This window comes from Duganella margarita (assembly GCF_009857535.1).
GTDB lineage: Bacteria > Pseudomonadota > Gammaproteobacteria > Burkholderiales > Burkholderiaceae_D > Rugamonas > Rugamonas margarita.
Genome location: NZ_WWCS01000002.1, coordinates 451,580 through 509,250, shown reverse-complemented (window position 1 = coordinate 509,250; position 57,671 = coordinate 451,580). Strand labels below are relative to the sequence as shown.

Sequence of the window (57,671 nt, the reverse complement as noted above, 5' to 3'; positions counted from 1 at the left end):
AAAATTTGCGGCGCCGTGGTATAGACCACACTTGGAGGCGATTGTCTCTTTCTCAAGGTGGATGGCGCAACCCGGTATAATCTGCGCTTCGCTTTTTTCATGATTCGCTGACAATGAAACCTGCTGTCGTCCTGCTGCATAGCTCCATGAGTTCCAAGTCCCAGTGGCTGCCCCTGAAGGCACAGCTGGGTGATGACTACCGCTGTATCGCGGTCGATTTGCAGGGCTATGGCGCCTCGCCCTTCCCGGCCGATGCCGGCGCCGACTATGTGCACACACTCGCGCACGAGGTGGACGCGGTGGTGGCCGCCATCTCGTCGCGGCTGGAGCCGGGCGAAGCGTTTCACCTGATCGGCCATTCCTTCGGCGGCGCCTGCGCGCTGCACATGGCGCGCCGCATGCCGCAGCGCGTGCAGTCGCTCACGCTGTTCGAGCCGGTGGCCTTCCACCTGCTGCCGGCACAGCACCCTGCCAAGGCGGAAATCGTCGGGGTGGTCAAACGCATCAAAGCCAGCGCCACCGACCGCGACGCCACCCGCATCTTTATCGACTACTGGAACCGCGCCGGCGCCTTCGACGCCGCGCCGGAAGGCGCGCAAGCCAAGATGGTGGCGCAGATCGCCAAGGTCAAGCTGGACTTCCAGGCATTATTGGGCGAACCGGCAACCTTGGACGACCTGTCCATGTTGACCATGCCGTCGCTGGTGATGGCGGGCGAAAGCAGCCCCGCTTCCACCCGCCTGCTGGTGGAGCAGCTGGGCGTGTCGCTGCCAAACGCCAGCGCGCTGACCACGCCGACCGCCCATATGGGTCCGATCACGCATGCCGATGTAGTGAATCTGCTGATCGTCAACTTCCTGAGCGGCGCCGAAGTCGTCGCCGAGCAGCCATGATGCGCCGCCTTGCAGCCACCGTCGCCGCCATCGCCATGAGCGCTTCCACCCTGCTGGCGCACGCCGGAGAACACAACGTCGCCATCGCGCCGGACGTCAATGGCGCCTGGGTCACGCCGGACGGCGCGTGGGATGGCCGCACCGTGCTGTTCCTGCACGGCTTTGCCGACGACATGAACGGCGCCGGGGACCTGAGCAAGCGCATGTCGGCGCGGCTGGCGCAAATGGGCATCGCCTCGCTGCGCGTGAACTTCCGCGGCGAAGGTGACCGCAACCGCAGCAACATCGAATCAACGCTGGACTCGCGCATCGCAGACACCGAGGCCGCATATGCCTTCCTGCAGAAGCAGCCAGGCGTTCAACCGGCGCGCAGCGCGGTGTTGGGCTGGAGCCTGGGCGCCACCACCGCCATCGTCACCGGCGGCCGTCATCCGCAATGGTTCCGCAGCATGGTGCTGTGGTCTTCGCCGAGCGGCGACCAGTGGCAGCAGATGGCCTCATCGCCGCTGGCGCAGAAAGCGCTCCGCGACGGCGTCGCCAGCGAGGACGTAAAGGGCTGGAAGCGCATCACCACCAGGCGTGAGTTTTACGAGAGCTTCCGTGGCGTGAACCTGGACCAGTCGCTGCCCAAGTATCCGGGCGCCTTCCTGACGATACGCGGCAGCGGCGACTTCCTGCCGCAAGCCGATGCGCACATGCTGAAGCTCGTTGGCGGCAAGCCTGCCGAAGCGGCGTTGATCGGCGGCGCGGACCACATTTTCAATGTGTTCGCGCCGGACGGCGGCGCCGCGCAGCGCGTAATGGACCTCACCGCCGACTGGCTGGCGCGGACACTTTAAAGGCCTGCGCCAAAGCGCTTGCTCTCGCCAGGCTTGAGTTGGATCGGCACAACCTTGTCACCGTAGCGTAGTTGGCCGGCGCCCTCCCCGGCAATACGGCGCACCGCGGCGGCGGTGAGTTTGCCGTCGGCCCAGGCCATATCGACCTCGTAGCCACCGCGTGCGCGCAGTCCTTTGACCGATCCATTGCGCCATGCGGACGGCAATGCCGGCAGCAGATGGACTTCACCGGTCTGCGATTGCAGCAGCATTTCGCACATGGCGGCGGTGGCGCCGAAGTTACCGTCAATCTGGAATGGCGGGTGGGCATCGAACATATTCGGATAGGTGCCGCCGGCGTTGTTCACTTCCGTGCCCTGGCCGCTTTGCTGTGCGGCGCGCGCCCCGGGCTTGGCTAGCTGGCCGCGCAGCATTTTGTAGGCATGGTCGCCGTCCAGCAGGCGTGCCCAGTATGCGGTCTTCCACGCCATCGACCATCCTGTACCAGCATCGCCGCGTGCTTCCAGCGATTTGCGCGCAGCGTTGGCCAGTGCAGGTGTTCGCGCCGGCGAGATCTGGCGGCCGGGGAACAGGCCAAACAGATGCGAAACGTGACGGTGCGTGTCGCCCGGCGTATCAAGCACCTTGTCTTTTTTCTCGTCCATCCACTCCAGCAGTTGGCCCCAGCTACCGATGCCCGGCGTGGCGAGTTTGTCGCGCATCGCGGCGATGCGGTTGCGGTAGGCGGTGTCGCCCAATACGTCGGCGGCTTCCACGGTGTTGTTGAACAGGTCCCAGATGATTTCCTGGTCATAGCTGACGCCATCTTCGATCGGGCCATGTTCTGGGGACCAGCCGAGTGGTGCAACCAGGCGGCCGTCCGGCAGCTCTTTCAGGTAGTCTTCCCAGAAGGCGACGGCTTCCTGCATCATCGGGTAGGCGATGGTGCGAAGGTAGGTTTTGTCCTGGGTGTAGGCGTAGTGTTCCCAGAAGTGCTGCATGTACCAGGCGTTGCCGGTCTTGTTCCACACGTACCCCGTGGCGCCGAAGGGATTGGATTCGGTGCGCACGGTCCAGCCGCGCACTGGCTTGCCTTTGGTGCTGACAAAGGTTTCTTCGCGCTGCACCGCTTCGCCGCTCAGGTCCGGTTGCGACATCTTCACGGAGTCAGGATGGGCGATGGCTTTGGCGGCGGTGTCGGCTACCAGCTGGCGATAGACCGGCGCCATGCCCTGGACGAAGTCGAGGAATGGTTTGGCGTGTTCGGACAGGTTGGCCGGTTCTGCGGGCCAGTAGTTCATCTGAATGTTGATGTTGGTGTGGTAGTCCGAATTCCACGGCGGCGTGAGGCTGTTGTTCCACAGGCCTTGCAGGTTGGCGGGCAGCGAGCCGCGCGAACTGGAAATCAGCAGGTAGCGGCCGTATTGGAAGAATTGCGCTTCCAGTTCGGGATCGTTGCCCTCGGCGGTGTAGGCTTCGATGCGCTTGTCGGTCGTCAGCGCGCGGCGGGCGGGCGACGCGTCGCCGAAGTCCACGCCCACGCGGCCAAACTGCGCCGCATAATCGCGTTGATGCGCCGCCAGCAGCAGCGCCCACGCGCGCGGCGTGGCAGATGCGGCGGCCGATGCAGCGTTCACGCTCGCGGCAGCATGGCCGGCGGCCGGTACGGCGCTAGCGGCGGCCACCTGCGCGCTCACGCGCGGCAGCGGCGGCTCGCCCTGGAAGCGGCGGGAGGCGTCGTTGGCGTAGCTGGTGCCGGCGCCGAGGATCAGCGTGATCGCATCGCTGCCGGTGAAGGTGATCTTGTTGCCCGCCACTGCCAGCTTGCCGCCCTCGTTGAGCACCTGCACCTGGCTGGCGTACTGCAGCGCATTCGGCAGCGCGCCGGTCGCCGTGATGCGATTGCCTTGCACGCTGATCTGCGCATCATGCATATCGGTCAGCTCGATGGAACCAGTGTACTGACCACGCCTGCTGGCAGTCAGCCGCACCGCAATCACCTGCGCCGGATAACTGGCCAGCGCCTCGCGCTTGAATTGCACGCCATCGTGCGTGTAGCTCACCGTATGCACGCTGCGCGACAAATCCAGCCGGCGCGCATACGCCGTCGTTCCCTGCTCATGCCCCGGCAGATTGATATACACATCGCCAAACGGCTGATACGCCCCCATCGCCACACTGTCGCCAGTCCACAGCGTGATGTCATTGAACTGCAAGCGCTCGCGCGCGAGCTGCCCGAAGATCATCGCGCCGATGCGGCCATTGCCGATGGGGAGCGCTTCCTTCTCCCAACCCGCCGCCGTATCCGGCGCCGGCTGAGTGTAACGCAACGTCAGATCCGGCGCAGCCGATGCACCTGCCTCGACCAAGGCGGCAGCCAGCAGCAAAGACCTCATTGCGGATTAATCTTGACCAGCACCACGTCATTAACGCGCATCTTCACCTTCACGCTGGCCGCGCCGGACGCCGGTACGCGCACAGTGCTGGTTTGCGGACGATCCGTCGTCAAAGCCTGCAAGCGCTCCACCTGCTTCGGCGTCAGCGTCTTCGGCGAACCCATTTTCAGATACGCCGTGTGCGCGTCATTCGCCTCAAAGCCGGTGCGATACACATTGACCGAATACGCGCCCGGCTTCAGCCCTTTCAGATCAATGCTGACCTGCTGGCTATCGCGCGTCGGCTGCACCGTCGTGTAGAAACCGCGATTGCTGCGGCCCTGTTTAGGTGTCTGGAAGTCCCAAGCCAACACCTGCACGCCACGGCCATCCTTGGCCGCATAACTTTGCACATCGGCGGTCTTGACCGCCGTATCGCCCAGTTGATTCAGATACTTGTAAGCGAACCACGACGGCTTGCGGATGCCCTGCGGGTTCATCAAACCAAAGCCGCCCTCGAAGGGCGCCGTCGGCGGCCCAGGTTCTTCAAACAGATCGCTATAGGTCCAGTAGCTCATGCCCTGCGCAATGCCCTCGGTGGCTTTGAGCTTGCTCAGGATGTACGGCGCGCTGATATACGAATCGTGCACTGGATCGCGCGGCGTATAGCTGGTGCTCCACTCGGTGAAGTACAGCGGCATCTCCGGATGGCCGGCTTCCGCCATCTCCTTGCGCACCTTGCGCACATCGCCAACGATGGCATCCGGCGATGGCGACAGCTTGGTATCTTCCTTGCCGCTCTCGTCGAGGAAACCGCCATCCACGCCATAGGTATGCGTGGTAACAAAGTCCACCGCCGCGCCGGACGACTTGGCATGCGCCAGGAACTCCGGCACCCACGCCGCACCCGCAGTGGACGGACCGCCAACGCGCAGCGCCGGATCAATCGCCTTGATGGTGCGCGAGGTGATGTCGAACAGTTCGAAGTACACCTTCTGGTCTGCCTTCTCCCAGAAGCCGTCCAGATTCGGCTCGTTCCACACCTCGAAGAACCAGCTGCGCACTTCTTCCTTGCCGTAGCGGTCCTGCGCGTGGCGAACAAACGCATCCACCAGCGCCGCCCACTTCTTCGGATCGGGATGCGAGGTATTGCCCTTCCAGTAGAAGATGCTCAGGTCAGAACTGCGCATCGCCAGCGGTGTAAAGCCCAGCTCCACGAATGGCTTGATGCCGATCTTGAGCAAGCGGTCATACAGATAATCGAGCTTGGTCCAGTCGTACACCGGCTTGCCGTCCACCTCCTTGTAGGTGCCCAGCACATCATGGAAGATGGCGTGGAAGCGAATGTAGCGGAAACCCAGTTCGTCCTTCGCGGTCTTGAGCTGCGCCAGGCTGTCGTCGCGTATCAGCGTGCCCGGATAGTCCGAGCCCACCGACAGATCGGCGAAGCGATCGCGCGGCGAACCGGCATCGGCTGCATCCACCACGATGTGACGATCGGCGGCCGGCGCGGCGATGGCCGACGCGCCCAGCGCAAACAAAACAGCTGCGGTCAAAGTCTTCATGTTCAACGCTTCACAATAACGGTTTTACCCTCGTAGCTGACGGTCTTGTCGGCCACGTCGAAGTTGTCGGTGCTCGACACGCCAGGCTTGATGAAGCGTATCTTGAACTGGCGCTTGGCGACCATGCCCTTGTACTGGCCCGCGCGCTCGCCGATGGTGACCACGCCGGTCTTGTCATTGTAGCTGAGCGGGATGCGGCTGGCCTCACCACGCAGGTACGCGTTGCTGACGCCATCATCTTCATACAGGCTGAATTTGCCGTCGGCGCCGGTGTAGACCACCAGCGTAATCGGCGCATCCGGCTTCTCATCCACGTACTGCGTCAGCGGGCCGACCGGCACGATGGCGCCGGCTTTCACCAGCACCGGCATGCGCGTCTCCGGCGCCTTGATGGTCGCCGTGGCGCCGCCTTTGTGCAGCTCACCGGTGTACAAGTCGTACCAGTTGGCGCCTTTCGGCAGGTACACGCTGCGTTCGCGCGCGCCGTACACGTACACCGGCGCCACCAGCATATTGTGGCCGAACAGGTACTGGTCGTTGATGTTCTTTACCGCGTCGTCCTGAGGGAAGTCCATCACCAGGCCGCGCATGATGGAGCCGGACTCGTAGTGCGTCTCGGCGGCGGTCGAGTAAATGTAAGGCATCAGGCGATAGCGCAGCTGGTCGTACCAGACCATCGATTCGCGCATCGGCGAACCGGCCGGCGAAATCTCGTTGATCTCGCGCTTGACCACTTCACCGTGGGAGCGGAACAGCGGCGAGAACGCGCCAAACTGGAACCAGCGCAGATTCAGCTCGCGCCATTCCTTGATGTCTTCCGGATTGCCCTGCTTGATGCCGGTGCTGCGGTTTTCCTGCGCCGAGCCAACATCCCCGACCTGGAAGCGCGTCTCCTGCGCATAGCCGCCGATGTCGTGCGTCCAGTTAGGAATGCCGGACATCGAAATGCTCACGCCCGCCGAAATCTGGTCATACAGATTGTTCCAGCGGCTGGCCGTGTCGCCGCTCCACACGGCGGTGGCGTTGCGCTGGATGCCGGCAAAGCCGGAACGCGACAGGATGAACTGGCGCTTCTCCGGTTGATCGTTCTTCAGGTGCGAGTAGAAGCCTTCCGTATGCACCAGGCTATACGGATTGAAGGTGATCTCGCCGCCGCCATACACGGTAGGGCCGATCAGCTTCTTGAAGTCCGCAGGACGGGTATTCGACAACACATCCGGCTCGGTGTTATCCATCCACCAGGCGTCGAAGCCCAGGTCCACCAGCTTCGGCTTCATCTGACGATAGTAGATGTCGCGCGCTTCCTTGGTGTACGGGTCGTAGTGGCTGTTCTTGTAGCCAGGGCCTACCCAGTCCAGTGCGCCGTCTTCCACGTTCTTGGTCCACATATAGCCCTTGGATGCGAGCTCCTTGTAGTTGTCGGTATTCGAGTAGAACTTGCCCCAGATCGAAATCATGATGCGCGCATTGGCCTTGTGGACTTCATCCACCATCGCTTTCGGATCAGGGAAACGGGCCTTGTCGAAATCGTGCGAACCCCAGCCATTCTCCGGCCAGTAGAACCAGTCCTGCACCATATTATCGACCGGCCAGCCCTGCTTGCGGTACTCGCGCAACACGCCCAGCAACTGCTCCTGCGTCTCGTAGCGCTGGCGCGACTGCCAGAAACCGTAGGCCCATTTCGGCATCATCGGCGCCTGTCCGGTCAGATGACGGTAGCCGGCGATGACGTTGTCGATATTCTCGGCGCTCACCACGTAGTAGTTGATGCCTTGTGCGACTTCCGACGAGAAGGTCAGCGAGTGACGCTCGTCCTGCGGCAGCGGATCGTTGTGGGTGATGGCGACCATACCGCCGCTCGGCTTCCACTCCAGGTGCAGCTTGACCGGCTTGTTGGACTCGAACTTCACTTCAAAATTGTGATACCACGGATTCCAGCCCTGGCGCCACACGTCCATGATCTCCTTGCCGTCCAACGACAGCTTGGCGTAATCCGACGAATACAGCTGCAGCTTGTGCACGCCCGCTTTCGGCGACGCCATCGCACCATCCCACACCACCTTCAGATTAGCGGCTTTTGGATCGACTTCTTTCGGCCAGTTCTCAGCCACGTCCTTCAGATACTGATAGGCGATGTCCTTTTCCTGGCGTGTGAATACCAGCTTGTCGCCGATGTAGTAGCGCGCGGTCAGGCCGCCGGCCTTGCCGTCGGCATCGGTCAGCTGCAGGTCGCGGCTCAGCCACGCATACGGCTTGCTGTCGCCAAAGCGCGAAATGGAATTGTTATCCCACAGGACGCCGTAGTTCTTGTCAGAGACCACGAACGGCACGGCAATCGCCATATTGTGCTGCATCAGCAGCACGTCTTCGCCGTTCAGGTTCATCTGGTGATTCTGATGCTGACCCAGGCCGTAGAAGGCGTCCTTGGTGCCGTAATTGAAGCCCTGCTTCACCGCCAGGAACGGCTTGCCGTCGATGTCCACCGGCGACATGCTCTCCGCCTGCTGCGTCAGAAACGCTTTGCCGGCGGCGTTAAAGAACTGCACCTGGCCGGTCGCCAGCGACACCGCCACCGAGATTTTCTTTGCCTTCAACGTCACGCTGTCCTTGCCCGATGCGGTGACGCTGAAGTTACCGCTAACAGGTGCGGCCACGGTCATCAGCGATGGCGTCAGCGCTTTCCCCGCCTGGTCCAGCTTCACTACGTGGACGATGTTATCTGCCATGACCTCCAGCCGCACTTCCCTGGCGGCGCCGGTATCCGGCTTGATCACCACGCCGGTGGCGGTTTTTTCAAAAGTGCCAGCCATCGCATGGCCGGCCGCCAGCACGGCTACAGCCGTGGCGATCGTCGTAAAGCGCATATCGTCTCCGTTCTTTTATTTAGTATGTACCAACCGTCACCTTCAACACCACCGGATTGCCGGTCAGGTTGAGGCCATAATCGGTCTGGTCGCCGTTCCAGTTGCGTTCCATGATCCATTTGCCGGCAGTGTCGTAGTGGCCTTCTTCAACCCGGCCCCACATCGACGACTTGCCTTCGGCATGGTCGATCTTCACACGCGCGCGTTGGCCGATGATGATGAATTCATTGTCGCCGATCTGCGCGATCGATGCGCCGCCGTTCGGGATCTCGGTCCCCGCCGGCACATCCTTGATGTCCTTGAAGTATTCGCGCTCGCCGAACTGCCACTCGCGGAACGAGACGGTGGCCTTCCAGCCTTTCATGTCCACGGTTTGCGGCGCGCGGTCGTCGCCTTCGGCCACGCCGTAGGTGCGGCCTTCAAACGCCCACTTGGCCCACTGGCGTTCCATCGGACGGAAGGCGGCGTAGATTTTGCCGAACGGTTCCACCATGGTCTTGTCGATCGCCTTGTGGCCGAGCGGGAAATTGCTGTAGTCCGCGTAGTCGATGCCGAACGGCGAGAAGCCGATCGCGCCCTTGCCTAGCACCAGATAGGTGTAACGGACGTATTCGGCGGCGTTGCTCATCTCCGGCACCATCAGTGGATTGTCCTTGCGCTGGAACAGGCGCAGCGAGGCGTTGAACTTTTTCCAGTTCGGGCCATAGATATCCGGGCCGGCGAAATCGATATGCGGCGCGGCGGCGCGGTAGATATCGATCACGTCGTAAGTCGGGCCGCCGCTGGCGAAGTTCTCATGCCACGGCTTGACCGGATCTTCGGTCGAATCGCGCTGCGAGTTATTCACGTACATCGGCAGGTTGTAGACCGCGCGGCCGGCCTTGGCGATTTCCTCGATATAGCTGGCGACGGAATAGGCGTGGAAGTATTCGTCGGCGTAGTCGCCGTAGACCTGCTTCCAGGTGCCGCTCTTGGCCAGCGGTACCGGGGATTTTTTATAGTCCAGCACCGCTTGCGGCACTGGTTGATTAAACTGCGCTTCGGCCTTTGGCGCGTAGTCGCGCGCAAAGCCGTAGGTGCCCACTTCATTCTCGACCTGCACCATGATCACGGTGCGCTGTGCTTCGTCGATCTTCTTAATGTGGGCCATCAGCGCCACGAAGGCCTTCTTGTCGGCCTTCAGCGTTTCTTCGCCTTGCGGCGACAGGCAGTAGGTGATTTTGCCGTCCTTGGACACCATGCGCGGGAAACGGGTGTTGTTGAACTTGACCCATTCCGGCGCGTAGTTTGGACCGGTGTTCTTCCAGGTGCCGAACCACAGCAGCACCAGTTTGACTTTGTTCTTGCGCGCTTCAGCCACCAGCGTATCGACGTAGCTGAAATCGAACTTGCCCTCTTCCCGCTCGACCTGCTCCCAGGCGACCGGGATTTCGAGGGTGTTGGCGTGCATGTCCTTGATGGCCGCGAAGACCTTGTTCAGGGCCAGCGGGTAGTTACTGGAATTCTGCGCCTGGCCACCGAGAATGACGAAAGGCGCGCCGTCCACCATCAAGGCGAAACGGCCATCCTTCTTCACAATCTGCGGTAGCTCGGAGGCGGCGGCCGCCGCGCCAGCTGCGGCCATCAAAAAACTGAAACTGGTAACAAGCTGGCGGGCGGTTTGCTTCATCGTGATTAAGCCTTTTTCAGATTAGAAGTCGTAGCTCAGTTTAGCCACCACGCGGCGGCCGGTCTTGAACCATGCGCGTCCCATCATACCGATATTTTGCTGCATCAGCTGTTTGTAGGTGGAGTCGGTCAAGTTCTGCGCTTCCACGCCCAGCGACACCTTGTCGCTGAATTTGTAGAACGCCGACGCATCCAGCTGGCCGTAGGAATCTGCCCAGGTAGGCAGCGCCCACGCCACATTGGTCTGGCCGTAGGTCGGGCTGGCTGGATTGGAATCCGTGCCGTCGCTGCCCTTGGTGCCGTTGACGTTCACGCCTTGCAGCGATTTCGAACGCCAATTGTAGGCCAGGCGCGCCGACCATGGACCTTTGTCGTACAACAGCGCCAGGTTATACGATTGGCGCGACAGGTTTTCCAGCGGCAGATTGCCGAAGGTGGTGCCGTTGGTATCGCAGCCGTTCAGGTTCAGATTGACGTTCGCTGCGCTGTCGCCGCCGGTGCAGTACTTCGAATACACCGGGTTATACAGATCGCGCTTGCTGTCGACGAAAGTGAAGTTGGCCTGCACGCCCAGGCCGGACAAGGCGCCCGGCAGTTTGTCGAAGTACTGCTGGTAAGCCAGCTCGATACCGCGAGCATGGCCACGGGCGCCGTTGACAGGACCGGTGGTGGTGAAGTTCTGCAGCTTGCCGCTGGTGTCCGGCAACTGGTAGTTGTACACCTGGTTGATGATGATGTCTTTCAGGCGCTTGTTGAACACCGCTGCGGTGAACGAACCGGTAGGCGCGAAATACCATTCCATGGTCAGGTCGAGCTGCTTGGACGTGGTTGGACGCAGGTTCGGATTGCCGCTGCCAGTGCCGCTCAGGTCCACGCTGTTGACCGTGGTGACGCCATTGACGGTGGTGGTGTTGGCCGTCTGCGACAGCGTGGTGTAGGCCTGCAGCTGGGTGAAGTCCGGACGCGAGATCGCCGTCGCTGCCGCAAAGCGGAATTGCAGCGTGTCGGTGGCTTTCAGGCGCAGGTTCAGGCTAGGCAGCACGTTGTGGTAGGTGTTGTCGAAATCCTGGGCTTTCGAAAACGGCGAAATGGTCGGAATCGGCACACCCTGGGTTGGACCGGTCGGCAGGTTCGCAGTAAAGACCGTGTAACCATGCGCGGTCGAATCGGTCTTCACATAACGCAGGCCGATATTGCCGTCCACCGGATATTTCAGCTCATCCCAGCCGAAACGCAGCTGGCCATACAGGGCCTTGGTTTTTTCCGACTGGTCGTTGGTACCGGCAGGATCGGTGCCGAAGGTGGCCGGCGTCCATGGCGCGCAGGTATTGCCCGCTTCCGCGCACAGCAGATCGTGATAGGTGTGCAGCGTAGCGTAGGTGCCTGGATAGCCCTGGGCCAGCGACACATTCGGGAACACCACCGACGGCACGGACACGCTGCCGTTGAAGAAGTTATTGAAGCTATGCAGGTTGGTATTACCCGAGAAGCGCGGATCGCTCAGGTAAGCCAGGTGCGAGATCTCGCCCTGCCATGGCTGGGTGATCGCGGCCCAGTTGTAGCTTGGGTTACTGTTGGTGGTGGTCGCCGAACGGTCGGTAAAGCGCACGCCGAAACGCACGTCGCGCAGCACCGGATTGTCGAAGTCATATTTGACGTCGGTCTTCCAGGCGTTTTCCTTGGCCGTGCTGCGGTCCAGGTGCTCCTGGGTGAAGGCCCAGTAGTAGTTGTTCGGGTTGGCCAGGTAAGCGCGGTCCGAAGCGTCGAAGATCAGGTTCGGCACGCTGCCGGTCAGGTCCAGCTTTTCCTTTGGCAGCTGGATGGCGGTAGCAACGGTGGAGTCGAAGCTGTTGGTCTTGGCCTTGATGTGCTGCAGGTCGGTGGTGACGGTCCAGCTGTCCTTGCGCCAGCGCAGATTCCACGACAGGTCGGTGGTGTCGGACTTGCGGTTGGCGGCGCGGGTGTCGTCGCCGAAGTTGATGCCGGCGCCGGTGGAATCGGTCAGGGTGCCGGTCTGCAGCGCGCCCTGGGCATTGAAGGTCGAATCAGGCGAGACGCGGATATTGTACGGGCTCGATTGCGCGAAAATCGCCTGCTCGTCCCACTTCATTTCGTACTTCGATTTGAAGTAAGTCAGGCCGCTCGACCACTCGTCCTTTTTCCACTGTAGCGCGCCGTACGCACCTTCGCGCTTGCGGTTGAATTCCAGTGTGCGCCATTGCGCGCCTTTCGGCACGTAGACCGCATTGCCGTTGGCATCCTTCAGTGGATAGTACGGCTCGACCTGGAAAGCGTCGGTGCGGGTCGCGCTTTCCGAGTAGGCCAGATCCAGCAAGGCGCCGACTTCACCGATCGGGGTTTTCCAGCGGTCCGACACCAGGCCGGAATACGATGGCGAGGTCTTGCCCTTCTTCAGTTCCGACCAGGTGCGGTCGGCCGAGATCGAGGCTTTGAAGCCTTTGTAATCGAACGGCATGGCGGTGCGCAGGTTGACCAGGCCGCCGATGCCGCCTTCAATCTGTTCCGCCGATGGATTCTTGTAGATGTCGACGCCGGACACCAGTTCTGGTGGCACGTCTTCAAAGTTCAGCGAACGGCCGCCGTTGGCCGAGAACGAATCGCGGCCGTTCAGTTCCGAGCGCACGTAGCTCAGGCCACGAATCGACACGCCCGAGCCCTCCACCGAGAAGTGCTCCGGATCGCCCTTGGCCATGGTGCGGTCGATGGTCACGCCAACCACGCGTTGCAGCACCTCGGTCACCGAGCGGTCCGGCAGCTTGCCCATGTCTTCGGCGACGATGGAGTCAACGATTTCATCGGAATTCTGTTTGATCTTCTGCGCCGATTGCAGCGCTGCGCGCTGGCCGGTCACGATCACCGCGACCGGTTCTGCAACCGGCGCGTCATTGGTCTTCGGTGCATCGGTCGTCTGGGCCATTGCCGCGCCGCTCAGCATCATCGTCATCTGGGCCAGGCCCATTGCGATAGCCGTTTTTTTGAACTGTTTCATCTACACTCTCCAAAGTTATACGAATATTTCATGGCTCTTTGGCCACTTATTATTGGTATTTCTCGTCATCTGTGGGGGTTAAAGGACTTGCGGGGTAAGGGAGCCCGCCGGCGCTGGACAGCGCATTAAACTGGTCGTCATTGATAAGGTCTCGCTCGTCTGTATTTTTTTATCGCTGCTGCCGGCTGGCGGGGTGCCACGGCGCGCGACTTTGAACCATTGTGCAAGTTACACAATTGAGTCGCAATTGCGAAATTCACCAATGCGAAGAATGATAATCAGCAATCGTCGCGAGAATCCCACAGATACGCGGCCCGGCTGCGCGGGCCGCGTTGAAAAAAACGTTTAACGCCGGCCTGAGCGCGTCGCCACATCCACCCATACCGCCAGCGTCAGGATCGCGCCCTTGACGATCATCTGCCAGTAGGTATCGACATCCAGCATCGACATGCCGTTATCGAGCGACGCCATCACCAGCGCGCCAATCAGCGCGCCGTACACGGTGCCTGAGCCGCCTCGCATCGAGGTGCCGCCGATGAAGCAGGCCGCGATCGCATCCAGCTCGCCGGAGGTGCCGGCCGATGGCGAACCTGCCGCCAGCCGCGCAGTGTTCAACAAACCGGCCAGGGCGCACATCAAACCCATGATCCCGAAGATCCACAGCTTCACTGCCTGCACGTTGATGCCGGACAGTCGCGTGGCCTCCATGTTCGAGCCCACCGAGTAGATGCGGCGGCCGAACACCGTCTGCGTCGCCACGTAGCTGAAGATCCCCAACAGCACCAGCAACAGCAGCACCGGCAGCGGAATGCCTTCGTATTCGTTCAGCGTGGTGACAAATGCGAACAACACCACGCCAATCGCCGCCAGGCGCAGACCATGCCGCCACAATGCCGGCACCGGCAGATGGTGGCGCGCCAGGTTCACGCGCTGGCGCCAGATCAGCACCGCCGCCAGCACGAACAAGGCCACACCGAGCGCCACGCCGATCTGCGGCGGCAGGTAGCCCTGCCCCAACTGCACCAGCGAATCCGACACCGGCGCCACCGTCGCGCCGTCCGTCACGCCCAGCACAATGCCGCGATACGCCAGCATGCCGCCCAGGCCCACAATGAACGACGGGATGCCGGCATACGCTGTCAGCCAGCCATTGAACAGGCCAAGCACCAGGCCACACGCCAGCACCACCGCGATGGTGGCCGCCACCGGCAAGTGGTGCGTTACGTCCAGCACCGCCGCAATACCGCCCAATAGCCCGAGCAGCGAACCGACCGACAGATCGATCTCGCCGGCGATGATGACGAAGGCCATGCCGCACGCCACCACGCCGGTCACCGCCATCTGGCGCATCAGGTTGGACAGGTTGCGAGGGGAGATGAAACCGCCATCGGTCTTGAAGCTGAAGAAGGCCCAGATGACGGCAATGGCGATTAGCAGCGCCAGGATTTTGTACTGCGTGAACAGCTGTTTGATTTTGGTTGGATTCATTGATGTATCGCTGCCGACAGCAGCATTTCCTGAGTCAGATTCTGATTGACGAAATCACCGCGCAATTGCCCTTCGCCCATCACCAGCACGCGGTCGGACACGCCCAGCACCTCGGCCAGTTCCGACGACACCATGATGATGGACATGCCCTGGCTGGCCAGTTCCAGCATCAGCTTGTAGATTTCGAACTTGGCGCCGACGTCCACGCCGCGTGTGGGTTCATCGAGGATCAGCACCTTGGGCCGGGTCAGCAGCATCTTGGACAGCACCGCCTTCTGCTGGTTGCCTCCCGAGAGCGAGGTAATCGACAGGAAGGGACTGGCCGTCTTCAGGCCGAGGCGCGCGATTTCCTCGCTCACGGTTTTCAGTTCGGCCTCGCGGTCGATGCGGCTGAAGCGCGAGTAGCGGCCCAGCACCGACAGCGTGATGTTCTGCCCCACATCCAGGTCGCGCACAATGCCGTGCTGCTTGCGGTCTTCCGGCACCAGCGCCAGACCGTTGCGAATGGCCTTCAGCGGCGTCGAGGTATCGATCTTCGCGCCGTCCAGCCACACCTCGGCCTCGCTCGCGCCGGGATAGGCGCCAAACAGCGCCGACACCAGTTCCGTTCGGCCCGCGCCGACCAGCCCTGCGATGCCAAGGATCTCGCCCTTGCGCAGCTGGAAGGAGACGTTCTTCACTTTTTTGCGTTCCGGCTTGTCGACGTCGTAGCAGGTGACGTTGCGTGCCTCGAACACGATGTCGCCCTGCGTGCGCTCCAGCTGCGGATACAGCTGGTTCATCTCGCGGCCGACCATCTGCGCAATGATCTGCTGCACATCCATCTGCTGCATCGGCGTGGTGGCGATGTGCTTGCCGTCGCGGATCACCACGATGGTGTCGCAGATGGCTTCCACTTCATCCAGCTTGTGCGAGATGTAGACGCAGGCCACACCCTTGGCTTTCAGGTCGCGGATAATCTCCAGCAGCACCTGGATTTCGGCCGCCGTCAGCGACGACGACGGCTCGTCGAGGATCAGCAGCTTGGCGTTCTTGTTCAGCGCCTTGGCGATCTCGATCAGCTGCTGATGGCCGCCGCCGTAGTTCGACACCGGCAGCACCACGTTGACGTCATCCAGCTTGAGTTCTTTGAGCAGCGCTTCGGCGCGCTGGTTCATGGCCGGATAATCCATGCGGCCGCCGGGCAGCGTGATCTCGTTGCCGAGGAAGAGATTCTCGGTCACCGACAATTCCGGCACCAGCATCAGCTCCTGATGGATGATGACGATGCCGGCCGCTTCACTTTCGCGGATCGATTGCGCCTTCAGCGGCGCGCCGTTCCACAGGATCTCGCCGTCCCAGGTGCCGTGCGGGTAGACGGCGGACAGCACTTTCATCAGGGTCGATTTGCCGGCGCCATTCTCGCCGCACAAACCAATGCACTCGCCGGGACTGACCTTGAGGTCAATACCGTCGAGCGCAGGTACACCGCCAAATTTTTTGACGATGTCCTTCATTTCTAGCAAATAGCCGGACATGGAATTCTCGGGAAGTTATGTGCAGAGCTCACGCAGCATGGATTCCCGCCTGCGCGGCGGCCCGCCGGTGCGGAATGACGGCGGACGCGTCGCTCCCGCGCAGGCGGGAGCCCATAGAACGCATACCTTACTTGGCCGCCAGCTGGGCCTGGGTATAGAAGCCGTCTTTCACGACCACGTCCACATTGGCCTTGGTCAGCGCGATCGGCTTCAGGAACACCGAGTCGACTTCCTTGAAGCCGTTGTTGTACTTGGCGTTGAAGGCCGGCTTTTCGCCGCGCACCAGCTGCACCGACAGCTTGGCTGCTTCCGACGCGATCAACTTCAACGGCTTGTACACGGTCAGCGTCTGCGTACCTGCGATCACGCGCTTGACGGCGGCCAGATCGGAGTCCTGGCCCGACACGGCCACCTTGCCGTCCAGCTTTTGCGAAGCCAGCGCCTGGATCGCGCCGCCGGCGGTGGCGTCGTTGGAGGCCACCACGGCGTCGATCTTGTTGCCGTTGGCGGTCAGCGCATTTTCAACGATGGACATCGCCTCGGACGGGCTCCAGTCCTTGACCCACTGCTTTCCGACCACCTTGATATCACCCTTGTCGATCAGCGGCTGCAGCACTTTCAGCTGGCCTTCGCGCAGCATCTTGGCGTTGCTGTCGGTCGGCGCGCCGCCCAGCAGATAGAAATTACCCTTCGGTTTCACCGCCAGCACGCCCTGCGCCTGCAACTGGCCGACCATATTGTTATCGAACGAGATGTAGGCGTCGATATCGGCGTTCAGGATCAGACGATCGTAGGAAATGACTTTGATCTTGGCCTTCTTGGCTTCGCGGATGGCGTTGGTCAGCACCGTGGCGTTGTACGGCACGATGACCAGCACGTCGACGCCGCGCGAGATCAGGTTCTCGATCTGGGCGATCTGGCGCTGCTCGCTGGCGTCGGCCGACTGCACGTACACCTTGGCGCCCTGCTGCTCGGCGGCGGCGACGAAGTAGTCGCGATCGCGCGCCCAGCGCTCCAGCCGCAGGTCGTCGATCGAAAAGCCGATTTTCGGGTTCTTGGCGTCGGCCATGGCGTTACCGCCTGCAAAAGCCATCATCACGGCAATAGCCGCCGTGCTCAGTAATTTCTTCATCAATTAAGTCTCCAATTATGCTGCCGAGTTCTATGCCCAACTAAACACTACACCGCGCAATGCACCGCTATGTTACCTCACGCGCCGTGCCACCCCGCGTCCACATAGTATTCGCGTCCCGAACAACGCGCCGCACTGTCGGAAGCGAGGAACAGGGTCAGTGCCGCCACGTCGGCGATTTCCACGCGGCGCGGCAGGCATTGACCGGCCAGCATGCGCGCTTCCTCGTCCGGCGTATGCCACAGCGCTTCCTGGCGCGGCGTGCGCACGCCGCCTGGAATCACGCTGTTGACGCGGATGTTGTCGCGGCCAAGATCGCGCGCCATACCGCGCGTCATGCCCTCGATGCCGGCTTTGGCGGTCATGTACAGGGTCAGCTCCGGCAAGGCCAGATGCCACGAGATGGAACTGAAATTGAGGATCACGCCGCCGCCCGCCGCGCGCATGCCCGGCACCACGGCTTGCGCGCAGAAGTACAGGTGACGCAGATTGACCGCCATGCGGTTTTCCCAGTACGCCGGGGTGACGTTGGCGATCTCATGGCGGTCGTCGTTGGCGGCGTTGTTGACCAGGATGTCGACCGGGCCGATGGTCTCGAAGATCTGCGCCACCTTTTGCAGGTCGGTCAGGTCGCACGGCACGAAGGCCGGCGGCGTGGGCAGCGCGGCCAGGCTGGCCGCCAGTGCGCGCGAATCCTTCTCGGCGATGTCGAGGAAGGTGACCAGCGACCCCTGGCGCGCAAACGCCTCGACGATACCGGCGCCGATGCCACTGCCGCCGCCGGTGATAACCACGCGCTTGCCGGCGAGGCTGGGATAGATGGCCTGCTCACGCGGCGTGTTGTAATTTTTTTCCAAGGTCTGTTCTCCAAAATAGCTGGAGAATTCTGACCCGGCCAAACATAAGCCGCAATTACGAAAATCACCAATCGCGGCAATGATATTACGCCGCCAGCTCCGGCGGCGGCAGTGCCGAGCCGTCATCGACGATGCCCATCATGGCGCGATCCTGGTAGGTGCGCGGCGTGCATCCCAGTTCGCGCTTGAACACCGCGTGCATGTACTGCACCGACGTAAAGCCGCAGCACAGCGCCACTTCGGCAATGCTGCGCTCACCGCGCGCCAGCATGGACGTCGCCGCATCGAGCTTGAAGCGCAGGATCACATCATGCACGCTGCAATTGAGCTCCTGGCGGAAGTACGACTCCAGCGACGAGCGCGAGATGCCGACATACTCCGCCACCTGGTGCGTCTTGATGCCCTGGCAGGCGTACTGGCGGATAAAGTGCCGCGCGCGCATCACGTGCGGATGCTTGGGCGCCTCGTGCTGGGTGGACGCCAGCACATTGATGCCGACCGGCGGCACCAGCACCCGCGTGCCGCTCATGCGCACGCCGTGCAGCATCTGGTCCAGCAGGTGGGCGGCGGTGCGGCCCATCTCCTGCGCGCCCTGGATCACGGAACTCAGTGGAATCCGCGTCAGCATGCGCGCCAGCGGATCGTTGTCGATGCCGATCAGCGCCACCTGCTCCGGCACCGCGATGCCGGCCATGATACAAGCCTGCATCAGCTGGCGCGCGCGCGCATCCGTCACGGCAATGATGCCGACCGGCTTGGGCAGGCTATGCAGCCATTGAATCTGCTGCTCCACCGCCGCGTCCCACGACGGCGCGCTGGTGCCCAGGCCGCGGTAGATATGCGGCTCCATCTTGTCCTGCCCCATCAGCGTGCGGAAGGCGTGTTCGCGCTCCTGCGCCCAGCGGTTGGTCTGCGCTTCCGGCAGCGAAAACATGGCGAAGTGGCGCAGGCCGGCCTCGATCAGGTGATCGCGGGCCATTTTAATCAGCTTGAAATTGTCGGTGGCGACGTAGGGCACGTCCTCGGGATAGGCCGCCTGGTTCTCATACGAGCCGCCGACCGCCACCACCGGCACGCGGCTGCGCGTCAGGGCGTCGGCCACCGCAGGGTCGTCAAAGTCGGCGATGATGCCGTCGCCCTGCCAGCTTTCGATGCCGGGCAGGCGCAGGCGGAAGTCCTCTTCCAGGAACAAATCCCAGCTGGCGCGCGTGGAACTCAGGTACGCCGCGATCCCCGCGATGACTTCGCGGTCGAAGATTTTGTTTGCATTGAACAGTAGCGCAATCCGGTGTGACTTCATCTGCATCTCTACTACCCCGCTCCAGGACGAATTTGGCCGTCTTGATACTACAGCCCGCCCGCGTGGTGCAGATATGAAAAATTTCGCTTCATCCATAACGAATTTGACTAAATACCTAAAGGAAATTACGTTTTCGGCTTGCCGAACACGATGCCGCGCCCTGCCGTGCTCATATAGACAACACCAAACGTGTTCATATCGCCGACCACGAACTGGGCGTCGCCGGGGCCGCCGTATTGATGTTGGTCGTCATTGATGCGCAGCCAGCTGGCGCCACTGTCGGTAGAGCGGAACACGCCGCGCACGCCGCCGACCTCGCCCCAGATGTAGACGGTGGGGTCGCTGGCGCCCGGCGCGGACTTGCCGAAACCGACCGCCGCCGCGTAGCTGACGCCCGGTAGATTGGCAAAACTGGCGCCGGCATCCGTGGAGCGCGCCAGACCGCCGTCGTACAGCGCCACCCAGACGTCGCCGCTGCGGCCCGGCATGGCGCGCACGGTTTTGGAACCGCGCGCGGACGCCAGCTGGGCCGCCGTCGGCGCAAAGCTGGCGCCGCCGTCGGTGCTGACCAGCAGGCGGTCGCCGGCCAGTGCGTAGAATCTGCGGGCCTCGACCGGATCGGCGACGGCGCGGCCACGCTCGGTATGCAGGCCGGCCACCTCGGTCCAGGTCGCCCCCTCGTCGGCCGAGCGGTAGCAGGTGGTGGATTTTTCCGGGCAGTGGACGATGACCTTGCCGTCCGCGCTCAGCGCCACCTGCCCCTGGGTGCCCTGCATGCTGGCGGTCTTCGCCCACGTCACCCCCATGTCTTTCGAGAGATACATCGCCTTGCCGGCGCGCACCACCACGTTCGGCTGCTGCGCGGCGTAATCCAGTCCCCAGGTCGTTCCCATGGTCGGCGTGTGGATCGGCGAGTAATGCGTGACGTCGGTGTGGCGGAAGCCATCGTAGTCGCCAATCGCCGAAATGACCGGACCGCCGGGAATGCTGACCAGGTTCAGCGGCACCGATTCTTCCAGGCCGATGTCCTCAAACTTCCACACCGGCTTTTCCCCGTGGATGTCGCTGGAGACGAACACGCCGTTGCCGGACACCGCCATCAGCCGCTGGCTGTCAAATGGATCGAACTCAATGCTGGCGGTCCAGTGAATGAAGCTGCCGGCAATCCAGCTGACGCCGTTGGAATCGATCTGCACACCCTTGGCGACGATGCTGTTCCAGCTACGGCCGCCGTCCAGCGTTTCATAGAACTGGTCGCCGATGCCGCCGCGCATGTCGTAGTGCGAGATGGTCGACACCACCATGCGCAGCGGATTACGCTGATCGACGGTGATGCCGGCATAGGCGGCGTTGAGCGGCGGAGAGATGTCCGCCCACTTGCCGCTGGCGATGTCGTATTGCCACACGCCGCCCTGTTCCAGCCCCTCATCCTTGGCCTTGTCCGCATGCGGGCCGGCGCCTTTGGCAAAGGTCAGCACCAGCTTGCCGTTGGCCACCACGGCGCGATGCGGCATCAGCTTCTGCGGACCGCCGGTCATGGCGCGGAAGGTCTTGCCGCCATCAGCCGACACATACATATTTTCGCCAAAGCGCGAGACGCCGACGTAGATCTTGCCGTGGTCCAGCAGCACCAGGCTAATGCCGTTCTGGTTGTTGGTGGTGGTGACGTCGAGGCCAGCCAGACGATGCCAGCTCAGGCCCTCGTCGGTGCTCTTGAACAGGCCGTTGGCGCGGGTGCCGACGTACAGAATCTTGCCGTTGTCCGGATCGACTTGCAACTTCTCGCCGTTGCCGCGCCCCATGCCGTTGCCGTGCACCTTGAACTGGCTGGTGACGTCGATGCGTTTGAAGGTGTTGCCGTAATCGTCGGACTTGAGGACCGCGCTGGCGCCGCCATTCAGATAGGCGACGCCGGCGGTCATGTAGAGTTTGTTGGGCGATGATGGGTCGATCGCCAGCGATTCGATGCCGAGCAGGCCGGTGTCCTTATCGGACACCCAGTCCATCAGCGGAATCCAGCGTTTTTTTTTACGTCCCAGCGGTAAGCGCCGCCGACATCGGTGCGGGCGTAGATCAGGCCCGGCTCGGTCTTGCTGGTGATCAGGCCGGAGACAAAGCCGCTGCCGCCGATCGAGACGTTATCCCACGCATACTTTTCCGCGCCCGGCAGCAGCTGTTGCAGCGTCGGCGCCATGGCCTTGGCCCAGATTTCGTAGCCCTTCTCGTTCGGGTGCAGCAGGTCCGGCATGATGTCGCGCGACAGCGTGCCGTCCGCCTGCAGGAACGCCTTGCCGATGTCGAGGAAGAACACTTTCTGGTTGTCGGCATAGCCGGCGATGACGGCGTTGACCTTGTCGTTCAGCTGGCGCAGATTGTCGTCCGGCTTTTCGCCGCGCGGGAAAATCGCCAGCAGCAGGATCTTGGTGTCCGGCAGGCGCTGCTGCAATTCCTCGATATTGCGCTTGATGCCGAGGGCCGTAGTCTTCGGATCTTCCTGGCGATGGCCGGTGTTATTGGTGCCGAACATCAGCACCGCGACTTTCGGCGCCAGGCCGTCCACTTCGCCATGCTGCAGGCGCCACAGCACGTTCTCGGTGCGGTCGCCGCCAAAGCCGAGGGCGATGCCGTTCAATGGCTTGTAATAGCGGTCCCAGACCGGCACGCCGCTTTTTTCCCAGCCCTCGGTGATTGAGTCGCCGATAAAGACCACTTGCGCGCTCTTGCCTACCTGTTTGGCTTCGGCCAGCTTTTTCTCGTGACGCGCGGTCCACCAGCTGATCGACCACGACTCGTTCAGCTTCTCCGGCGTGACCGAAACGGTTTTGTAGTCCGGGCACAAAACGTTCGGCGTGCCGCTCAGCTGATACTTGACGTTGGCGATGGCGACCTTGCCCTTGCCGGTGCCGTTCAGCTCGAACGGTTGGGATATCTGGCTGAAATCGTCGCCATCGCGGTAGAAGCAGCTGGCCGACATCACCAGATGCTGCCACCCCTTGCCCTGCGCGGCGCGCGCCGGGATCACATACGGTACGCCGCGCTCGCATTGCTCGCCGCACTTGACGCGGAAGCTCAGGCCGCCCTCGGCCAGCTCCTCCACCTTGAGGTCCAGCGCCAGCACGCCCTTGTCCAGATAGGGCCGCAGATCGACCGGCTGGCCGCCCTGCACGCGCAAGCTGGCGTACCAGGCTTTGTTGAAATTGAGCGTGAGCGCATCATCCTTCTTCGCCTTGGCCGATTTGCTGACGGCGACCACGCCATTGTCGGCCTTGGGAATGGTGGCCGCAGCGCCGGTCATCGTCTTGACGGAGTCGGAATCCGAAACGACGATACGGCCGGACGCCAGCGGCTGGCCGGCATACACGTTCAGATCATTGGGCGCAGCCGCGAAAGCGGACGTCGACAGAACAGCCAGGGTAGCGGCAAGGCGGATATTCATGGGGGATGTCTCACGTATTTTTATACACACCATTGTGCGGTGCCCCACCGCGCACCGCAATTACGAAAATCACCAACCAGCACAACAATATTGAACTTGTGCTCGCAATCGGCGGTCTAAACCATCATGACGCCTCCCACCAACAACAGCGAAGCCCAAGTCGCCATCCTTGAAGCCCGGGTGGATGGCCGGATTTCGTCCGTCGAAGCGACATTCGCGAATTTTGTTAAGGTAATGGACGAGCGCGAAAAAGTTGCGAGCGAACGCCACAAGGCATCAGAAGCCCGCATGGACCGGATGGAAGCGATGATTGCAGAGATGCGCGCCAGCATCGCCAGTCTGCGCACCACCATCGTGGTCACCGGCGTCAGCAGCGTCCTGGCTGCCGTTCTCGGCATCTCGGCATTCAACGCCGCACTCTACTCCAACATGCTGGCCGCGCTGAGCGCCGGCAAGGAAATGGCGGAAACCCAGGCAGAAGTCAAGCGGATCGTCGCCGAAACCGCCATCCTCCTCAAGCGAGCACAGGAAGAGAAAAAGCCGCCTAAACAGCCGCCTTCGGATTGATGCAATACGCCCGTTCGCGGTACTCGAAGTAATCAAAGTCCGCATGCAACGCCGTGCCCGCCATATCCTGGCATGCCACGCCCACGAACGCGCCGGTAAAGTTCGGCATGCCGGGCGCGTTGGCCTCGTCCGACAGGATGCTGGCGTCAAACTGCTGCGGCAGCCACTGCCACTCACCGTCATCCAGCCGATAGCCAAAATACAAGCGCTCGTCGTCGACCTCAACCCGCAGTTGCACCGGCACACCCGGCGGCAACGCAATCGATGCGGTAAAAGTATCGGTCTGCACATGATTGGGCAAACTGCTCATCACCCGCAAATGTTTGCCAAGCACCTCATCGTGCGAGATGTACAGGTAGTGGAACTTGGACGCATTGTAGTAGCACACCAGTCCCGCCTGCTGCTGGTAATGTGCCGGCTCAAACGCCACCACCGTCGACGCGCTATAGCTATGCGCCTGCTGCCGCCGCGCCACCAGCGACTGGCGGAACGTGCTGCCCATGCTCTCGCGGCCATACAGCCGCAAATGCCCCGGCCGCGCCGTCAGGCTGAACAACTCATCCGGCCATGGCGTGCGCAGCCACTGGAACGCCATCGGCAGCTCGGACACATCAAACTCCTCGCGCACCGGGTCTTCGGCAAAACGATGCTCAGGCAATCCCGGCGCGGCAGCCTGCAACTCCGGCGTGCCCACGCCATCGAGCGTGCGCAGCCAGCCGTCCTCGCCCCACACCACCGACTGGATCGCCGTCTCGCGCCCCAGCGTGCAAGTGCCGCGATTGCGCAGCGGCCGGCCGCACAGATACACCATGTAAGTCTGGCCATCCTGCGTCTCGACCAGATCCGCGTGGCCGGCGCGCTGCAACGCCACGTCGGGCCGATGGCGTGAACTCAGCATGGTCTGATCCGGATGCAACTCATACGGTCCGTGCAGATTGCGCGAACGCGCCATCGTCACGCCGTGATTCCAACCGGTGCCGCCCTCTGCCGTCAGCAAATAGTAATAGCCATTGCGCTTGTACAGATGCGGCGCCTCGGTCAGCCCATGCGCCGTGCCCTTGAAAATCGTCTGGCGCTGGCCAATCAAGCGGCCGTCGCAATACTCCTGCGCCACAATGCCATTGAAGCGGTTGCTGCCCGGCCGGTGATCCCACAGCTGGTTCAGCAGATACTTGCGGCCATCGTCATCATGAAACAGCGACGGATCGAAACCGCTGCTGTTGAGATACACCGGCTCCGACCACGGCCCCTCAATCGTCGGACTGGTCACCAGATAATTATGGAAATCGCGCAAGGACGCGCTGCCCGATGCACCGCCGGTGGAGGTGCGGCCATAGCGCTTCACATCCGTATAGATCAGCCAGAACAAACCGTCCGCATACGTCAGGCACGGCGCCCACAAGCCGCACGAATCGGGCGCACCCAGCATATTGAGCTGACTGGCGCGCGTGAGCGGCCTCGTCAGCAAACGCCAGTTGACCAGGTCGCGCGAGTGATGAATCTGCACGCCGGGATACCACTCAAACGTGGACGTCGCAATGTAGTAATCATCGCCCACACGGACGATGGACGGATCGGGATTGAAGCCCCGCAGGATGGGATTTTGAATCATGAAGTTTTCTCTCGCACCAAAGTCCACAACAGCAGCGCCGCCACCAAGTCCAGTACCGCCAGGCTCACGAAGAACGGCGTGTAGCCAACCGTGGCCATCAGCCCGCCGATCATCAGCGAAAAAATCAGCAGGCCGAAATTGCCGAAGGTGCCGCACATGCCGGCCACCGTCGCCACCTCGTTGCGGCGGAACAGGTCGGACGACATCGTGATCACCGTGACCGACAAGGTCTGGTGCGCAAAGCCGGCCAGACTAAGCAAGGCAATCGCCGCATACGGACTGTCAACGAAGCCGACAAACGCCACGCCCATCATCATGCACGCGCCCAGCGTGAAAGCGCCGCGCCGCGCATTGATCAGCCGCACGCCGCGCTTTTGCAGCGCCAGCACCACCATCGGCCCGAACAGGCAGCCCAGATCGGCCGCCAGGAACGGCAGCCAGGCGAACATGGCAATCTGCGCCAGGTCGAAATGGCGCACCGTGGTCAGGTACAGCGGCACCCAGAACGACAGCGTGCCCCAGGCCGGATCGGCCAGGAAGCGCGGCAGCGCGATACCCCAGAAATTGCGCATCTTCAAAATGCTGAGAATGGACGGCCGCTTGCCGTCGCCTTCCAGATGCTGCTCCTGGCCTGCGGCGATATGCTGCGCCTCCTCTTGCGACAGGCGGCGATGACGCGCCGGCGCGTCATACAGCAGCAGCCACGCCGCCACCCAGACCAGGCCCAGCGCGCCGGTGATCACAAACGCCGACTGCCAGTTGTAATGCAGGATCGCCCACACCACCAGCGGCGGCGCCAGCATCGAGCCGAACGAAGCGCCGATATTGAAAATCCCGCCGGCCATGCCGCGCTCCCTGGCCGGGAACCATTCGGATACGGCTTTCATGCCGGCCGGGTTGGCCGAACCCTCCGCCAGCCCCAGCATGCCGCGCAACACCGCCAGCGTATGCCAGTTGGTAGCGAAACCATGCGCCATGCAGATCACCGACCAGGCGGCGGCAAACATGGCAAAGCCAAACTTCAGGCCGATCACATCGAGTATGTAGCCGCATAGCGGCTGCAGCATGATCGCGCCCTGGAAGGCTGCTGTTATATAGGAATATTCCCTGGTGCTGATGCCCAGTTCCGTCAGCAACGTCGGCGCCGCCACCGCCAGCGTGCTGCGCGTCAGATAGTTTATTATCGCCCCGAGCATGATCAGACTGATCATCCACCAGCGTAGTCCCCGTATTTTCATGATTGCGCAATCATTTTATAATGACCGCGACGATACCATACTTGGCACCCACATGATTGCGCAACCTTGAACTTTTTTACCGCTGGTATGTCAGAGATTATTGTTATGTATCAATCAACGCGCTATTCGACGAAACTGCGTAACGACACATGCTAGTCTGGTCAATATCGCCCATTCAGGAGGCAATGCCATGAAGACTGGCAAAAAAGCAGCCGGCGTGCCATCCACGCCAAGCGTTGATATAGAAAAGCCTGACCACCACCATGGCGGCGCCTTCTCCACGATCTTCGCATGTTCCATCGGCGGCAGTACTATCGGCGGCTTGTGCTTAGGCATCACTGGAGTGTTACTGGGCGCCGTGATCGCTGGCAGCATAGGCGCATACGTGAGCTATACACATGATTGAAGCGATCTTGTCCGTGTTTGGCAAGGACTTCGGCACGACAGCAGCCACAGCATCTATCTTGATGCACGGACGAAAAGCTGCCGGATATTGAGCCACATAGGCCGCCTAAAATCCGTCTTGACGACCTCCCGAACTATATTGCAATCCAGCGGCGCCCTGCAAGCACGGCGATGGCGATCAGCGTGATGGCTGCGGCGAGATGCATCAACAAATCCATCAGTTCTCCCGCCACGGGATGACAGAAGCCCAGGATGATTTGCGACATTGCGGCGATGCCCAGGCCCGCAATCGCCAGGCTACCAGCGGGATAGAGTGAGCGCGTCTGCCGCAGCGCAGAGACCGCGATGATCATCATCGGGATGCCGGCAATCAGCATGAAGGTGTAGCAGTAGATCCCATCGCCAAAGTGCCCTACCGGATCGCCTGAACTGTTGATTTGTAGCAATTCTACCAGCAACCACACCACCGAAAACGCGGCCAGCCACCGCCACTGCGGCAGCTTGTGGCCGGCGATGCTCAGCGCAAATGCGGTCTTGAGGGCAAACACGCCCAGACCCAGCGACACCAGCATGCCCAAGCCCGCCCATAGCGCGCCGGGGTCAGACCAGTTCGCCGCTGCCGACGGCATTATCAACGACGCCAGAAAACCGCATGGCAGCGCCAGCAGTATCCAGCGCAGCGCCCGCTGCCACGGCGATGCGGGTCTTTTCACCGGCGTCGCTGCGCGGCTGAGGCGTTCAATCAGGGCATCATGGTTATTCATGATCTGGGTTTCCATTTCGGCGAAGCGTGGTGAAAGCGCGGTGCAGCAAGGACTTCACTGCCGACAGCGTCATGCTGCTGGCCGTCGCTGCTTCAGCCAGGCTCAATTCAGCTAAATGCACCAGTTCGACCATCCGCCGTTGCCGGTCGGGCAGACGGCGCAGCATACCGTCGAGTTGCTGGTGGGCCGCCAGGCTGTCATGCGCCTCGGCGACCGAACCGTCGGGATGCGCCAACACGGCCTCCTCGTCCAGCACTTCCCAGCCCTGGCGGCGGCCGCGCGCGCGCAACGCATCAATCGCGCGCGCGGCAGCAATCGCCGCCAGCCACGGCAAGAACGGACGGACCGGGTCATAGGTGTGGCGCACCCGGTGCACTGTCAGCAAGACGTCCTGTACCACGTCTTCCACGAAGGCGTCATCGTGATAGATCCTGCGCCTCACCATGCCGCGAATGATGGGAACCATCGCCTTCAGCAGACGCGCATAGGCAATCTGATCGCCATCTTGAGCCCGCACCATGAGCTGCGCCCAGGCAGCTCCTGAAGCAAGGCTCTCCGCTGGCGATGTATCGATCAAATCTCGTTCCCAATGTTTTTTACGACCGTTTTTTTGAGGCGTGCTGCAAGGCCGATATCACAATCTCCGGACTCAGCAGTTGCGGCAGCAGCGTCGGCTCGCCGCCGTCGGCTGGATAGACAACATACACCGGCAGTCCGCCCCGGCCAAACTGATTGATGGCTTGGTCAATATCGGGATTATATTTGGTTGAATCCGCGACCATGTAAATTGTATCTGTCTGCGCCATGGCTTGCTTCACCGCCGAGGTGGATAGCGCTGCCTTGTCATTCACCTGGCAAGTGATGCACCACGACGCCGTGAAATTGACGAAGATCGGCTTGCCACTTTTGCGTTGCGCCTCCACCGCCTGCGGCGTCCATGCGATTGGCGCTGCCGACGACATGGTTTTGGACGGACCGGCGCTGGCGATAGCGCCACCGGCACTGGTCTTGGGCAAATCGGCCAGCGGCACCGTCAGGCCCACCAACAGCACAATCGAAAAGCCCAGCAGCAGCCTGTACGATCGTCCAGCCAGCAGACGCTGTTGTGCCAGTCCATAAATCCAGGCGGCAAAGCCCAGCACGACCGATGAAGCCAGCAACGTTCCCAACGCAGAGGAACCAGCCTGCTGATCCAGCACCCACGCTAGCCACGCAGCGGCAGCCAGCATCGGGAAAGCCAGCACATGCTTGAGGACTGCCATCCATGCACCGGGCTTGGGCAACAGCCGGGCACAGGCAGGCATCAGGGAAATCGCCGTGAACGGCGCAGCAAAGCCAAGCGCGAGCGCCAGGAAAATCGCCATGCCCTCAACCGGCGGACGCACCAGGGCCGCGCCGATCGCGCCGGCCATAAACGGCGCCGTGCAAGGCGTGGCCACAATAATGGCCAGCGCTCCGGTCAGTGCAGCACCAAGCGGCCCGGTTTGCGAGGCGCCAACGCCGCCAATGCGTTGCACTGACAGGCCGACTTCAAATACGCCCATCAGATTCAGCGCCGAACCGAGCATGACGAGTGCCAGCGCAGCAATCAGCACGGGCGACTGCAACTGGAAGCCCCACCCCACCGCCGCCCCGCCGGCACGTGCCATCAGCAGCGCGCCACCGAGCAGCATCATGGTGACGACCACGCCGGCCAGAAACGCCAGCCCATCAATACGCACCGCCCTCGGGTCGCCGGTATGACGGATCACGCCGAACGCTTTCAGTGAAATCACCGGAAAAACGCACGGCATGCAGTTGAGGATCAGTCCGCCCAGAAAGGCGGCGGCAAGGGTGGTCAGCATGGTCATTTGGCGGTCTTATGCCACGCTTCGACAGCGCTCATCGCTTTCTTGATATGCAACTCCGGGTTTGGATCGGTGTAGCTGAGCAAAATCTTGCCGTCCGGCGCAATCACGAACGAAGTACGTTCCGAGAGCGCTTTGCCGTCCTTGGTGGTGAACTGGGTGTGATACAGCGCGGCAACCTTGGCGCCCGGATCGGCGGCGACGGCAAACTTGTCGCGGCATTCCAGCTTCGAGAACTCGGCAACGCGGTCGGCATTGCCGGCCGTGACGCCAATCACGGTGGCGTTCAGTTTACGGAAATCATCCGTCGCCTCGGCGAATTCGTGCGCTTCCAGGGTGCAGCCTTGGGTGAACGCGGCGGGGAAGAAATACAGCACCACCGGACCTTGGCGCAGTGCTTTTCCCAGCGCAAACGTGGTCGGCTTGCCGGCCAGCGCAGCGTCCAGCTGGAAATCCGGGGCTTTCGCGCCTTCAGGCAGCGCCGCCAGCGCATAAGACGCCGAAAGCGCCAGGAAAGTTGAAAGCGTAGCTTGCGCCACATAGGTCCCGAGACGTGCCATTGTGAACTCCTGTTGATGGATTAGTGACCATGTGATCATGGCCATATCGGAGGTTCGCCCAGGGCAGCGGAAAAGTTTCGGTCACAGAAAAATAAATTTGGAATCGGCCGGTCATTGCCGTTTGGCTACCGGTTAGCGTGCCGGCGGCGTCAAGGCCGCCTCCACCTGGCGGCGCGCGGGGCCGCTGCACAGCGCAGCCAATACCGCCTCTTTGGAAAGCTCCCCCGCCTTCTGCTGGGCAGCCTCCGATAGCGGTTTGGCTGGCTTGGCCGGCACAGCGACCGGTGCTGGCGCAGCCTTTTCCCGCGCTTGGCAAGCCGCGACGAATTTCGCCTTCAACTCGGCGCGCGAGCCAAACATATCGTTGAAGACAATCTTCAGGATACGCACCTGTGTTTCGGGCGGCGCGTCGGCCACCGCAGCCACGGCGGACGAGGGATCGCCGGCGTGCGCAGGCGACAACAGTATAAAAACAGCCACTACCACCGCCAGCGACTGCCGCGCATATTTTTTCACATTTCCTCCAATTTCCTTGAAGAGACATCATCTTAGCGGAGCGGGAAAAGTCCTGCCGCCGCCGCCGGTCCCTGTCGGTTCGGGCGCGATTCCGGTATCATTCGGCATGAATACGATTTCCTTCCAACCGTTTATTATTGGCGTCGCAGGCGGTAGCGGCAGTGGCAAGTCCACTGTGTCCCAGAAAGTGCTCGCTGCGTTTGGCGCAGATATGGTCTCGGTCGTGATGCAGGACGATTACTACCGCGACCAAACCCATCTCAGCCCTGAAATCCGTCCCCAGCAAAATTACGACCATCCCCAGGCCTTCGAATGGTCGTTGCTGGTGCAACATATCCAGGCGTTGCGCAATGGCGAAACGATCGAAATGCCGGAGTACGACTTCACGCTGCACAACCGCTCCGACCGCACCATCACCGTCAAGCCCGCCCCGGTCATTGTGATCGAAGGTCTGTTTGCGCTGTATGACGCGGACTTGTGCGACATGATGTCGCTGAAGATCTATGTCGACACCGCTTCCGACATCCGCTTCATCCGCCGCATGCAACGCGACATCACCGAACGCGGCCGCTCGGTGGAAAGCGTCGTCGGCCAGTACCTGGAAACGGTGCGTCCGATGCACAAGCAATTCATCGAACCCACCAAGCGCAATGCCGACATCATCATTCCGCACGGCGCCAATGGCCCGGCAGTGGATATGATCACCACCAAAGTAGCCAGCGTTATCGGGCAGTTGAAACGGTCCTGATTTCGCTCATGTAAAAATGCGAAGAGCCGCCTCCGGGCGGCTCTTTGTCTATCGGCGAGCACAAAAAACTGTTGACATCGTCACTCGTTGGTTTATGCTTACTGCATCGTTACAGTAAATCGATACAGTAACCGCTTCAGCCATAACCGGATTTTCGCCGTACGTTTCACCGCTATATTTTTTTCCCGATTTACTGTATCGATACAGTAAATCGTTGCAGTTCCAAGATGATAAATATAAGATAACGGAGACTATGATGACTGGACCACTTACGCCCGGCGCGTTGCGCCGCCGCCCCGCTTTCCGGCTCACGCCGCTCGCCTCCGCCGTGGCGCTGGCCGTGCTGGGCGCCCTGCCCGCGCACGCCCAGCAATCTGGCGATGCAGCAGCGACGACGCCGGCGGCGCCCGCCACCGATCAGTTGAAGCTGGAATCGGTGGTGGTGACCGCCAACCGCCGCGTGGAGAAATTGGAAGACGTGCCCGCCTCGATCTCGGTGCTGGGCGAGGAATACATGCAGCGCAACAACGTGCGCGAACTGGTCGACATCATCAACCTGTCGCCGGCGCTGTCGGTGTCGGTCGGCACCCAGGTCGGCACCAACAGCATCAATATGCGCGGTATCGGCACCACGTCGAACAACCTCGGCATTGAGGGCGACGTCGCCATTCTGGTGGACGACATCCCCTACGCCCAGACCCAGCAGGCGTTCAAGGACATGACCGACATGGCCCGCGTCGAAGTGTTGAAGGGCCCGCAAAGCACGCTGTTCGGCAAAAGCGCGATCGCCGGCGCCGTGGTCATGACCACCAAGCCGATCGGCGCCGGCCCGATGCAGACCCGCGTCAGCGTCTACGACACCAGCGACCACGAGTACCGCGTCGCCGCCTCGCTCAGCGGCCGCCTGACCGACACCTTCGGCCTGCGCCTGTATGCCAGTAAGACCAACTTCCCCGGCATGCTGCACAACCTGACCAACGACAGCATGCAGAACGGCTCCGGCGCCAAGACCTTCATGGCCAAGCTGCAATGGAAAATCTCCAACGACCTGGACGTGCTGATCACGCCGCGCTTCGATCACTCGCTGGCGACCGGCAACACCGCCGCCATCACCTCCATCGGTCCAGGCGTCGGCTACCTGTACAACAAGAACTACACGGCGCTGTCCAACACCGCCGTGCTGCGCGGCATCCACGTCAGCCAGTGGAACCGCGAGATCCGCAACGATTCGCCGACCGGGCTGGAAGCGACCGACCGCGCGCTGGGCGTGCGCGTCAACTACGCTTTCCCGGACAGCTCGCCGCTGGCCGGCCATTCGCTGACCTCGATCACCTCGGTGGACAACAATCTGTCCAATGACTTCCGCGACAACGACAACATCGACCTGATCTCAACCTACTACCAGGTCAACGCCGCCGGCAAGCCGTCCGGCATCGCCGAGTCGCCGATGATCAACGGTACATTGGAGAGCAAGACCTCGACCCAGGAATTCCGCCTGACGTCACCGGACAGCGGCAACTTCCGCTACCTGGTCGGCCTGTGGGCGGCGCGTAACACGCTGTACCGCACCTATTTGCGCGGCAACGCCTTCGTCAAGGAAACCAACTACACCAACTACGATACCAACTCGGGCAGCCTGACGCACGCGATCTACGCCAACACCAACTGGGACTTCGCGCCGAAACAAAGCCTGAGCGCCGGCCTGCGCTACAACCACGAGGCCAACGACTACTCGTTCCACACCATCGACAGCCTGTCGTCGACCGCCGCCAACAACGTGCACACCGGCGAGAACCTGTACGTGGCGCCGCAGAACAAGGAAAACGCCGTCACCGGCAAGGTCGGCTACACCTATCACCTGAACGACGAGATGATGGTGTACGGCACCGCCTCCACCGGCCACAAGGGCGTGGCTTACGACATGACCAGCGGCGCCAACAACGTCAACGTGTTCGCCCACCTGCCGCTGGCGCCCGAGAAAGCCACCAGCTTCGAGGCCGGCTTCAAGGCCAACCTGTGGAACAACCGCGCCACCTTGAACGCGGCGATCTTCCAGACCCGCTTCCGCGATTACCAGACCTCGGCCACCGAACGCTTCACCGACGGCAGCCAGGCCAGCGTGCTGTACAGCATTCCCTCGCTGCAGACGCGCGGCTTCGAGGCCGACGCCACCGTGCTGGCCACGCGCGCGCTGCTGCTCAACGCCAGCATGGCCTACACCCGCGCCGTGGTGCGCGACTGGACCCAGGGTCCGTGCTACAGCGGCGCCACCGACTGCACCATCCCCAACCAGCTGGTGCCCGGCTCCTTCCTGCGCGACGCCAGCGGCGGCATGATGCCGAATGCGCCGAAATGGAAGGCCAGCATGGGCGGCGAATACACGCTGCCGGCCGTGTCGTGGATGCCGTATGTGGCGGCGATCAACGCCCAGTGGCGTACCCAGGCCAAGGTGCAAGGGGCGATCAGCCAGGACCCGTCGCTGCAACGGCCCGGCTATGGCATCTTCGACCTCGGCGCCTCGATCAAGGACGCCAAGGGCAAATATAAATTGTCGTTCGGCGTCAAAAACCTGTTCGACCACCATTATGCTGTCGGCAATGTCGGCTCCTTCCTGAACTTCAAGAAGGCCGCCGGCGGCTCCGATATCAGATCTTACGGCTGGCAACCCGCCCGCGACGCGTTCCGCTACACCTCGATCCGTTTGGACGTGGCGTTCTGAGCGCATAACACTCAACAAGGAAATCATGAGCGAACCAAAAATTCAGGATGTAGCGAGACTGGCCGGCGTATCGACCACCAGCATCTCGAATTTTCTGAACAACCGCATGGAGCAGATGCGGCCCGACACCCAGCGCAAGATCCAGCAGGCGATCGAGCAGCTGGGCTACCGGCCCAACAACGCCGCCCGCCAGCTCAAGACCGGCGTCGCCTCCATGGTGGGACTGCTGGTGCCGTCGCTGGCCAATCAGTTCTTCGGTTCGCTGGCCTGCGCGGTGGAGACGGCCGCCGCGCGCCACCACTGTCACGTGATGACCTTCAGCACCTTCCGCGATCCGGAGCGCGAACGGGCCGTGATGGCCGACCTGCTGGCCTACGGCGCGCAGGGCATCATCACCGGCTCGGCGCTGAACGACACCGACCACCTGGTGGCGATGACGGCGCGCTGCCCGGTGGTGGCGTTCGACATCAAGCGCTCCGATGACAGCCACGAACGCATTACCACCATCTCGGTGGACAACGTGGCGGCCACCACCAAGGCGGTGGAACACCTGGTGGCGCTGGGCCACCGTGCCATCGCGCTGGTGACGCCGCCGCCGTTCACGCTGAACCGCCAGGACCGCGTGAAGGGCTTCCAGCAGGCGACGGCGGCGGCCGGCGTCAGCGGCGAACTGGTGATCGCCGACGCCACCGACGCGCCGACCGACCTGCACGGCGATACCCAGCTGTTCGAGCTGGGCCGCAGCGCGGCGGCGCGCCTGCTGTCGGCCGCCAGCAAGCCGACGGCCGCCATCGCCATCAACGACATGATGGCGATCGGCATCGGCATCGGCCTGAAACAACTGGGCAAGCGGCTGCCGCAGGATTTCTCGCTGATCGGCATCGACGATATTTTCTTCTCCGCCGCCAACGACCCGCCGCTGACCACGCTGCGCCAGCCGATCCAGGCCATGGCCGACGCGGCGGTGCAACGCATCCTCGCGCCGAACACGGCGACGGCGGGCGGCGAGCTGTTTGCGCCGGAACTGATCGTACGGGCGTCCACTGCGGCGCCACCCAAGTAGTTCACGCATTCGTCAACTCAACCATTTACCTGAAAGAGCATAGCCATGGAACTTATCGGAAAACGCGCACTTGTCATGGGCGGCGCCTCGGGCATCGGCAAGGCCAGCTCGCTGGCATTGGCACAGGCCGGCGCCGACGTCGTGCTGACCTACTGGAGCAGCGCCGACGAAGCGGCGGAGGTGGTGGCGCAGATCCGCGCCCTCGGCCGCAACGCCCAGGCCATCAAGGCCGACCTGACCGATGACAAGATCGCCGAACAGGTCTTTGCCGAAGCGGAAGGCGCCATCGGCGAGATCGACATCCTGTTCGCCAACATCGGCGGCCTGATCCAGCGCTGCCGCGTGGCGGAAATGCCGCTGACCTTGTGGAACGAGGCGCTGAACCTGAACCTCACCACCACCTTCCTGATCAGCCAGGCGGCGCTGAAGCGCATGGAGCCGCGCGGCCGTGGCGCCATCATCACCATGTCGTCGCTGGCGGCGTTCGACGGCGGCGGTCCGGGTTCGGCGCACTATGCGGCCTCCAAGGCGGCGATTGCCACTTTCACCCGCGCGCTGGCCAAGGAAGTCGGCCCGCTGGGCATCCGCGTCAACGGCGTCTCGCCGGGCCTGATCGCCACCCGCTTCCACGACACCTTCAACACGCCGGCCAACCGCCAGGCCATCGCCGAACGCACGCCGGCCCGCCGCGAAGGCACGCCGGAAGACGTCGCCAACGTGGTGGTGTTCCTCGCGTCCGAACGCGCCGCCTTCCTGGCCGGCGAAATCATCCAGGTCAACGGCGGCCTCGGCCTCTACTGATTCCCTTCCGGAGCCTTCGATGAATCCAACCTTCACACGGCGCCGTTTCCTTGGCGCTGCGGCCCTCTCCTTGCCCGCGTTTTCGCTGAGCAGCGCACTGGCGCAGGATGCGCGCGAGTCGCTGGGCACCATGCAGGGCAAGGCCATGTCCGGTCCGCATCCGCTGGAAACGCTGATGAAAGCGCATCCGGCGGCGCTGCGCGCCGAACTGCGCGGCGTGCATCCACGCGTCTACACCACCAAGGCTGGCCTCGATGACCTGCGCCAGCGCGCCAAGGGCAGCCAGCGCGCCGAATGGCAGAAAGGCCTTGCCGGCCTGATCGCCATGCGCGAAGCACCAGCTGTGGCGCCGGCGCAGAAACGCCGTGCGCAGAACAACACCGCCATCGGCATCATCGGCGCGGCGCTGGCCTACCAGATCGAGGGCGACGCCAAATACCTGGAGGCGGCCAAGCGCTATATGGACGCGGCGGTCAGCTATGACGTCTGGGGCTATACCTTCAGCAAGCCGGACATCGACCTCGCCGCCGGTCACCTGCTGTACGGCCTGGGCGCCGGCTACGACCTGCTGTACGACGCGCTGACCGAGGAAGAACGCAAGCGCTACCGCGACAAGCTGATCCGCCAGGCCGGCATCCTGGCCAGGCACTTCTCGCCGAAGCCGGGCAAGTCCTACTCGTACAGCCAGAACCACTGCTTCATTCCAATCGCCGGCCTGGCCGTCGCGGCGTATGCGGTATGGGACGACACGCCGGAAGCGGCGCAATGGGCGGCGCTGTCGCGCGCCATTTTCACGCGCGTGCTGGAAGTGGCCTCGCCGGACGGCTACTTCTACGAAGGCGTGGAATACTGGATCTTCTCCATGCCATGGATCATCCACGCGCTGGACGCCTTCGCCCACGCGGCCGGCGACGACCTGTACGACACGCCGGCCTTGAGCAAGGCGCACCTGTACATCGCCCACTCGATCACGCCGAACGGTCAGGACATTTACGACTTCGGTGACGCCTTTGAAGGCCCGATCACGCGTTCCCGTATCGGCGAAGAACCGGCGCGCACCCATCCCGGCGGCAAGCTCAACTCCAACTATAACCTGCTGTACCGGCTGGCGGCGCGCTTCAGGAATCCCGAAGCGCAAGGCGTGGCAGACTGGATGGCCTCGCTGGGCCACGTCTGCGCGGAGGATTTCTGGACCTTGCTGTGGCGTGATCCCGCGCTGAAATCGTCGCCGATGTCGGCCATGACGCCACACCATCACTTCGAGGATCTCGGGACCGTCTACTGGCGCAGCGACTGGACGCCGAAAGCCACCGCCTTCGCCTTCCGCGCCGGCCCGCCGGAAGGCCACCACGTGGCGCACGTAATCGACAAGCTGCCGGACTGGCACCTGGAAATGGGCCACTCGCATCCCGACGCGGGCAGCTTCATCCTGTTCGGCGGCGGCAGCTACCTGACCGGCCCGATGGGCTACGCTGGCATCCCGAAAAGCAACCTGAGCAACACGCTGCTGATCGACGACCATGGCCAGGCCAACGAAGGCGGCGGCCACGACGCGTTCCGCGATTATCCGTATGCGCGGCTGGACAGCATCCGCATCGCCAGCGCCAAACTGGAACGCGACCGCGCCGACATCGTCGCCGACCTGGCCGGCGCCTACCGGCCGGAACTGGGCGTGGAAAAACTGGAGCGCCGCTTCAGCTACGCACGCGGCGTCTGGACCGTGACCGACACGCTGCGCGCCAGCAAGCCGGTGGTGCTGACGGCGCAGGTACATGGCGACCGCGCCATCACGCAGACCGGCGCACAAAGCTTCGTCGTACCCGGCCAGCCGGCATCGCTGAAAGTGGACGTTGCCACCGTCGGCGCCAAAGCCGTCATCGCACCGGGCATCGTCGTGGCCGCCGGCCCGCCGGGCAACGTCGACAAGGGACCGAAGGAAGAACGCGGCGCCGTGCTGCGCGTCTCCCTGCCGGCCAGCAAGACCGCCACGCTGACCACCACACTGAAGTTCTAAGGAGCCGCACGCATGCAGATACCCGATGTAGTCACCATGGGCGAAGCGATGGCCTTGATGATCGCCCGCCAGCCCGGCCTGCTGGAGGAGGTGCGCGAATTCGAGCGCGCCACCGCCGGCGCCGAGCTGAACGTGGCGGTGGGACTGAGCCGGCTGGACTTCAAGGTCGGCTACATCAGCAGCCTGGGGCCGGACAGCCTGGGCCGGCATCTGCACGCGTTCATGGCGGCCGAGGGGCTGGACCTGCGCCACCTGCGCACGGACGACCGCTATCCGACCGGCTTCATGCTCAAGCAGATGGTGGCCGACGGCAGCGATCCGCAGGTGGAGTATTTCCGGCGCGGTTCGGCCGCCAGCCATTTGTCGCTGGAGGATCTGCCGGCGCCGGGAAGCGCATTCCAGCAGGCGCGGCTGTTGCACCTGACCGGCATTTCGCCGGCGCTGTCGCCCGGCTGTGGCGAGCTGGCGCTGGCACTGGCGCGGCAGGCGCGAGCAGATGGACGGCTGGTCAGCTTCGATCCCAACCTGCGGCCGCGCCTGTGGCCGTCGCAGGCGGAGATGGTCGCCACCATCAATGCGCTGGCCAGCCAGGCGGACGTGGTGATGCCCGGCCTGGCGGAAGGACAGCTGCTCACCGGCTGCCAGAACGCCGGCGGCATCGCCGACTGGTATCTGGCGCGCGGCGCGCGTCACGTGGTGGTTAAGCTTGGGCCGCGCGGCGCCTACGCCGCCAGCGCGGACGGCGGCAGCTGCATCGTTCCCGGCCTGCAGGTGCGCGAGGTGGTCGATACGGTCGGCGCCGGCGACGGCTTCGCGGTCGGCGTCATCAGCGGCCTGCTGGATGGTCTGCCGCTCAGCGACGCCGCCGCCCGCGGCAACGCCATCGGCGCGCGCGTGGTGCAGTTCCGCGGCGACTGCGAAGGCCTGCCCAGCCGCGACCAACTGGCTTCCGCCTGACACGCCTGCCCCACAAAAATAACGGAGACAAAGGCATGAAAACAATCAAAGGTTTGCGCTGGCTGGTCATCACACTGGTCGCCATCGCCACCATCATCAACTACATCGACCGCTCGGCGCTGGCGGTGATGTGGCCAGGCATCGCGGCCGACCTCGGCATGGACAAGCGCGACTACGCCAACATCATCACCGTGTTCCTGATCGGCTACGCGGTCGGCCAGTCGCTGTTCGGCAAACTGTTCGACGCGCTCGGCACGCGCATCGGCTTCCTGTTGTCGATCGTAGTCTGGTCCGGCGCCATCGCCCTGCACTTCGTGGCACGTTCGGCGCTGTCGTTCAGCCTGTTCAGGATCATGCTGGGCGTCGGCGAGGCAGGTAACTGGCCCGGCGCCACCAAGGCCATCGCCGAATGGTTTCCGGTGCGCGAGCGCGCGCTGGGGCAAGGCATCTTCGGCGCCGGCGCTTCGCTCGGTTCCGTCATCGCGCCGCCGCTGGTGGCCTTCCTGTACGCCTACGTCGGCTGGAAAACCACCTTCATCCTCATCGGCGGCCTGGGCTTCATCTGGATCGTGCCGTGGCTGATCGTCTACAAGTCCGGCCCCGGTACCCATCCTTGGATCAGCGAAGAAGAACGCCAGTACATCCTGCGCGGCCAGCAACAGACTGTGCAAGCCGTTCAAAATGAATACGTGCCGACGCTGGGTCAGCTGCTGCGCCATCGCCAAAGCTGGAGCGTAATCGCGGCACGCTTCTTCATCGATCCGGTGTGGTGGCTGTTCGTCAGCTGGCTGCCGCTGTACCTCAACGAGAAATTCCACTTCGACGTCAAGCAGATCGGCATGTTCGCCTGGGTGCCGTACGTCGGCGCGGCGGCCGGTGCGCTGTCCGGCGGCTGGCTGTGCGGCAGCCTGCTGGAGCGCGGCTGGTCGGTCGATCGCGCCCGCAAGCTGGTGATCGCCATCGGCCTGGCGCTGATGCTGCCTGCCCTGCTGCTGAGCGCCGCCGCGCAGACGCCACTGCTGGCCGTGCTGGCGATCGGCGTGATCCTGTTTGGCTTCCAGGCCGCCATCACCAACATCCAGACCCTGCCCAGCGACTTCTTCTCGGGCAAGACGGTCGGCACGCTGGCGGGACTGAGCGGTACGTCGGCGGTGCTGGGCGTGATCGTCTGCATGCAACTGGTGCCGGAACTGACCACCGGCGGCAACTACACCCCGTTCTTCATACTTGGCGCGCTGTTGCTGCCATTGGTATTCGTGTCCATCTGGCTGGGCGGCGCCGTGGTGCGCGTACAGCCGAAAAACTAAACAGGAGATCACCATGAATTTCTACAAAAGCCTGCTGCTCGCCCTGCTGCTGACCAGCAGCCAACTCACCGCCCACGCCGCCGGTCCCAAGCTCAGCGCTTCCGAAGCATTCGAGAAAAAAGACGACGGCACCTTCCTTAAAAAGCATGAGGCCATCCTCGCACGCGGCAAGAGCGGCCCGGTCGGCCTGCTGTTCCTCGGCGACTCCATCACCGAACGCTGGAAGATTGCGCCGCACATCTGGGACGCCTACTACGGCAAGTACCAGCCGGCCAACTTCGGCATCGGCGGCGACCGCACGCAGAACGTCATCTGGCGCATCGAACATGGCGAGCTGGATGGCATCTCGCCCAAGGTCACCGTGCTGATGCTCGGAACCAATAACAGCCTCGACTACACAGCCGAGGAAATCGCCGCCGCCGACCGCAAGATCGTCGACATGATCCGCGCCAAGCTGCCGCAGACCAAGATCCTGTTGCTGGGCGTCTTCCCACGCGGACCGCGCGATCCGAAAGGCGCGCCGGTAACCGAGGCCGGCGTCGCCGAAGCGGCCAAGCGCATGCAGACCATCGACGCCGTCAACCAGGACCTGGCCAAGCTGGATGACGGCAAGACCATCCGCTTCCTCAACATCAACCACGTGTTCCTCGGCCAGGATGGCCGTATCCCGAACACCATCATGCCCGACCAGTTGCACCCCGGAGCGGCCGGCTACCAGCTGTGGGCCGACGCCATGCAACCAACGCTCGAAGGAATGCTGAAATGAGAACCGCCCTCCACGCCGCGGCCCTGTCGCTGCTCGCCGCGATGACACTGCCCGCCACCGCACAGAGCTACACGCCGCAGGCCGCGCTGCAAAAACTGTTTGCGGTCGAGGGCAACTCGCCCTATCCATCGCCCTACGCCGGCACGCTGAATTTCAGCGCGCTGACGTCGAAATACGATTCCGGCCACGGCCACGGTTACCGCAATGAAGTGAAGGTCACCGACAAACAACGCCTCAGCGCCGCACAAACGCACGAGCACTTCGCCGCGCGCGTCACGCCAACGCTGCCGGCCGGCGCCAAGACCATCGTCGCCCAATACCATGTGGAAGGACTGGACACCATCCTCAAAGTCTACGTGCAGGATACGGCCGACAAGCAGGGGCTGGACGGCAAGGCCGGCAACGGCGTGTTCGACATCCTGGTGCGCATCCTCGGCACCGATGGCAAGGAAGCGACAACCGCGCTAGGCACAGTGCATTCTGGCGAAGGCTTCGACCTGGACATCGTCTTCAACGCGGGCGAAGCGCTGGTGACGGCGCGCACTGCCAGCGGTGTCGAATTGAAAACGCCGCTTACCCGCATCAAAGGGGACGACCGCCAGATCTACTTCAAGTTTGGCGACTACCTGCAAGCGCTCGATCCCGACACCGGCAAGCACACCATCGTCGCGGCCAAGTGGGATGAATACTATCGCCTGAACCACATCGACAGCAGCCAGATCAGCTTCAGCCACACCATTTTTGAACGCAACGGAGCGCAGCCATGAACACCACCGTATCCGCCGAAACGCTGGCGACCCTGAAGACCATCGCCACGTCGACCCTGACCACGCTGTTGTTCAAGCGCGGCTTCCGCAACGTCTTCATCCAGGGCGCGCGGCCGCTGAAGACCGGCCAGCGGCTGGCCGGCCCGGCCTTCACGCTGCGCTACATCCCGGCGCGTGAAGACCTCGACGGCATCGACGCTTTCCTCGACCCGCGCCATCCGCAACGGGTGGCAGTGGAGGAAATCCCAGCCGGCGCGGTGCTGGTGATGGATTGCCGTGGCGACGTGTCGGTGGCGTCGGCCGGCAGCATCCTGGCCACGCGCATGCAAGTGCGCGGCGTGGCCGGCATCGTCACCGACGGTGGCCTGCGCGACGCCAGCGGCATCGCCAAGCTGGAGATTCCGGCCTGGTGCTCCGGCCCGTCCGCACCGACCAACCTGATCCGCCATCACGCGCTCGACATCAACGCGCCGATAGGCTGCGGCGACGTACCGGTCTATCCCGGCGACATCATGGTGGGCGACGACGACGGCGTGGTCTGCATCCCCGCCCACCTGGCCGAAGAAATCGCCCGCGACGCAGTGCCGATGGAGCGCTACGAGGACTTCGTGCTGGAGCAGGTACGCGGCGGCGCCAGCATCATCGGCCTGTACCCGCTGACCAAGCCGGAAAACCGCCTCCTGTTCGAGGCCTGGCTAGCAAGCAATCCTTCCGCTGCGGCGCAAGCTTAGACGATCCGTTCGCATTGGCGGCTCTATTCGAGAGGGGGATTCCCATCATTAAAGAAAGTCCGCCAACTATGGCTTCCTGATTGAAGAGCATCTGAAAATACCCCCATCCATACCCCGAAAAGTTATCATTTAATCAATATTTAGTGTTTTTCCACATAGTCCGAATTTAATTTTGGCATGGCTGCTCAACTAAAGAACTTTCAACACATCTCGCATTTCTTTTTATTAAAATCTCTTGCATAGAAATTAGTTTCTGTATGTCCACAAAATATATTCAAGCAGGAAATATTATCTGAAGTAAACCGCATTGAAACCACTAACAAGATACCCCCGAATATACCCCCTTGCGAATATTAATTTTCTGCCAGATGCGCGTCTGTTCCTTTCATTAGCGCTCAATCACTCAATGAAAATCCGAATGTCGGATCTATTAGTTGAGGCCGCTTTCGCCCCAAAGCCGCCGGTGACCTATTTCCTAAAGGTTGCTTCCACATCTTTTGCGGTAAATCCCCAACGAAGTAAGGGAATTTTCTTATCAGTGAAACTGAGCATCAACCGATTCCCCACAGCCTTAACGAACGCCTCATTAATTTCGCCTTTTTCCGGCAATTGAAAACCGAGAACATCTCGCCATTCGCTACTATCGTCATCCCACACCGAGGCCCACGTATGTGACGGGTTCAAAAATCTGAGTTCGGCAGGGCCTTGCATATCAACCAACCTGGCTTCGGCTACGTTTAAGATAAATTCTTCGCTGTCATTTTTTATGACAACAAAACGGGTTTTTAAGGCTCGAATGGTTTCGAAAGTTGGCTGCATAAAAGCGTTTCAAAGGTATTAAATGTTTGCACCGTGGCCCCTAGAGGCCGCTACTTGCCGCTAGGCGTCCCTTTGAAGTTACAGATAAATTCCTTGGAGCTCGGCCAACTCTGTTGAAAGCGCAACATCATAGCGATTATCAAGCTTTGCTTGCCGCGCAAGTGATATGAATCCCCGCTCAGCGACTAATCTGCCTGCACATGGAATAGCCGTACAAAAGGAGTGCATGTCCTGGATATCGTTGACCTTTAGTGGTCCAGTCTTTACTTCAAGGCGAGCAGCCAACTCCGCCTCCACATTCAATGTAGGGACCTCACGAACAAACTTGACTATTGCTTCGCCGCCGAGTTTCTTCATCTCATCAACGGTATGTCCAACAACGTCGAGCATATGGGCGACAAAACCCTGATGATCAAGGAATAATTTCGCTGCATATGCCCGCCAACGGAGATCCATTGTCGAGCCTTCCATAATTGTGCGGCGCGCTTCAATCCGAGAGAGAAGCTGATCCGACTCTTTCGCGAAGGCGGAGTGTGCCGCACGCCGACGTCCATCATCTTGATTCATCATATAGTCGACGTATTGCTTTTGTGGGTCAACTTGCTGATTCATAAAGCGAGAGGTAGCGGCATCTTCCGGCGACGCCACAAGTGTATCGAACATTTCAAACGCCTGCATAAACCCCGGCACGACAGTCCAATTAGCGGGTGGTTGTTCGGGCTCATCCCCGAACGCTATATGCAAGGCATTTCGCATTTCAATTAGCAGACGCGCTTTTCGACTGCGGAATACGAAACCCTTGCTTAGTAAAGCTTGAATTTCGACAACATTTGCCCGGCTTTCCGGATCGTTCCGCTTGGATGTTTCTAAAATATGGGAAGCAGTCAAAGGAGCTATCAATTTCCCTGTGCGTACCGCAGCCAAAAGCTCTTGATACACTATTAGGTGCGGCCCTGAGGTTGTCTTACCCGCGTGCACCCGTGCGAGATCAATCCATTTATTCTGATCGAGGAAGAGCACATGCATTCATACAGCCTATTCGTTTCAATATTTTCGAATGACCGTTTTTGGCCGGGTTCAGCCGACGCCACACAGGGTAGCATCTTGCAGGGTTGGAAGGTTCACACTTTGTCGCATCGGGCTGCCGTCGCCCCATCTCGGACTGTCGCGATTTTCCGCAACGAACCTAGTCAACAAGATTTTCTGAGCAACTTAGACTTCACCAAGAAGAAATCGGGCACTTTGGCTAGAAGGAGTCGGCACTTGCCCAATTTTAGGAATATACCCGATAAACTTCGCAATCCCCTCTAAATCAGAAATTCGATTCAAGTATGGAAGCGCGTATTCGCGTATCGCTTGCTCAACATCGAATGCAACGCTGCGAACCTCATTTGATGACACCACATTCCACCAAAAGTCCTCTTGAATAGGCAATAAATGACCGATTCTTATCCCTGCATGACCACGTTGCTTTTGGGGCTCAGAAATCAAAGCCTCGCCATTCTGTGCTGCGACCGCTGGCAGGTACGAATAAAGGTTGATGGTAAAACGAGTCCGATCCGGCGCGTTAAATTGGCTAGCTTGAACAACTAGATGAAGAGTAGCCTCTGAGGTTTGCCGAAAGAAATGGCGACGTAATTTCTTATATCCGTGTTCGCGTAGGATTGGTGAAATGCCCAATGCAACAACTTCATCAATAAGTTGAGTAGAAATAGTTTTTTCAGGCATTCTGCTCTCACATTGTTCTTCGATGTCTGCTGCTGGCCGCTACACGTCATAGCTAAATGCCGTCACCTGCCAGCTGGGCTCTAATCGGAGGCGGAAGCCATAAGGGGCCGGGCGGGTAATATCGTAACGCCCAGCGAATAAATTGGCCGCCGCGAATTCGATGAATTTACCATCCTTACCGGCGACCACTCTCGCCCCCGGACTACCTAAGAGATTCAAGAATATCACTGGCTCGATGACTCCCTCACATCGGATAGCTAGCTCCACGTCACCGGCCATTGGCCAAATGGTGAGAGCTAAATTTAACGGACGACGTTCGACTGAATAGATATAGGAAATGCCATACTCCTCACCTACAGGCACGACACCTAGTGCATCAAGAAAATCTAACGGTTCCCAAGAAAATTCTGGCATTCAAATTCCGATAAACAGTTGAAAGTCCGTTGTTGGCCGATCACAGCCGTCGGCCTTTATGGGGCCGGCGTGCGGATCTGGCACCAGAGTGGATAATAGACTTAGGACTACCACACATTGCGACGGTCTTCAAATTTGAACACTGCATATGGCGGACACTTCCCATTCATCATAACTGGAACACGAATTTCGCCGCTATCACTACCGTCACATTCTGGTGGGCAGACAAACCAGCTAATATCGTAGTACCACCATCCACCCTCGTAGTCACTTGTTCTTCTCAAGGCGCAAGCGGCAAACTGTGGCTCACCAATTGGATATGCGCTCAGCATCTCGATTAAGGCTGCCTTCGATGTAGCGATGGCAGCCCGAGGGGGCAACGGAGGAAAATCTTCGGTCTCGGACCAGCGAGGACAGTCGGCGCCATCATCTTTATCGAAGGAAAACTTGAAGCCGATCTCCTCAAAATAATAAGAATAGAATTTAGTCATATTGAAAATTGATTGTATTAACTGGAACTTCCGCTATTGGCCGCTAACCGACGCTTCTACTAGATAAAGACTGCCAGCAAAAGATTAAAGCTAATACTAGAAACGCGACGGAAAATCCGAGAACCAAATAGTCCGGTAGCAGAGATGGATATACCTTGTCGAAAATAAAATAGCTTAACCCGAAGGCATATGCCAGGGAGGGTAGCCATTTCTTCTGCCAAGCGAAACTAACCATCGCTAAGGCGCAACCTGCGATCCCTAAAATAGTGACAAGGTGCATATCATCCCTCAATAAAACTTTGGACTGCTCTTGACCGAACTCGGCCTAGTAAGCATATCATCTTGCTTAGAAGGAAAATGCACTAAATATCACCGCTAGCCCAGTAGCAAGGCCGCTCGACGAGTATTGCCTTAGGCAGACTAGGGTTGCGACCTGACGCGGAGCGGCTGGCCCCGCAGGGCAGGTTCCCGTTGAGCGCCGCAGGCGCGAATAAGGGAAGTGAAGTTAGCAAACCGCAAGGTTAGCTAACTTCACATATCCTGCCCGCCGTTTCAACGCTATTTTTCCGCCTCTGAATACAACTGAAGTGAGATTTTCTGCGCTTCCAAACGCCACTAAGTGCGATTTCGGCGCTTCCGAACGCCACTGAACGCCACTCCGCGAAACCAAGCTCAACCAGGACGGCATTGCAATACAAATACTTTCAATTGTCTGCAAAGGCTAAGCACAGCGGACAATAGTGCGAGCTTTGAAAAGTACCCCTATTTCTGCAGCACATCGGCCGCGACTGAATCGATGTAGTCGGCCCAGTCCTGCATCATCCTGTGGCGCTCAGCAAGGAACTGCGCACGGTCGTAGGCGCTGGCAACCTTGTCCTTCGGAGCGTGAGCCAGCTGGCGGTCAACGACTTCGTGTCGATACCCTAGTCGCTCTTTGATTGTGCTCATCGCCAGCGCACGGAAACCGTGCCCGGTCATGCGCCCTTTGTAGCCCATACGCTCAAGCGCCACCAGAAGCGTGTTGTTGCTGATGGGCTTATGGTGGTCGCGCTGGTTCGGGAAAAGATACGTCCCGCTTCCTGTGATGGCGTGGAGTTCGCGTAGCAGATGGCACGCCTGTCGCGAAAGACAAACATGATGGTCGGTCATATCCGGGTTGACTGTCAGCTTCCCGCGCTTCATGCGTTGCCAGGGGATGATCCACTCGCCCTTCTCCAGATTGATCTCGCTCCACGGCGTCTCGATCAATTCGCTTGTCCGCACGAAGACAAGCAGCATCAGGCGTAATGCAATCCGCGTAGGCTGGAACATCCGGGCTTCGTTCCGTTCGAGGACGCCAAGGAATGCAGGGAGTTCGTCTGCATCGATGGCGGCGAAGTGCGAAGCGCGCCGGGTTTTCAGTACGTCTTTCATGTCGACGACCAGGTTGCGATCGGTCAGGCCGCACTGGATCGCGTAGCTAAAGATTTGCGCGCAGACGGCCTTCATGCGGTGGGCGATTTCGGCCGCACCGCGCTGTTCGATCTTGCGCAGGGCGGCAATGACATCGCGGTGCTTCAGTTCTGCAATCGGCAGCTTGCCGATCTGCGGAAAAATGTCAGCTTCAAGCCGTTGAATCATGTTCTTGGACGTGCGCTCACTCCAGGTCGGGACCTTGTTGGCGTACCATTCCCGTGCGATCTTTTCAAAGGTATTAGCGGCCTCTTCAGCTGCGCGGCGCTTGGTAGCGTCGCGTAGCTTGGCTGGGTCATCCCCTTGGAGGATGAGCCGCCGGGCCTCCAGGCGCTTTTCTCGCGCGTTCTGCAGCGTTATTTCGGGATAGGGGCCGAAGGTGAGCACGTTCTCGCTTCCGTTCGCCTGTCGAAATTTCATACGCCAGATACGGGAGCCTTTGGGAGTGACCTCCAGGTAAAGCCCGCCGCCATCAAACAGCCGGTAAGCCTTTTCGTGTGGCTTGGCCTTCCTGACTTGCATCTCGGTCAGCGGTGCGATGATTTTTGGCATGACCAATCTCCTTTGCACTAACGTTAAGTACGTTAGACCGCGCTAAGAGGGTATGGTTTTGGGATAAGGGTATGAGGCCTCCCTTTTTTTACCCTTAAAAGAGTTGGATGCAGCTGGACAGTGGAGGACGCCAGAAAACAAAAAAGCCGCTGTAGCAGGGGCTAAAGCGGCTTTTTCTGGATGATTTCGGACTTGCTCGGATCACCCAATTTGAATCCTTGGCGGAGAGAGGGGGATTCGAACCCCCGATAGGTTTGACCCTATACACGCTTTCCAGGCGTGCGACTTCAACCACTCATCCACCTCTCCTGCATTTCCCAAACCACGGGAAGCGCCGAATTATAGCAAAGATTCCAGCAAGTACCAACATTATTTGCCGGTACGTCACCCCGTCAGCATGGATTCCCGCCTACGCGGGAATGACGCTGTTACGAGGTTTCTTTCAGCTGCTCCAGAATCGCCGGATTCTCCAACGTCGACACATCCTGCGTGATCGTCTCGCCCTTGGCCAGCACGCGCAGCAGGCGACGCATGATCTTGCCCGAACGAGTCTTCGGCAGGTTGTCGCCGAAACGAATCTCCTTCGGCTTGGCGATCGGACCAATTTCCTTGGCGACCCAATTGCGCAACTCCAGCGCCAGCTTCTTGGCCTCATCGCCCGTCGGACGTGCCTGCTTCAGCACCACGAACGCGCAGATCGATTCGCCCGTCGTGTCATCCGGCTTGCCGACCACCGCCGCTTCCGCCACCAGCGGATTGGCCACCAGCGCCGATTCGATCTCCATCGTGCCCATGCGGTGACCCGACACGTTCAGCACGTCATCGATACGGCCGGTGATGGTGAAGTAGCCGGTGTCCTTGTTGCGGATCGCGCCATCGCCCGCCAGGTACATTTTGCCGCCCAGTTCTTCCGGGAAGTAGGACGTCTTGAAGCGCTCCGGATTATTCCAGATGGTGCGGATCATCGACGGCCACGGACGCTTGACCACCAGAATGCCGCCCTGCCCGTTCGGCACATCGACGCCTGCCTCGTCCACAATCGCGGCCATGATGCCCGGCAGCGGCAAGGTGCACGAACCCGGCACCATCGGCGTTGCCCCCGGCAACGGAGTGATCATGTGGCCGCCGGTTTCGGTCTGCCAGAAGGTGTCGACGATCGGGCATTTTTCTCCGCCGACCTGGGTGTAGTACCACATCCACGCTTCCGGATTGATCGGCTCGCCCACCGTGCCCAGCAGACGCAGCGACGACAGGTCGTAGTTTTTCGGATGTACTTTCGGGTCCACGTCCGAGGCTTTGATCAGCGAACGGATCGCGGTCGGCGCGGTGTAGAAGATGTTGACCTTGTGCTTGGCCACGGTTTCCCAGAAGCGGCCCGCGTTCGGGTAGGTCGGCACGCCTTCAAACACCACTTGCGTGGCGCCGACTGCGGTCGGGCCGTAGGCGATGTAGCTGTGGCCGGTCACCCAGCCGATGTCGGCGGTACACCAGTAGACGTCGGATGGCTTCAGGTCGAACGACCATTTCATCGTCAGCGCCGCCCACAGCAGGTAGCCGCCGCTGGAGTGCTGCACGCCTTTTGGCGTGCCGGTCGAGCCCGAGGTGTAGAGGATGAACAGCGGATGCTCGGCTTCCACCCACTCCGGCTCGCATTCCGCCGACTGGTTTTCGACCAGGTCGTGCAGCCACAGGTCGCGGCCTTCTTTGAAGGCGATGGCGCCGCCGGTACGTTTGTAGACGATCACGTCTTTGATGGTGTCGCAGCCGCCCAGTGCCAGCGCTTCGTCGACGATGGCTTTCAGCGGCAGGTGTTTGCCGCCGCGCAGTTGTTCGTCGGCGGTGATGACGGCCACGGCGCCGGCGTCGATGATGCGCTCTTGCAGCGATTTGGCCGAGAAGCCGCCAAACACCACCGAGTGCGTGGCGCCGATGCGCGCGCAGGCTTGCATCGCGGCCACGCCTTCCACCGACATCGACATGTAGATGATGACGCGGTCGCCCTTTTTGATGCCGCGCGACTTCAGGCCGTTGGCAAATTTGCAGACTTTTTCGTGCAGCTCTTTGTACGATACGTGCGTGGCCTGGCCGTCGTCCGCTTCAAAGATAATGGCGGTCTTGTCGGCGTTGCCGTTGGTCAGATTGCGGTCGAGGCAGTTGTACGAGACGTTCAGCTTGCCGTCTTCAAACCATTTGTAGAACGGCGCGTTGTCTTCGTTGAGGGTTTTGGTGAACGGCGTTTGCCAGTCCAGATGTTCTTTCGCCAGACGCGACCAGAAGCCTTCGTAGTCGGCTTCGGCTTCCGCGCACAGTGCGTTGTAGGCATCCATGCCGGACACGGCAGCCTGTGCTGCAAACGCCGCCGGTGGCGCGAAGACGCGGGATTCCTGTGGACCTTGTTGGGTGGTAGTGCTGCTCATGGTGTCTCCAAATGTTGTAATCGTTTGCTTAGCAACATAAACGGTATCGCTTACTGCGCCCTTACAGCCGTCGCCAACCCCGGCGGAGGATGGCATGCCGGACAATTTTACCAATAATTCAACGCAGCGATCGGATGCGGTCGCTCGGCAGCGCGTGTAAAATGTCGGCAGTCTTCATAGTCTGCACCATTTCCAGGAGTTTTGCCGTAATGACCGAGCCTAAACAAAAGCTGCGCCCCCTGCCCGCTTTTATTTTCATGACCCGCTGGCTGCAACTGCCGCTGTACCTCGGCCTGATTCTGGCGCAATGCGTTTACGTGTTCCACTTCTGGGTCGAGCTGAAAGACTTGATCGGCGCCGCGCTCGGCAACGACGCCGCGCTGCAGCACATCTTCCAGGCCGTTGCCGTGCCCAACGCGCCAGTGCCGGACAAGCTCAATGAAACCACCATCATGCTCGTCGTGCTGGGCCTGATCGATGTGGTGATGATTTCCAACCTGCTGGTGATGGTGATCATCGGCGGCTACGAGACCTTTATCTCCCGCATGAATCTGGATACGCATCCCGACCAGCCGGAGTGGCTGTCGCACGTCAACGCCTCGGTGCTGAAGACCAAGCTGGCGATGGCGATCATCGGCATTTCGTCGATCCATTTGCTGAAGACCTTCATCAACGCCGCCGCTTACGATCCGAAGGTGCTGATCTCACAAACCGTGATCCATATTGTGTTCCTCCTGTCGGCGCTGGCGATCGCCTACACCGACCGCATCACCACATCGACGCACAACGAATCGAAATCCCATTAACCCCGCGAGAACATCATGACCATCATAAAGCAAGAAGACCTGATCGAATCCGTTGCCGCCGCGCTGCAGTACATCAGCTACTACCATCCAGCCGATTACATCGAGCACCTGGCCCGCGCCTACGAGCACGAGCAAAGCCCGGCCGCCAAGGACGCCATCGCGCAGATCCTGACCAACTCGCGCATGTGCGCCGAGGGCAAGCGTCCGATCTGCCAGGACACCGGTATCGTCAACGTCTTCCTGAAGATCGGTATGGGTGTGCGCTTTGAAGGCTTCACCGGCACCGTCACCGACGCGGTCAACGAAGGCGTGCGCCGCGCCTACAACTTCGACGACAACAAGCTGCGCGCCTCGATCGTGGCCGACCCACACTTCGACCGCAAGAACACCAAGGACAACACGCCGGCCGTGGTCCACATGGAACTGGTCGAAGGCGACACCGTCGACGTCAAGGTCGCAGCCAAAGGCGGCGGCTCGGAAAACAAATCGAAGATGATCATGATGAATCCTTCCGATTCGCTGATCGACTGGGTACTGAAAACCGTGCCAACCATGGGCGCCGGCTGGTGCCCGCCAGGCATGCTGGGGATCGGCATCGGCGGCACGGCTGAAAAGGCCATGCTGATGGCCAAGGAAGTGCTGATGGAAGACATCGACATGTTCGAACTGAAACAGCGCGGCCCGCAGAACAAGCTGGAAGAGCTGCGTATCGAACTGTGCGACAAGATCAATGCGCTGGGCATCGGCGCGCAAGGTCTGGGCGGCCTGACCACCGTGCTGGACGTGAAGATCATGATGCATCCGACCCACGCGGCGTCCAAGCCAGTGGCGATGATCCCGAACTGCGCCGCCACCCGTCACGGCCACTTCGTGCTGGACGGTTCCGGTCCTGCCTACATGACGCCGCCACCGCTGTCGACCTGGCCTGACGTGTCGTGGGCGCCAGATACCGAGAAGTCGAAACGTGTCGACCTGAACACGCTGACCAAGGAAGAAGTCGCTTCGTGGACGCCGGGCCAGACCCTGCTGCTGAACGGCAAAATGCTGACCGGCCGCGACGCCGCGCACAAGCGCATTCAGGACATGCTGGCCAAGGGCGAAGAACTGCCGGTCGATTTCAAAAACCGCGTGATCTACTACGTCGGCCCGGTCGATCCGGTGCGTGATGAAGTGGTCGGCCCGGCCGGCCCAACCACCGCCACCCGCATGGACAAGTTCACCGACATGATGCTGGAGAAAACCGGCCTGATCGCGATGATCGGCAAGGCTGAGCGCGGCCCTGCTGCGATCGAGTCGATCAAGAAGCACAAGTCGGCGTACCTGATGGCGGTGGGCGGCTCGGCCTACCTGGTGTCGAAAGCCATCAAGCAATCGAAAGTGCTGGGCTTTGCCGACATGGGCATGGAAGCGATCTACGAGTTTGACGTGGTCGACATGCCGGTCACCGTGGCCGTCGATTCGCAAGGCACGTCGGTGCACAACACCGGCCCGGCGGAATGGAAGACCCGCATCGAGCAGCTCAACGTGCCTGTTGTGACTGCCTGATGCAAATCGCCCGCTCTCCCGGCTCCCCGATTGGGGTTTTTGATTCCGGCGTGGGCGGGCTGTCGGTGCTGCGCCACATCCGCGCGCAGCTGCCGCATGAAGATCTGATGTACTTCGCCGACTCCGGCCACGCGCCGTATGGCGACAAGACCGAGCAGTACGTGGTCGACCGTGCGCTGGCGGTGACGGATTTCCTGTTGGCGCATGGCGCCAAGGCGCTGGTGGTGGCCTGCAATACGGCCACCGTGGCCGCCATCAAGGCGGTGCGCGCCAAGTATCCCGAGTTGCCGGTGGTGGGCGTGGAGCCCGGCCTGAAGCCAGCCGCTGCCGCTACGCGCAATGGCAAGGTCGGCGTGCTGGCGACGGCGCGCACGCTGAAGGGCGACAAGTTCCTGCAACTGCGCGAGCAGATCAGTGCGGCCACACAGGCCGAGTTCCTGCTGCAGCCGGCCGTGGGCCTGGTCGACGAAATTGAAAAAGGCGATCTGGCCGCACCAGCCATCGCCGCCATGCTGGAACACTACGTCGCGCCGCTGCTGGACCAGGGCGCCGATACGCTGGTGCTCGGCTGCACCCACTACCCGTTTGTCCGCGCCGGCATCGAGCGTGTGCTGCGCGATCACGCGCGCGGCGATGTGGTGCTGATCGACACCGGTGACGCCGTGGCGCGCCAGCTGGGCCGCCTGCTGGCTGCGTCCGGCTTGCCGCATGGTGCGGATGGCGTCGCCACGCTGCGCGGCTACACCACCGGCGATGCGGCCGCTCTGGCGCAGGCATTTGCTCACTTGCTGGACCTGAAGCCGGCGGTGGAAAAGGTTGATGTTTAGGTCATCTTCAAGTTTCGAAAATTAAATTTGCAGGAATCGAAACTGGCTTGTATAATTCTGGCTCGTTGTTCAGCAGTACTTAGACAGCGAGTAGTAAAGACAGTGGTGGCTGTAGCTCAGTTGGTAGAGTCCAGGATTGTGATTCCTGTTGTCGTGGGTTCGAGCCCCATCAGCCACCCCAAAGAATTAAGTGAAAAGCCCAGTCTCCGGACTGGGCTTTTTGCGTTTCGGGCCCGCGCTTGATGCGCCTCTACGCCCTAATGCCGTTAAGTTAAGCTGGAATTTCACATCGTCATTCCCGCGCAAGCGGGAATCCATAGGACGTCTGCCGGGCAAACGCAGCATGGATTCCCGCTTGCGCGGGAACGACGTTGCTAACTTAACGGCATTACTGTACGCCCGCACTTAGAGTGGCAATGTCTTGCTGAATCGTCAGCACACCCTACGCTACCAAGGAAGAGCTAGCCGTCCTGAACGGCAAGGTGGATGTCCTTCTCAGCCTCCAGCATGACCATGCTGCCAAGGCCGAACTGGCCGATGCCGTCTACCAGCTCACCTGGCGCATGGCGGGCTTCGCCGTGGCTAGCATTGGCGCCATCGTGCGCTATCTTTAAGCTTTGCCGGCAATGCGCTGGGCATGAATTTGGGCGGCGATTTTATCCAGCGTATTCATCACGGTGCCGGGATTGAAGGGTTTGACGATGTAGCCCCTGGCGCCGTTACGCAGCGATTGCTCGACCGTGCTGCGGTCGGTGCTGGCGGTGACCATCAGCACGGCCGCAGCAGGCTGCTTTTCACTGATCCAGTTGAGCAGCTCCAGGCCATTACCATCCGGCATCACCACATCCAGGCAAATAATGTCGGCGCGCAGCGAAAGCAGCCGCAGCCGCGCGGCTTCAGCGGTGCCCGCATCCCCCACCACATCGTAGTGGTCGCCCTGGATAATCACGCGCAACAGGCTGCGCGTCATGCCGTCGTCGTCGATGATGAAAACGCTTAGTCGCTGGTGTGCGGGCATGCCGGCCTCCTGTCGCTATCATGTTGCAAACTATAGCCGAATGTCGTTACCAATGCGTAACGTTACAACATTTTGACCACGTCTATTGCCCGTTGGAACTAGGTTAACGCTACAATAGAATGAACTTTGCATCCCCATGCAAAACCGCCGTCAGCTCGACTTATCCCCCGAAAACGCATAAGTGTATGTCCCAAGAAAAACCTGTTATTGAAGTCAGCACCTATAGCAAAGACACGCCGATTGGCCGCCCGGACACCGACGGCCGCGCCGCAGTGTTTGTCCCGTCCGAAGCATTTGACGCCGGCAACAACGCCGCCATCCGCATGGGTGCCGGCATCGTCGGTTTCGGCAACCCCGATGGCACGCTGACCGTCTATTTCGAAGCCAACCGGTTCGACGAGACCAGCCTGCACAAGTGGGAAAACAAGGCACGCAAGGCCTACGACCGCATGGTCATGGGCGCCCCCACCGTCTCCAAGGCCAAGATCAGCGCCAGCATGCTGGAACAGATCGGCATCATCGACGGCATGGGCATCCACCTGAAACACCCGGAACGCCTGCAGCAATGGCTGAGCGTGTCCAACGCGCTCGACACCGCGCCCGCCGGTCCGGTCACGCTGTGGAAAACCAAATAAAGTTGTTGAAAAGCTAGAGACGGGCTTTTGTCCTACATTTTGTCGGACATTCGGCTGATGCCGGCGATATGGATTGTGGACTATTCTGAAGTCATTCCAGTTCCCTTCCTTCAGGAGCCCGTCATGATGGCACGCTATCTACACATTGCATTTGGTGCTTTGCTGCTTGTCGTGGCAGGCGCTTCGGCTTACGAGTTATGCTCGGAAAGCGTCTTGAACCAGGCATCGATCTACGTACTGCGTTAAGCACGGCCGTTTAACCCATTCCACACCGGTCAAAAAAAATCCCGCCGGGCGCCGTGAAGCGCCAGCGGGATTTTTGCATCCGCAACCTGATTAACGGCGATGGTAGCCACCCCAGCCGCGACCGCCCCAACCGCGGCCACCGCCACAGCACCAGCGGCCAAACGAGAAGTCGAGGCCGATGGATACCGGCGGGTAATAATAGGATGGCGCCGGAGCGTAATATACCGGTGCCGGCGCATAGTAGGTCGGCTGCGTTACATACACCGTGCTGGTGCTGTAGGCCGGTTCGGTGCTGTAGACCACGCGCGACTGCGGCTGGGCCGGCAGCTCCTCGGTCCACGTGCCCGACTGCGCCTGCGAACCCGAGGGCAGCACCGACACGGTATGCCATTGATACGGGTCCTGCACGCGGGCAGTGGTGTAATAAGCTGGACGCTGCGTAGCGCAGCCGGTCAGCGCCGCCAGCGCGGCAACGGCGATAACAAGTGTTTTCATGGCGGTTTTCTCCTTAATCCAGATCGTACTATATAAGGAACTCGCGTGGCACTCTTGCGCCATTACAGTTGCTTACAACAGTCATGACAGCCGAAAAAAAAAGGAACCGCAGTCGGTTCCTTTTTGCTCAACACGCGGCCGCCTTCAGCCAGATTAGTCCAGTTTCCAGGCGTAATCAACCTTGGTCCAGGTTTCGGCCGGTGCGCCGTCCTTGGTGCCTGGCTTGAATTTGCAGGCGCTCAGCGCCTTGATGGCGGCCTTGTCCAGATTCTTGAAACCGCTGCTTTTGTCGACCTTGGAATCAGCAACGCTACCGTCCGGCTTGACCAGGAAGGACATCGACACGGTACCCTGCTCTTCATTCATCAGGGAGGCTTTTGGATACTCAGCCTTGCAGTTCTTGGCATCGAACGATGCCGGAACTTCAGCGGCAAAAGCGGTGCCCGACATCAACACAGCTGCGATCACACTCAACCAACGCTTATTTGTAAACATCTGATTTCCCCAAAAGTGTAAGAATCCGGCGTGCAGGCTCTACCCATGCAGAGCCTGTTTGAGACTAATTACAGCTTCCAGCTGTAGTCGACCTTGGTCCAGGTCTGGGCTACAGCGCCATCCTTGGTGCCTGGTTTGAATTTGCAGGCGCTCAGTGCTTTCAGCGCGGCTTTGTCGAGGTTTTTGTAGCCGCTCGACTTTTCCACTTTGGAATCCATCACATTGCCGTCGGCGCCGACCAGGAAGGCCATCGAGACGTCGCCCTGCTCTTCGTTCAGCAGCGAGGCTTTTGGATATTCCGCTTTGCAGTTTTTGTCGGACAGCGAGGCTGGCACTTCAGCAGCAAACACAGCCGAGGTGGCGACGGACAGGATGACAGCGGCGAATACAGACTTGTTCATATTACGATTTCCCAACAATTTGTTATTAATGACTGGTTAAACGAACTCCACAGCGGGCCATCTGTCCACAACAGCGGACGGCAGACTGCGGCAAATATTTTTCAGAACTGCTTAGAACTCTTCCCACTCATCGCTGCCGGCGGTGCTGGCTGCTGCGGCGACTTTTTTCGGTTTGGCGGCCGGTGCAGGCGCTGGCTTGGCCGCCAGTTTCTTCACGGGCGCACGGGCGGCGGTGATGGGCTTGACCACGGCTGCCCTGGTGGCCATTGCAGGCGCTGCCACAGGCGCGCGCTCCTCGCCTTCCACCAGTTTGAAGACGCTGACCACGCGCGACAGCTCGCTGGCCTGATCTTGCAAACTTTGTGCTGCGGCGGCGGCTTCTTCCACCAGCGCGGCATTTTGTTGGGTCATGCTGTCCATCTCGATGATCGACTGGTTGACCTGGGCGATACCGGCGCTCTGCTCCTGGCTGGCGTTGGCGATTTCGCTCATGATGTCGGTCACGCGGCGCACCGACGACACCACCTCGTCCATCGTCACACCGGCCTGGCCGACCAGCTTGGTGCCGGCGCCGACCTTCTCGACCGAGTCATCGATCAGCATCTTGATTTCTTTTGCCGCACCGGCCGAACGTTGCGCCAGGTTACGCACTTCCGACGCCACCACGGCGAAGCCACGGCCTTGCTCACCGGCACGGGCGGCTTCCACGGCCGCGTTCAGCGCCAGGATGTTGGTCTGGAAAGCGATGCCATCGATCACGCCGATGATGTCGACAATCTTCTTGGCCGAGGCATCGATCGAGCTCATGGTATCGACCACTTGCGATACCACCTGGCCACCCTTGACCGCCACATCCGAAGCGGCCGAGGCCAGCTGGTTGGCTTCACGGGCGTTGTCGGCGTTCTGTTTCACGGTCGAGGTCAGCTCGTCCATGGCCGATGCGGTTTTTTCCAGCGACGATGCCTGCATTTCAGTACGCGACGACAGGTCAACGTTACCGGCGGCGATTTCACGCGAGGCGGTGC

At 61.0% G+C, this 57,671-nt stretch carries 50 protein-coding genes and 2 tRNA genes (1 of these 52 cut by a window edge); 20 read left to right on the top strand and 32 right to left on the bottom strand.

The features are described from left to right. Positions 1 to 113 precede the first annotated feature (113 nt). A complete protein-coding gene (locus GTP55_RS04725; protein WP_161043803.1) occupies positions 114 to 893 on the top strand; it encodes an alpha/beta fold hydrolase in 780 nt (259 codons plus the stop codon). Then, complete coding sequence (locus GTP55_RS04720) at positions 890 to 1,732, top strand: alpha/beta hydrolase family protein (RefSeq protein WP_161043802.1); 843 nt, start codon at positions 890 to 892, stop codon at positions 1,730 to 1,732. Before GTP55_RS04725 ends, GTP55_RS04720 begins: the two co-directional genes overlap by 4 nt. Here the strand turns inward: GTP55_RS04720 and GTP55_RS04715 are convergent. From GTP55_RS04715 to GTP55_RS29515, 12 genes are all read right to left on the bottom strand, one after another. Further along, complete coding sequence (locus tag GTP55_RS04715; protein WP_161043801.1) at positions 1,729 to 4,107, bottom strand: glycoside hydrolase family 95 protein; 2,379 nt, start codon at positions 4,105 to 4,107, stop codon at positions 1,729 to 1,731. The two genes, GTP55_RS04720 and GTP55_RS04715, sit on opposite strands and share 4 nt — an antisense overlap. After that, positions 4,104 to 5,651 carry a GH39 family glycosyl hydrolase gene (locus tag GTP55_RS04710; protein ID WP_161043800.1) on the bottom strand — a complete coding sequence of 516 codons (1,548 nt, stop codon included), beginning with the start codon at positions 5,649 to 5,651 and terminating at the stop codon, positions 4,104 to 4,106. Before GTP55_RS04710 ends, GTP55_RS04715 begins: the two co-directional genes overlap by 4 nt. A gap of 2 nt (positions 5,652 to 5,653) precedes the next feature. After that, on the bottom strand, positions 5,654 to 8,515 hold the full coding sequence (locus tag GTP55_RS04705) for a glycoside hydrolase family 31 protein (RefSeq protein ID WP_161043799.1): 2,862 nt from the start codon (positions 8,513 to 8,515) through the stop codon (positions 5,654 to 5,656). A 19-nt stretch (positions 8,516 to 8,534) separates the two neighbouring features. Continuing rightward, positions 8,535 to 10,184, bottom strand: a complete 1,650-nt coding sequence (locus GTP55_RS04700; protein ID WP_161043798.1) for a GH35 family beta-galactosidase — start codon at positions 10,182 to 10,184, stop codon at positions 8,535 to 8,537. A 21-nt stretch (positions 10,185 to 10,205) separates the two neighbouring features. After that, a complete protein-coding gene (locus tag GTP55_RS04695) occupies positions 10,206 to 13,193 on the bottom strand; it encodes a TonB-dependent receptor (protein WP_161043797.1) in 2,988 nt (995 codons plus the stop codon). A gap of 345 nt (positions 13,194 to 13,538) precedes the next feature. Beyond that, positions 13,539 to 14,681, bottom strand: coding sequence for a sugar ABC transporter permease (locus GTP55_RS04690; RefSeq protein ID WP_161043796.1), 1,143 nt, complete (start codon positions 14,679 to 14,681; stop codon positions 13,539 to 13,541). Further along, complete coding sequence (gene xylG / locus GTP55_RS04685) at positions 14,678 to 16,198, bottom strand: D-xylose ABC transporter ATP-binding protein (protein ID WP_161043795.1); 1,521 nt, start codon at positions 16,196 to 16,198, stop codon at positions 14,678 to 14,680. The genes GTP55_RS04690 and xylG overlap by 4 nt, the downstream gene beginning before the upstream one ends. A gap of 127 nt (positions 16,199 to 16,325) precedes the next feature. Beyond that, on the bottom strand, positions 16,326 to 17,330 hold the full coding sequence (gene xylF, locus GTP55_RS04680; RefSeq protein WP_161043794.1) for a D-xylose ABC transporter substrate-binding protein: 1,005 nt from the start codon (positions 17,328 to 17,330) through the stop codon (positions 16,326 to 16,328). A gap of 77 nt (positions 17,331 to 17,407) precedes the next feature. Next, on the bottom strand, positions 17,408 to 18,187 hold the full coding sequence (gene xylB, locus GTP55_RS04675; RefSeq protein ID WP_229257731.1) for a D-xylose 1-dehydrogenase: 780 nt from the start codon (positions 18,185 to 18,187) through the stop codon (positions 17,408 to 17,410). A gap of 85 nt (positions 18,188 to 18,272) precedes the next feature. Next, complete coding sequence (locus GTP55_RS04670; protein WP_161043792.1) at positions 18,273 to 19,487, bottom strand: XylR family transcriptional regulator; 1,215 nt, start codon at positions 19,485 to 19,487, stop codon at positions 18,273 to 18,275. Positions 19,488 to 19,612: 125 nt separating this feature from the next. After that, positions 19,613 to 21,493, bottom strand: a complete 1,881-nt coding sequence (locus tag GTP55_RS29520; protein ID WP_202423535.1) for a WD40/YVTN/BNR-like repeat-containing protein — start codon at positions 21,491 to 21,493, stop codon at positions 19,613 to 19,615. Further along, a complete protein-coding gene (locus tag GTP55_RS29515) occupies positions 21,493 to 22,923 on the bottom strand; it encodes a GDSL-type esterase/lipase family protein (protein ID WP_202423533.1) in 1,431 nt (476 codons plus the stop codon). Before GTP55_RS29515 ends, GTP55_RS29520 begins: the two co-directional genes overlap by 1 nt. Before the next feature lie 126 nt (positions 22,924 to 23,049). Between GTP55_RS29515 and GTP55_RS04660 the strand changes: the two genes are divergently transcribed. Then, positions 23,050 to 23,490, top strand: a complete 441-nt coding sequence (locus GTP55_RS04660; RefSeq protein ID WP_161043791.1) for a hypothetical protein — start codon at positions 23,050 to 23,052, stop codon at positions 23,488 to 23,490. Here GTP55_RS04660 and GTP55_RS04655 read toward each other — a convergent pair. Next, positions 23,468 to 25,102: a glycoside hydrolase family 43 protein gene (locus GTP55_RS04655; RefSeq protein WP_161043790.1), complete on the bottom strand. Its 1,635-nt coding sequence runs from the start codon at positions 25,100 to 25,102 to the stop codon at positions 23,468 to 23,470. The genes GTP55_RS04660 and GTP55_RS04655 overlap by 23 nt on opposite strands. Beyond that, positions 25,099 to 26,313 carry an MFS transporter gene (locus GTP55_RS04650; RefSeq protein ID WP_229257730.1) on the bottom strand — a complete coding sequence of 405 codons (1,215 nt, stop codon included), beginning with the start codon at positions 26,311 to 26,313 and terminating at the stop codon, positions 25,099 to 25,101. Before GTP55_RS04650 ends, GTP55_RS04655 begins: the two co-directional genes overlap by 4 nt. 217 nt (positions 26,314 to 26,530) lie before the next feature. Here GTP55_RS04650 and GTP55_RS04645 point away from each other — a divergent pair, with 217 nt between their 5' ends. Then, complete coding sequence (locus GTP55_RS04645) at positions 26,531 to 26,746, top strand: hypothetical protein (protein ID WP_161043788.1); 216 nt, start codon at positions 26,531 to 26,533, stop codon at positions 26,744 to 26,746. A gap of 133 nt (positions 26,747 to 26,879) precedes the next feature. Here GTP55_RS04645 and GTP55_RS04640 read toward each other — a convergent pair whose 3' ends face one another. The 5 genes from GTP55_RS04640 to GTP55_RS04620 all read right to left on the bottom strand — a co-directional run bounded on the left by GTP55_RS04640 (position 26,880) and on the right by GTP55_RS04620 (position 30,432). Beyond that, positions 26,880 to 27,524 carry an NrsF family protein gene (locus GTP55_RS04640; RefSeq protein ID WP_161043787.1) on the bottom strand — a complete coding sequence of 215 codons (645 nt, stop codon included), beginning with the start codon at positions 27,522 to 27,524 and terminating at the stop codon, positions 26,880 to 26,882. Next, complete coding sequence (locus GTP55_RS04635; RefSeq protein WP_202423531.1) at positions 27,502 to 28,086, bottom strand: sigma-70 family RNA polymerase sigma factor; 585 nt, start codon at positions 28,084 to 28,086, stop codon at positions 27,502 to 27,504. The genes GTP55_RS04640 and GTP55_RS04635 overlap by 23 nt, the downstream gene beginning before the upstream one ends. A 19-nt stretch (positions 28,087 to 28,105) precedes the next feature. Then, positions 28,106 to 29,359: a protein-disulfide reductase DsbD family protein gene (locus tag GTP55_RS04630; protein WP_202423529.1), complete on the bottom strand. Its 1,254-nt coding sequence runs from the start codon at positions 29,357 to 29,359 to the stop codon at positions 28,106 to 28,108. Then, positions 29,356 to 29,916 carry a peroxiredoxin gene (locus GTP55_RS04625; protein ID WP_161043786.1) on the bottom strand — a complete coding sequence of 187 codons (561 nt, stop codon included), beginning with the start codon at positions 29,914 to 29,916 and terminating at the stop codon, positions 29,356 to 29,358. The genes GTP55_RS04630 and GTP55_RS04625 overlap by 4 nt, the downstream gene beginning before the upstream one ends. Positions 29,917 to 30,048: 132 nt before the next feature. Continuing rightward, complete coding sequence (locus tag GTP55_RS04620) at positions 30,049 to 30,432, bottom strand: hypothetical protein (protein WP_161043785.1); 384 nt, start codon at positions 30,430 to 30,432, stop codon at positions 30,049 to 30,051. 16 nt (positions 30,433 to 30,448) lie between these two features. Between GTP55_RS04620 and udk the strand changes: the two genes are divergently transcribed. The 10 genes from udk to GTP55_RS04570 all read left to right on the top strand — a co-directional run bounded on the left by udk (position 30,449) and on the right by GTP55_RS04570 (position 42,305). Continuing rightward, positions 30,449 to 31,180 (top strand): uridine kinase, encoded by a 732-nt coding sequence (udk, locus tag GTP55_RS04615; protein ID WP_229257729.1) that lies wholly within the window; start codon positions 30,449 to 30,451, stop codon positions 31,178 to 31,180. 256 nt (positions 31,181 to 31,436) lie between these two features. Beyond that, positions 31,437 to 33,899: a TonB-dependent receptor gene (locus GTP55_RS04610; protein WP_161043784.1), complete on the top strand. Its 2,463-nt coding sequence runs from the start codon at positions 31,437 to 31,439 to the stop codon at positions 33,897 to 33,899. Between the two features lie 25 nt (positions 33,900 to 33,924). After that, entirely contained in the window at positions 33,925 to 34,962 is a 1,038-nt protein-coding gene (locus GTP55_RS04605) for a LacI family DNA-binding transcriptional regulator (protein ID WP_110847020.1), read from the top strand. A gap of 45 nt (positions 34,963 to 35,007) precedes the next feature. Continuing rightward, a complete protein-coding gene (locus tag GTP55_RS04600; RefSeq protein ID WP_161043783.1) occupies positions 35,008 to 35,763 on the top strand; it encodes an SDR family NAD(P)-dependent oxidoreductase in 756 nt (251 codons plus the stop codon). Positions 35,764 to 35,782: 19 nt separating this feature from the next. Next, the gene (locus tag GTP55_RS04595) at positions 35,783 to 37,777 is read left to right on the top strand and encodes a DUF4962 domain-containing protein (RefSeq protein ID WP_161043782.1); all 1,995 of its coding nucleotides are present in this window, start codon (positions 35,783 to 35,785) and stop codon (positions 37,775 to 37,777) included. Positions 37,778 to 37,789: 12 nt separating this feature from the next. After that, the gene (locus GTP55_RS04590) at positions 37,790 to 38,734 is read left to right on the top strand and encodes a sugar kinase (RefSeq protein ID WP_161043781.1); all 945 of its coding nucleotides are present in this window, start codon (positions 37,790 to 37,792) and stop codon (positions 38,732 to 38,734) included. A gap of 35 nt (positions 38,735 to 38,769) precedes the next feature. After that, positions 38,770 to 40,041, top strand: a complete 1,272-nt coding sequence (locus GTP55_RS04585; RefSeq protein ID WP_161043780.1) for an MFS transporter — start codon at positions 38,770 to 38,772, stop codon at positions 40,039 to 40,041. A gap of 13 nt (positions 40,042 to 40,054) precedes the next feature. Beyond that, positions 40,055 to 40,807 (top strand): GDSL-type esterase/lipase family protein, encoded by a 753-nt coding sequence (locus GTP55_RS04580; protein WP_161043779.1) that lies wholly within the window; start codon positions 40,055 to 40,057, stop codon positions 40,805 to 40,807. Then, the gene (locus tag GTP55_RS04575) at positions 40,804 to 41,574 is read left to right on the top strand and encodes a polysaccharide lyase family 7 protein (protein ID WP_161043778.1); all 771 of its coding nucleotides are present in this window, start codon (positions 40,804 to 40,806) and stop codon (positions 41,572 to 41,574) included. The genes GTP55_RS04580 and GTP55_RS04575 overlap by 4 nt, the downstream gene beginning before the upstream one ends. Then, a complete protein-coding gene (locus GTP55_RS04570) occupies positions 41,571 to 42,305 on the top strand; it encodes a ribonuclease activity regulator RraA (protein WP_161043777.1) in 735 nt (244 codons plus the stop codon). Before GTP55_RS04575 ends, GTP55_RS04570 begins: the two co-directional genes overlap by 4 nt. 468 nt (positions 42,306 to 42,773) lie before the next feature. Here GTP55_RS04570 and GTP55_RS04565 read toward each other — a convergent pair whose 3' ends face one another. From GTP55_RS04565 to acs, 8 genes are all read right to left on the bottom strand, one after another. Further along, a complete protein-coding gene (locus GTP55_RS04565; protein ID WP_161043776.1) occupies positions 42,774 to 43,124 on the bottom strand; it encodes a hypothetical protein in 351 nt (116 codons plus the stop codon). Between the two features lie 78 nt (positions 43,125 to 43,202). Next, positions 43,203 to 44,150, bottom strand: coding sequence for a hypothetical protein (locus GTP55_RS04560; RefSeq protein ID WP_161043775.1), 948 nt, complete (start codon positions 44,148 to 44,150; stop codon positions 43,203 to 43,205). Positions 44,151 to 44,336: 186 nt separating this feature from the next. Further along, on the bottom strand, positions 44,337 to 44,852 hold the full coding sequence (locus GTP55_RS04555) for a DUF4304 domain-containing protein (protein ID WP_161043774.1): 516 nt from the start codon (positions 44,850 to 44,852) through the stop codon (positions 44,337 to 44,339). A 39-nt stretch (positions 44,853 to 44,891) separates the two neighbouring features. After that, a complete protein-coding gene (locus GTP55_RS29760) occupies positions 44,892 to 45,266 on the bottom strand; it encodes a hypothetical protein (protein ID WP_229257728.1) in 375 nt (124 codons plus the stop codon). A gap of 107 nt (positions 45,267 to 45,373) precedes the next feature. Continuing rightward, complete coding sequence (locus tag GTP55_RS04545; RefSeq protein WP_161043773.1) at positions 45,374 to 45,757, bottom strand: hypothetical protein; 384 nt, start codon at positions 45,755 to 45,757, stop codon at positions 45,374 to 45,376. A 762-nt stretch (positions 45,758 to 46,519) separates the two neighbouring features. After that, positions 46,520 to 47,761, bottom strand: coding sequence for a tyrosine-type recombinase/integrase (locus tag GTP55_RS04540; RefSeq protein WP_161043772.1), 1,242 nt, complete (start codon positions 47,759 to 47,761; stop codon positions 46,520 to 46,522). Between the two features lie 219 nt (positions 47,762 to 47,980). Continuing rightward, positions 47,981 to 48,070, bottom strand: a tRNA-Ser gene (locus tag GTP55_RS04535). Between the two features lie 119 nt (positions 48,071 to 48,189). Beyond that, positions 48,190 to 50,178: an acetate--CoA ligase gene (acs, locus tag GTP55_RS04530; RefSeq protein WP_161043771.1), complete on the bottom strand. Its 1,989-nt coding sequence runs from the start codon at positions 50,176 to 50,178 to the stop codon at positions 48,190 to 48,192. A gap of 209 nt (positions 50,179 to 50,387) precedes the next feature. On the opposite strand from acs, the gene GTP55_RS04525 reads away from it, so the two are divergent. The 5 genes from GTP55_RS04525 to GTP55_RS30025 all read left to right on the top strand — a co-directional run bounded on the left by GTP55_RS04525 (position 50,388) and on the right by GTP55_RS30025 (position 53,970). Next, positions 50,388 to 50,984: a TIGR00645 family protein gene (locus GTP55_RS04525; protein WP_161043770.1), complete on the top strand. Its 597-nt coding sequence runs from the start codon at positions 50,388 to 50,390 to the stop codon at positions 50,982 to 50,984. A gap of 15 nt (positions 50,985 to 50,999) precedes the next feature. Beyond that, on the top strand, positions 51,000 to 52,529 hold the full coding sequence (locus GTP55_RS04520) for a fumarate hydratase (protein WP_161043769.1): 1,530 nt from the start codon (positions 51,000 to 51,002) through the stop codon (positions 52,527 to 52,529). Then, positions 52,529 to 53,356, top strand: coding sequence for a glutamate racemase (murI, locus tag GTP55_RS04515; protein ID WP_161043768.1), 828 nt, complete (start codon positions 52,529 to 52,531; stop codon positions 53,354 to 53,356). Before GTP55_RS04520 ends, murI begins: the two co-directional genes overlap by 1 nt. A 105-nt stretch (positions 53,357 to 53,461) precedes the next feature. Beyond that, positions 53,462 to 53,537, top strand: a tRNA-His gene (locus GTP55_RS04510). A gap of 301 nt (positions 53,538 to 53,838) precedes the next feature. Continuing rightward, positions 53,839 to 53,970, top strand: a complete 132-nt coding sequence (locus tag GTP55_RS30025) for a hypothetical protein (RefSeq protein ID WP_267876837.1) — start codon at positions 53,839 to 53,841, stop codon at positions 53,968 to 53,970. Here GTP55_RS30025 and GTP55_RS04505 read toward each other — a convergent pair. After that, positions 53,967 to 54,374 carry a response regulator gene (locus tag GTP55_RS04505; protein ID WP_161043767.1) on the bottom strand — a complete coding sequence of 136 codons (408 nt, stop codon included), beginning with the start codon at positions 54,372 to 54,374 and terminating at the stop codon, positions 53,967 to 53,969. The genes GTP55_RS30025 and GTP55_RS04505 overlap by 4 nt on opposite strands. Positions 54,375 to 54,559: 185 nt before the next feature. Between GTP55_RS04505 and GTP55_RS04500 the strand changes: the two genes are divergently transcribed. Further along, positions 54,560 to 55,009, top strand: coding sequence for a hypothetical protein (locus GTP55_RS04500; RefSeq protein WP_161043766.1), 450 nt, complete (start codon positions 54,560 to 54,562; stop codon positions 55,007 to 55,009). Positions 55,010 to 55,345: 336 nt separating this feature from the next. Here GTP55_RS04500 and GTP55_RS04495 read toward each other — a convergent pair whose 3' ends face one another. From GTP55_RS04495 to GTP55_RS04480, 4 genes are all read right to left on the bottom strand, one after another. Beyond that, positions 55,346 to 55,750, bottom strand: a complete 405-nt coding sequence (locus GTP55_RS04495) for a hypothetical protein (protein ID WP_161043765.1) — start codon at positions 55,748 to 55,750, stop codon at positions 55,346 to 55,348. Positions 55,751 to 55,903: 153 nt separating this feature from the next. Then, positions 55,904 to 56,245 carry an energy transducer TonB gene (locus GTP55_RS04490; RefSeq protein WP_110847039.1) on the bottom strand — a complete coding sequence of 114 codons (342 nt, stop codon included), beginning with the start codon at positions 56,243 to 56,245 and terminating at the stop codon, positions 55,904 to 55,906. A 68-nt stretch (positions 56,246 to 56,313) separates the two neighbouring features. After that, positions 56,314 to 56,646, bottom strand: a complete 333-nt coding sequence (locus GTP55_RS04485; RefSeq protein ID WP_161043764.1) for an energy transducer TonB — start codon at positions 56,644 to 56,646, stop codon at positions 56,314 to 56,316. 111 nt (positions 56,647 to 56,757) lie between these two features. Further along, positions 56,758 to 57,671, bottom strand: partial view of a methyl-accepting chemotaxis protein gene (locus GTP55_RS04480; RefSeq protein ID WP_202423527.1) — the 3' portion only. The gene runs 838 nt beyond the window's last position; the window shows 914 of its 1,752 coding nt (coding positions 839-1,752); its start codon lies beyond the right edge, outside the window — the gene reads right to left on this strand; its stop codon occupies positions 56,758 to 56,760.

Bases quoted from the DNA above. Each gene is read 5' to 3' on its own strand.
- GTP55_RS04695 (WP_161043797.1), bottom strand. From the start codon at position 13,193: ATGAAACAGTTCAAAAAAACGGCTATCGCAATGGGCCTGGCCCAGATG.
- GTP55_RS04700 (WP_161043798.1), bottom strand. From the start codon at position 10,184: ATGAAGCAAACCGCCCGCCAGCTTGTTACCAGTTTCAGTTTTTTGATG.
- GTP55_RS04625 (WP_161043786.1), bottom strand. From the start codon at position 29,916: ATGGCACGTCTCGGGACCTATGTGGCGCAAGCTACGCTTTCAACTTTC.
- acs (WP_161043771.1), bottom strand. From the start codon at position 50,178: ATGAGCAGCACTACCACCCAACAAGGTCCACAGGAATCCCGCGTCTTC.
- GTP55_RS04540 (WP_161043772.1), bottom strand. From the start codon at position 47,761: ATGCCAAAAATCATCGCACCGCTGACCGAGATGCAAGTCAGGAAGGCC.
- GTP55_RS04595 (WP_161043782.1), top strand. From the start codon at position 35,783: ATGAATCCAACCTTCACACGGCGCCGTTTCCTTGGCGCTGCGGCCCTC.
- GTP55_RS04660 (WP_161043791.1), top strand. From the start codon at position 23,050: ATGACGCCTCCCACCAACAACAGCGAAGCCCAAGTCGCCATCCTTGAA.
- GTP55_RS04640 (WP_161043787.1), bottom strand. From the start codon at position 27,524: ATGGAAACCCAGATCATGAATAACCATGATGCCCTGATTGAACGCCTC.
- GTP55_RS04705 (WP_161043799.1), bottom strand. From the start codon at position 8,515: ATGCGCTTTACGACGATCGCCACGGCTGTAGCCGTGCTGGCGGCCGGC.
- GTP55_RS04545 (WP_161043773.1), bottom strand. From the start codon at position 45,757: ATGACTAAATTCTATTCTTATTATTTTGAGGAGATCGGCTTCAAGTTT.
- GTP55_RS04525 (WP_161043770.1), top strand. From the start codon at position 50,388: ATGACCGAGCCTAAACAAAAGCTGCGCCCCCTGCCCGCTTTTATTTTC.
- GTP55_RS04580 (WP_161043779.1), top strand. From the start codon at position 40,055: ATGAATTTCTACAAAAGCCTGCTGCTCGCCCTGCTGCTGACCAGCAGC.
- xylF (WP_161043794.1), bottom strand. From the start codon at position 17,330: ATGAAGAAATTACTGAGCACGGCGGCTATTGCCGTGATGATGGCTTTT.
- GTP55_RS04670 (WP_161043792.1), bottom strand. From the start codon at position 19,487: ATGAAGTCACACCGGATTGCGCTACTGTTCAATGCAAACAAAATCTTC.
- GTP55_RS04610 (WP_161043784.1), top strand. From the start codon at position 31,437: ATGACTGGACCACTTACGCCCGGCGCGTTGCGCCGCCGCCCCGCTTTC.
- GTP55_RS04570 (WP_161043777.1), top strand. From the start codon at position 41,571: ATGAACACCACCGTATCCGCCGAAACGCTGGCGACCCTGAAGACCATC.
- GTP55_RS04560 (WP_161043775.1), bottom strand. From the start codon at position 44,150: ATGCATGTGCTCTTCCTCGATCAGAATAAATGGATTGATCTCGCACGG.
- murI (WP_161043768.1), top strand. From the start codon at position 52,529: ATGCAAATCGCCCGCTCTCCCGGCTCCCCGATTGGGGTTTTTGATTCC.
- GTP55_RS04590 (WP_161043781.1), top strand. From the start codon at position 37,790: ATGCAGATACCCGATGTAGTCACCATGGGCGAAGCGATGGCCTTGATG.
- GTP55_RS04645 (WP_161043788.1), top strand. From the start codon at position 26,531: ATGAAGACTGGCAAAAAAGCAGCCGGCGTGCCATCCACGCCAAGCGTT.
- GTP55_RS04715 (WP_161043801.1), bottom strand. From the start codon at position 4,107: ATGAGGTCTTTGCTGCTGGCTGCCGCCTTGGTCGAGGCAGGTGCATCG.
- GTP55_RS04520 (WP_161043769.1), top strand. From the start codon at position 51,000: ATGACCATCATAAAGCAAGAAGACCTGATCGAATCCGTTGCCGCCGCG.
- GTP55_RS04485 (WP_161043764.1), bottom strand. From the start codon at position 56,646: ATGAACAAGTCTGTATTCGCCGCTGTCATCCTGTCCGTCGCCACCTCG.
- GTP55_RS04655 (WP_161043790.1), bottom strand. From the start codon at position 25,102: ATGATTCAAAATCCCATCCTGCGGGGCTTCAATCCCGATCCGTCCATC.
- GTP55_RS04725 (WP_161043803.1), top strand. From the start codon at position 114: ATGAAACCTGCTGTCGTCCTGCTGCATAGCTCCATGAGTTCCAAGTCC.
- GTP55_RS29760 (WP_229257728.1), bottom strand. From the start codon at position 45,266: ATGCCAGAATTTTCTTGGGAACCGTTAGATTTTCTTGATGCACTAGGT.
- GTP55_RS04720 (WP_161043802.1), top strand. From the start codon at position 890: ATGATGCGCCGCCTTGCAGCCACCGTCGCCGCCATCGCCATGAGCGCT.
- GTP55_RS04690 (WP_161043796.1), bottom strand. From the start codon at position 14,681: ATGAATCCAACCAAAATCAAACAGCTGTTCACGCAGTACAAAATCCTG.
- GTP55_RS04630 (WP_202423529.1), bottom strand. From the start codon at position 29,359: ATGACCATGCTGACCACCCTTGCCGCCGCCTTTCTGGGCGGACTGATC.
- GTP55_RS29520 (WP_202423535.1), bottom strand. From the start codon at position 21,493: ATGGACTGGGTGTCCGATAAGGACACCGGCCTGCTCGGCATCGAATCG.
- GTP55_RS04495 (WP_161043765.1), bottom strand. From the start codon at position 55,750: ATGAAAACACTTGTTATCGCCGTTGCCGCGCTGGCGGCGCTGACCGGC.
- GTP55_RS04565 (WP_161043776.1), bottom strand. From the start codon at position 43,124: ATGCAGCCAACTTTCGAAACCATTCGAGCCTTAAAAACCCGTTTTGTT.
- GTP55_RS04490 (WP_110847039.1), bottom strand. From the start codon at position 56,245: ATGTTTACAAATAAGCGTTGGTTGAGTGTGATCGCAGCTGTGTTGATG.
- GTP55_RS04600 (WP_161043783.1), top strand. From the start codon at position 35,008: ATGGAACTTATCGGAAAACGCGCACTTGTCATGGGCGGCGCCTCGGGC.
- GTP55_RS04555 (WP_161043774.1), bottom strand. From the start codon at position 44,852: ATGCCTGAAAAAACTATTTCTACTCAACTTATTGATGAAGTTGTTGCA.
- GTP55_RS29515 (WP_202423533.1), bottom strand. From the start codon at position 22,923: ATGAATATCCGCCTTGCCGCTACCCTGGCTGTTCTGTCGACGTCCGCT.
- GTP55_RS04505 (WP_161043767.1), bottom strand. From the start codon at position 54,374: ATGCCCGCACACCAGCGACTAAGCGTTTTCATCATCGACGACGACGGC.
- GTP55_RS04500 (WP_161043766.1), top strand. From the start codon at position 54,560: ATGTCCCAAGAAAAACCTGTTATTGAAGTCAGCACCTATAGCAAAGAC.
- xylG (WP_161043795.1), bottom strand. From the start codon at position 16,198: ATGTCCGGCTATTTGCTAGAAATGAAGGACATCGTCAAAAAATTTGGC.
- GTP55_RS04575 (WP_161043778.1), top strand. From the start codon at position 40,804: ATGAGAACCGCCCTCCACGCCGCGGCCCTGTCGCTGCTCGCCGCGATG.
- GTP55_RS04605 (WP_110847020.1), top strand. From the start codon at position 33,925: ATGAGCGAACCAAAAATTCAGGATGTAGCGAGACTGGCCGGCGTATCG.
- GTP55_RS04585 (WP_161043780.1), top strand. From the start codon at position 38,770: ATGAAAACAATCAAAGGTTTGCGCTGGCTGGTCATCACACTGGTCGCC.
- GTP55_RS04650 (WP_229257730.1), bottom strand. From the start codon at position 26,313: ATGATCAGTCTGATCATGCTCGGGGCGATAATAAACTATCTGACGCGC.
- GTP55_RS04710 (WP_161043800.1), bottom strand. From the start codon at position 5,651: ATGAAGACTTTGACCGCAGCTGTTTTGTTTGCGCTGGGCGCGTCGGCC.